The sequence below is a fragment of the Cobetia sp. 29-18-1 genome (genome assembly GCF_029846405.1).
Lineage (GTDB): Bacteria > Pseudomonadota > Gammaproteobacteria > Pseudomonadales > Halomonadaceae > Cobetia > Cobetia amphilecti.
The window spans coordinates 1-57162 of record NZ_JARWKS010000007.1 but is presented as its reverse complement, the minus strand read 5'-3'; the positions used below and the strand labels follow the sequence as shown (position 1 = coordinate 57162).

General features: G+C 65.2%; 49 protein-coding genes (1 of these 49 only partly in view). 41 read left to right on the top strand and 8 right to left on the bottom strand.

Annotated features, from left to right (window positions below):
- Nucleotides 1–674 carry the 3' portion of an ATP-binding cassette domain-containing protein gene (locus tag QD208_RS07290; RefSeq protein WP_279836375.1) on the top strand. The gene continues 49 nt to the left of window position 1, outside the view, so only the last 674 of its 723 coding nucleotides appear in the window; its start codon lies off the left edge, out of view; its stop codon occupies nucleotides 672–674.
- A gap of 95 nt (nucleotides 675–769) precedes the next feature.
- Here QD208_RS07290 and QD208_RS07285 read toward each other — a convergent pair whose 3' ends face one another.
- Nucleotides 770–1351: a DUF2062 domain-containing protein gene (locus QD208_RS07285; RefSeq protein WP_043331907.1), complete on the bottom strand. Its 582-nt coding sequence runs from the start codon at nucleotides 1349–1351 to the stop codon at nucleotides 770–772.
- A 201-nt stretch (nucleotides 1352–1552) separates the two neighbouring features.
- Here QD208_RS07285 and QD208_RS07280 point away from each other — a divergent pair, with 201 nt between their 5' ends.
- The 9 genes from QD208_RS07280 to murB all read left to right on the top strand — a co-directional run bounded on the left by QD208_RS07280 (nucleotide 1553) and on the right by murB (nucleotide 11243).
- Nucleotides 1553–4447 (top strand): ComEC/Rec2 family competence protein, encoded by a 2895-nt coding sequence (locus QD208_RS07280; protein WP_279836374.1) that lies wholly within the window; start codon nucleotides 1553–1555, stop codon nucleotides 4445–4447.
- Nucleotides 4448–4554: 107 nt separating this feature from the next.
- The gene (locus tag QD208_RS07275) at nucleotides 4555–5334 is read left to right on the top strand and encodes a MotA/TolQ/ExbB proton channel family protein (RefSeq protein ID WP_082388116.1); all 780 of its coding nucleotides are present in this window, start codon (nucleotides 4555–4557) and stop codon (nucleotides 5332–5334) included.
- A complete protein-coding gene (locus QD208_RS07270) occupies nucleotides 5331–5756 on the top strand; it encodes a biopolymer transporter ExbD (RefSeq protein ID WP_153635253.1) in 426 nt (141 codons plus the stop codon). Before QD208_RS07275 ends, QD208_RS07270 begins: the two co-directional genes overlap by 4 nt.
- Nucleotides 5757–5784: 28 nt before the next feature.
- Entirely contained in the window at nucleotides 5785–7533 is a 1749-nt protein-coding gene (msbA, locus tag QD208_RS07265; RefSeq protein WP_225347686.1) for a lipid A export permease/ATP-binding protein MsbA, read from the top strand.
- Nucleotides 7530–8519 carry a tetraacyldisaccharide 4'-kinase gene (gene lpxK, locus QD208_RS07260; RefSeq protein ID WP_054555010.1) on the top strand — a complete coding sequence of 330 codons (990 nt, stop codon included), beginning with the start codon at nucleotides 7530–7532 and terminating at the stop codon, nucleotides 8517–8519. Before msbA ends, lpxK begins: the two co-directional genes overlap by 4 nt.
- 54 nt (nucleotides 8520–8573) lie before the next feature.
- Nucleotides 8574–8768, top strand: a complete 195-nt coding sequence (locus QD208_RS07255) for a Trm112 family protein (RefSeq protein ID WP_043331901.1) — start codon at nucleotides 8574–8576, stop codon at nucleotides 8766–8768.
- Nucleotides 8768–9607, top strand: coding sequence for a 3-deoxy-manno-octulosonate cytidylyltransferase (gene kdsB, locus QD208_RS07250; protein ID WP_279836373.1), 840 nt, complete (start codon nucleotides 8768–8770; stop codon nucleotides 9605–9607). The genes QD208_RS07255 and kdsB overlap by 1 nt, the downstream gene beginning before the upstream one ends.
- Nucleotides 9607–10164: a low molecular weight phosphotyrosine protein phosphatase gene (locus QD208_RS07245; RefSeq protein ID WP_279836372.1), complete on the top strand. Its 558-nt coding sequence runs from the start codon at nucleotides 9607–9609 to the stop codon at nucleotides 10162–10164. The genes kdsB and QD208_RS07245 overlap by 1 nt, the downstream gene beginning before the upstream one ends.
- Nucleotides 10161–11243 carry a UDP-N-acetylmuramate dehydrogenase gene (gene murB, locus QD208_RS07240; protein ID WP_279836371.1) on the top strand — a complete coding sequence of 361 codons (1083 nt, stop codon included), beginning with the start codon at nucleotides 10161–10163 and terminating at the stop codon, nucleotides 11241–11243. Before QD208_RS07245 ends, murB begins: the two co-directional genes overlap by 4 nt.
- A gap of 287 nt (nucleotides 11244–11530) precedes the next feature.
- Here murB and rne read toward each other — a convergent pair whose 3' ends face one another.
- Nucleotides 11531–15718 carry a ribonuclease E gene (gene rne, locus QD208_RS07235; protein WP_279836370.1) on the bottom strand — a complete coding sequence of 1396 codons (4188 nt, stop codon included), beginning with the start codon at nucleotides 15716–15718 and terminating at the stop codon, nucleotides 11531–11533.
- Nucleotides 15719–16753: 1035 nt separating this feature from the next.
- Here rne and QD208_RS07230 point away from each other — a divergent pair.
- The 3 genes from QD208_RS07230 to QD208_RS07220 are packed head-to-tail and all read left to right on the top strand — an operon-like array spanning nucleotide 16754 to nucleotide 19530.
- Nucleotides 16754–17713 (top strand): RluA family pseudouridine synthase, encoded by a 960-nt coding sequence (locus QD208_RS07230; protein ID WP_054555007.1) that lies wholly within the window; start codon nucleotides 16754–16756, stop codon nucleotides 17711–17713.
- Nucleotides 17706–18392: an HAD-IA family hydrolase gene (locus QD208_RS07225; RefSeq protein WP_054555006.1), complete on the top strand. Its 687-nt coding sequence runs from the start codon at nucleotides 17706–17708 to the stop codon at nucleotides 18390–18392. The genes QD208_RS07230 and QD208_RS07225 overlap by 8 nt, the downstream gene beginning before the upstream one ends.
- A gap of 34 nt (nucleotides 18393–18426) precedes the next feature.
- Nucleotides 18427–19530, top strand: coding sequence for a S49 family peptidase (locus QD208_RS07220; RefSeq protein ID WP_279836369.1), 1104 nt, complete (start codon nucleotides 18427–18429; stop codon nucleotides 19528–19530).
- Nucleotides 19531–19617: 87 nt separating this feature from the next.
- Here QD208_RS07220 and QD208_RS07215 read toward each other — a convergent pair whose 3' ends face one another.
- Entirely contained in the window at nucleotides 19618–20208 is a 591-nt protein-coding gene (locus tag QD208_RS07215) for a nucleoside triphosphate pyrophosphatase (protein ID WP_153635258.1), read from the bottom strand.
- A gap of 258 nt (nucleotides 20209–20466) precedes the next feature.
- Here QD208_RS07215 and QD208_RS07210 point away from each other — a divergent pair, with 258 nt between their 5' ends.
- The 16 genes from QD208_RS07210 to QD208_RS07135 all read left to right on the top strand — a co-directional run bounded on the left by QD208_RS07210 (nucleotide 20467) and on the right by QD208_RS07135 (nucleotide 36183).
- The gene (locus tag QD208_RS07210; protein WP_107335333.1) at nucleotides 20467–20997 is read left to right on the top strand and encodes a YceD family protein; all 531 of its coding nucleotides are present in this window, start codon (nucleotides 20467–20469) and stop codon (nucleotides 20995–20997) included.
- A 33-nt stretch (nucleotides 20998–21030) separates the two neighbouring features.
- Nucleotides 21031–21201, top strand: coding sequence for a 50S ribosomal protein L32 (gene rpmF / locus QD208_RS07205; protein ID WP_065392644.1), 171 nt, complete (start codon nucleotides 21031–21033; stop codon nucleotides 21199–21201).
- Between the two features lie 29 nt (nucleotides 21202–21230).
- Nucleotides 21231–22253 carry a phosphate acyltransferase PlsX gene (gene plsX, locus QD208_RS07200; RefSeq protein ID WP_082388113.1) on the top strand — a complete coding sequence of 341 codons (1023 nt, stop codon included), beginning with the start codon at nucleotides 21231–21233 and terminating at the stop codon, nucleotides 22251–22253.
- 298 nt (nucleotides 22254–22551) lie between these two features.
- Nucleotides 22552–23514, top strand: a complete 963-nt coding sequence (fabD, locus tag QD208_RS07195; protein ID WP_279836368.1) for an ACP S-malonyltransferase — start codon at nucleotides 22552–22554, stop codon at nucleotides 23512–23514.
- A gap of 60 nt (nucleotides 23515–23574) precedes the next feature.
- A complete protein-coding gene (gene fabG, locus QD208_RS07190) occupies nucleotides 23575–24318 on the top strand; it encodes a 3-oxoacyl-ACP reductase FabG (protein WP_043331893.1) in 744 nt (247 codons plus the stop codon).
- A gap of 100 nt (nucleotides 24319–24418) precedes the next feature.
- Nucleotides 24419–24652, top strand: a complete 234-nt coding sequence (acpP, locus tag QD208_RS07185) for an acyl carrier protein (protein ID WP_024950601.1) — start codon at nucleotides 24419–24421, stop codon at nucleotides 24650–24652.
- A gap of 339 nt (nucleotides 24653–24991) precedes the next feature.
- A complete protein-coding gene (gene fabF / locus QD208_RS07180; RefSeq protein WP_043331892.1) occupies nucleotides 24992–26236 on the top strand; it encodes a beta-ketoacyl-ACP synthase II in 1245 nt (414 codons plus the stop codon).
- A gap of 118 nt (nucleotides 26237–26354) precedes the next feature.
- A complete protein-coding gene (pabC, locus tag QD208_RS07175) occupies nucleotides 26355–27263 on the top strand; it encodes an aminodeoxychorismate lyase (RefSeq protein ID WP_279836367.1) in 909 nt (302 codons plus the stop codon).
- Between the two features lie 72 nt (nucleotides 27264–27335).
- The gene (mltG, locus tag QD208_RS07170) at nucleotides 27336–28337 is read left to right on the top strand and encodes an endolytic transglycosylase MltG (RefSeq protein WP_199852376.1); all 1002 of its coding nucleotides are present in this window, start codon (nucleotides 27336–27338) and stop codon (nucleotides 28335–28337) included.
- 99 nt (nucleotides 28338–28436) lie between these two features.
- The gene (tmk, locus tag QD208_RS07165) at nucleotides 28437–29186 is read left to right on the top strand and encodes a dTMP kinase (protein WP_279836366.1); all 750 of its coding nucleotides are present in this window, start codon (nucleotides 28437–28439) and stop codon (nucleotides 29184–29186) included.
- Nucleotides 29183–30208, top strand: a complete 1026-nt coding sequence (locus QD208_RS07160; RefSeq protein ID WP_054555003.1) for a DNA polymerase III subunit delta' — start codon at nucleotides 29183–29185, stop codon at nucleotides 30206–30208. The genes tmk and QD208_RS07160 overlap by 4 nt, the downstream gene beginning before the upstream one ends.
- 278 nt (nucleotides 30209–30486) lie before the next feature.
- A complete protein-coding gene (locus QD208_RS07155) occupies nucleotides 30487–30837 on the top strand; it encodes a PilZ domain-containing protein (RefSeq protein WP_043331891.1) in 351 nt (116 codons plus the stop codon).
- Between the two features lie 110 nt (nucleotides 30838–30947).
- Nucleotides 30948–31781: a TatD family hydrolase gene (locus tag QD208_RS07150; protein ID WP_213113335.1), complete on the top strand. Its 834-nt coding sequence runs from the start codon at nucleotides 30948–30950 to the stop codon at nucleotides 31779–31781.
- A gap of 42 nt (nucleotides 31782–31823) precedes the next feature.
- A complete protein-coding gene (locus tag QD208_RS07145) occupies nucleotides 31824–32468 on the top strand; it encodes a DUF1285 domain-containing protein (RefSeq protein ID WP_279836362.1) in 645 nt (214 codons plus the stop codon).
- A 107-nt stretch (nucleotides 32469–32575) separates the two neighbouring features.
- On the top strand, nucleotides 32576–35110 hold the full coding sequence (locus tag QD208_RS07140; protein ID WP_279836360.1) for an ATP-dependent helicase: 2535 nt from the start codon (nucleotides 32576–32578) through the stop codon (nucleotides 35108–35110).
- A 131-nt stretch (nucleotides 35111–35241) separates the two neighbouring features.
- Nucleotides 35242–36183 carry a sulfurtransferase gene (locus QD208_RS07135; protein ID WP_279836358.1) on the top strand — a complete coding sequence of 314 codons (942 nt, stop codon included), beginning with the start codon at nucleotides 35242–35244 and terminating at the stop codon, nucleotides 36181–36183.
- Between the two features lie 130 nt (nucleotides 36184–36313).
- Here QD208_RS07135 and QD208_RS07130 read toward each other — a convergent pair whose 3' ends face one another.
- Entirely contained in the window at nucleotides 36314–37549 is a 1236-nt protein-coding gene (locus QD208_RS07130) for a dicarboxylate/amino acid:cation symporter (RefSeq protein ID WP_279836356.1), read from the bottom strand.
- A 227-nt stretch (nucleotides 37550–37776) separates the two neighbouring features.
- Nucleotides 37777–39420 carry an electron transfer flavoprotein-ubiquinone oxidoreductase gene (locus tag QD208_RS07125; protein WP_153635265.1) on the bottom strand — a complete coding sequence of 548 codons (1644 nt, stop codon included), beginning with the start codon at nucleotides 39418–39420 and terminating at the stop codon, nucleotides 37777–37779.
- 593 nt (nucleotides 39421–40013) lie between these two features.
- Between QD208_RS07125 and QD208_RS07120 the strand changes: the two genes are divergently transcribed.
- The 8 genes from QD208_RS07120 (at nucleotide 40014) to QD208_RS07085 (ending at nucleotide 47599) form a co-directional block, all read left to right on the top strand.
- Nucleotides 40014–40766 carry an electron transfer flavoprotein subunit beta/FixA family protein gene (locus QD208_RS07120; RefSeq protein ID WP_279836353.1) on the top strand — a complete coding sequence of 251 codons (753 nt, stop codon included), beginning with the start codon at nucleotides 40014–40016 and terminating at the stop codon, nucleotides 40764–40766.
- Complete coding sequence (locus tag QD208_RS07115; protein WP_043331885.1) at nucleotides 40763–41689, top strand: FAD-binding protein; 927 nt, start codon at nucleotides 40763–40765, stop codon at nucleotides 41687–41689. The genes QD208_RS07120 and QD208_RS07115 overlap by 4 nt, the downstream gene beginning before the upstream one ends.
- A 321-nt stretch (nucleotides 41690–42010) precedes the next feature.
- Complete coding sequence (locus tag QD208_RS07110; protein WP_235506905.1) at nucleotides 42011–42922, top strand: DUF3450 domain-containing protein; 912 nt, start codon at nucleotides 42011–42013, stop codon at nucleotides 42920–42922.
- Nucleotides 42922–44373, top strand: a complete 1452-nt coding sequence (locus tag QD208_RS07105) for a MotA/TolQ/ExbB proton channel family protein (protein ID WP_279836352.1) — start codon at nucleotides 42922–42924, stop codon at nucleotides 44371–44373. The genes QD208_RS07110 and QD208_RS07105 overlap by 1 nt, the downstream gene beginning before the upstream one ends.
- Nucleotides 44366–44989: a MotA/TolQ/ExbB proton channel family protein gene (locus tag QD208_RS07100; RefSeq protein WP_084589252.1), complete on the top strand. Its 624-nt coding sequence runs from the start codon at nucleotides 44366–44368 to the stop codon at nucleotides 44987–44989. The genes QD208_RS07105 and QD208_RS07100 overlap by 8 nt, the downstream gene beginning before the upstream one ends.
- Nucleotides 44982–45380, top strand: a complete 399-nt coding sequence (locus tag QD208_RS07095; protein WP_043331884.1) for a biopolymer transporter ExbD — start codon at nucleotides 44982–44984, stop codon at nucleotides 45378–45380. Before QD208_RS07100 ends, QD208_RS07095 begins: the two co-directional genes overlap by 8 nt.
- Nucleotide 45381: 1 nt before the next feature.
- Nucleotides 45382–46170, top strand: coding sequence for an energy transducer TonB (locus QD208_RS07090; RefSeq protein WP_279836350.1), 789 nt, complete (start codon nucleotides 45382–45384; stop codon nucleotides 46168–46170).
- 133 nt (nucleotides 46171–46303) lie between these two features.
- The gene (locus QD208_RS07085) at nucleotides 46304–47599 is read left to right on the top strand and encodes a hypothetical protein (RefSeq protein ID WP_279836349.1); all 1296 of its coding nucleotides are present in this window, start codon (nucleotides 46304–46306) and stop codon (nucleotides 47597–47599) included.
- Nucleotides 47600–47736: 137 nt separating this feature from the next.
- Here QD208_RS07085 and xthA read toward each other — a convergent pair whose 3' ends face one another.
- The gene (gene xthA, locus QD208_RS07080; RefSeq protein WP_279836348.1) at nucleotides 47737–48549 is read right to left on the bottom strand and encodes an exodeoxyribonuclease III; all 813 of its coding nucleotides are present in this window, start codon (nucleotides 48547–48549) and stop codon (nucleotides 47737–47739) included.
- A complete protein-coding gene (locus QD208_RS07075) occupies nucleotides 48549–48815 on the bottom strand; it encodes a hypothetical protein (RefSeq protein WP_279836347.1) in 267 nt (88 codons plus the stop codon). Before QD208_RS07075 ends, xthA begins: the two co-directional genes overlap by 1 nt.
- 1003 nt (nucleotides 48816–49818) lie before the next feature.
- Between QD208_RS07075 and QD208_RS07070 the strand changes: the two genes are divergently transcribed.
- Together QD208_RS07070 and dinG are read left to right on the top strand one after the other, a co-directional pair.
- Entirely contained in the window at nucleotides 49819–51123 is a 1305-nt protein-coding gene (locus QD208_RS07070; RefSeq protein WP_279836346.1) for a DEAD/DEAH box helicase, read from the top strand.
- Between the two features lie 217 nt (nucleotides 51124–51340).
- Entirely contained in the window at nucleotides 51341–53479 is a 2139-nt protein-coding gene (gene dinG, locus QD208_RS07065; protein ID WP_131431460.1) for an ATP-dependent DNA helicase DinG, read from the top strand.
- Nucleotides 53480–53669: 190 nt separating this feature from the next.
- Here dinG and QD208_RS07060 read toward each other — a convergent pair whose 3' ends face one another.
- Nucleotides 53670–54758: a 3-deoxy-7-phosphoheptulonate synthase gene (locus tag QD208_RS07060; protein ID WP_043331875.1), complete on the bottom strand. Its 1089-nt coding sequence runs from the start codon at nucleotides 54756–54758 to the stop codon at nucleotides 53670–53672.
- 533 nt (nucleotides 54759–55291) lie between these two features.
- On the opposite strand from QD208_RS07060, the gene rpoE reads away from it, so the two are divergent.
- Nucleotides 55292–55894 carry an RNA polymerase sigma factor RpoE gene (rpoE, locus tag QD208_RS07055; protein WP_279836345.1) on the top strand — a complete coding sequence of 201 codons (603 nt, stop codon included), beginning with the start codon at nucleotides 55292–55294 and terminating at the stop codon, nucleotides 55892–55894.
- A gap of 367 nt (nucleotides 55895–56261) precedes the next feature.
- Entirely contained in the window at nucleotides 56262–56999 is a 738-nt protein-coding gene (locus QD208_RS07050; RefSeq protein ID WP_279836343.1) for a sigma-E factor negative regulatory protein, read from the top strand.
- The last annotated feature ends 163 nt before the right edge of the window (nucleotides 57000–57162 follow it).

The window sequence follows — 57162 nt, the reverse complement described above, 5'->3', positions numbered from 1 at the left end:
AGCCGATGCTGATCTGTGAGCGCCTGAGTCGCAGTTACGATGAGGGCCCGCAAGAGGTACAGGTGCTCGACGAGCTGGAGCTGCGCGTGCATGCCGGTGAGCGAGTCGCCGTCGTCGGCAGCTCCGGCTCCGGCAAGACCACGCTGCTCAACCTGCTCGGCGGACTGGACCACCCCTCCCAAGGCATCGTGAAGGTGGCCGGCCAGCGCCTGTCCGAACTCAGCGAGTCGGCGCTGGGCAGCTTCCGCAATCAGCACATCGGCTTCGTGTATCAGTTCCACCACCTGCTGGCGGAATTCAGTGCCGAAGAGAACGTGGCGATGCCGTTGATCATCCGTGGCCACAAGCGCGCCGAGGCCGCCGTCAAGGCGCGCAAGCTGCTGGAGCGGGTCGGCATGGCACCGCGCGCCGATCACAAGCCGGGCGAGCTGTCCGGGGGTGAGCGCCAGCGCGTCGCCATCGCGCGTGCGCTGGTGACCGACCCGAGCCTGGTGCTGATGGACGAGCCGACCGGCAACCTGGACCAGACCACGGCGGCGCGCATTCTCGAGCTGATGGATGACATTGCGCGTGAAGCGCAGGCGGCCTTCATCATCGTGACCCACGACAACGGTCTGGCCGCTCACCAGCACCGTGTGCTGCGCCTGGACGGCGGCAAGCTGCACGAGGATTGAGTCGAGCCGCTGATTGATTCACGCTAGCCAGAAAGCCAAACGCCCCGCCATCGAGAGATGGCGGGGCGTTTGTCATGCGCGTCTGTCGGCAGCGTTCAGAGCTTGTCCGTGTCCTGCTCAGCGTTCTGGCGTGACGACTGCTCCTTGCTGCAACGTCTGGCGGCCAGGCGCGCCTTGCGGCGGCTGCGCCAGTTGCGCACCACCTGATAGCGCCACAAGAGGCGGACCAGCATGTTGGCCAGCAGCGCGAGGACGACGGCGCTGACCAGCGAGCCCAGCGCCAGGGCGGGCAGGATGTCTTCCAGCTGGTTGGCGAACCAGGCCGCGGAGACCTGGTCCGGCATCACGCGTGCGGGCGTGTCCAGCATCCAGGCACCCACGCGGTAGGTCGCGTAGTAGACCACCGGCATGGTCAGCGGGTTGGTCACCCACACCAGACCCACCGACAGCGCGAGGTTGCAGCGCAGTGCCCAGGCACCGAAGGCGGCCACCACCATCTGGAAGGGAATCGGCAGCAGCGCACAGAACAGCCCCACCATGCAGGCATTGGCCACAGTGCGTCGCGACAACGCCCACAGTGCGGGATCGGCGATCAGGTGATGCATGAAGCGCAGCGACTTCTTGCGCTTGAGGGCATCCGGTTCCGGCATGAGCCGCTTGAGTAGACGACGAGGCATGACTTGGCCATTTGGCATTCAACGCCGGCCATTATCCATACATGGCTACAGGACTGCCATGCTGACTGCGCAGTTATCCGGTTCGTGATCTGCAACCCGCGTGTCTCGATTCGGCACTGAGTACAGCAAAGCCCGCGCCATGCCTGACGGGCTGCGCCATGGGTGACCTTGCAAGAGGCCAGCAACATGTCAGGCGCCACCGTGAATAAATCGTCCCATCCCGCTCGATTCTGGCTGTCACCGGCCTCGCTGGCCCAGCTGCTGGCGGGACTGGTGGCGGGCATCTGGCTGTCACGCCAGGGCGAGTGGGGCGCGGATTGGCAGTCACGCTCATCGGCAGGGCTCGGTGCGCAAGAGGGTGGGGCGCATGGCTGGGCCGCCTTCATGACGCTGAGCGACAACCTGATGTTGGCCGCCTTGCTGCTCTGCTGGCTGATGGTGACAGGGGCCTTGGCCGCCATTCCCGCCCGTGCTTTCGCGCACTCTGCTCCCGACGTTGAGCCACGCCGCTCTCGGCTCGGGGCCTTGAGCCTGCGACTCTCTGCAGCGCTGGGGGGCGGGCTGGTGATCGGCCTTCTGCAGCAGCCGCTGGTGATGGCGGAGGCGTTGACGCGCCAGGAGCTGTGGCTGGAAGGCCGGGTCGAACAGGTCAACCGCGTACTGCCGACGCCTGATGACTCGGTGCGCCTGGTGCTGCGTGTCTCGCGCTGTGATCTCTTCCAGCCGACGGAGGTACCCAGTGCTGATGCCGGGCGTCAGGCCGCCTGTCAGCGGCTGCTGGATCAGCGGGTCCAGCTTCGGCGCTACTGGCCACGCAAGCAGCCCCGCGATGTTGCGACACGCGAGGCGCTGGCGACTCCCTGGCAGGCCGGTGAGCGCTGGCGCATGGTCGTGCGTCTGGTGCCGCCTCATGGCGCCAGCAACCCGGCCTTCGGGCGCTCAGCGAGCCCAGCGGAGTTTGACCGTGTCGCCTGGCTTTGGCGCGAAGGTATCGTCGCCACGGGTTACGTGCGCCAACTGTCCCTTGCGCAGCACTTGGCGCCGCCAGGCGGGCTGGCAGCACTGCGCCTGCATGCCGAGCAGGCTCTGTGGCAGCGCTGCGGCGAAGGCGAAGGCGAGGCGCTGGTCGACTGGCCGGGGTCGCCCTGTCGCTGGCTGGCAGCATTGACGCTGGGCAAGGTCTCGGCACTGACCCACGACGACTGGGACACGCTGAACGCCACGGGACTGACGCATCTGGCGGTGGTGTCGGGGCTGCATGTCGGATTGATGGCCAGCCTGGTGCTGGGGCTGAGTTTCGGCGTGCTGCGCCTCTGGCGGCCGGGCGGGTGGCGATTCAGCGTTGCACCCTGGTGGCTTGCCTGTCTGGCGGCCTGGAGTTTCGCCTTGCTGGCAGGTCTGGCGCCGCCGGCACTGCGCGCCGCCTTGATGGTGACGGTCGGGCTTTGGATGGCGAGTGGCCGCAGCGGCCTGGGTGTCTGGCAGGTCTGGATGCTGGCGCTGATTCTGGTGCTGGGGCTGGACCCGCTGGCGCTGTGGCGCCCGGGCACCTGGCTATCATTCATCGCCGTGGCGGTGTTGCTGCTGGCCTGGCAGGGCCGCTCGCGACCGCGAGGAATGCGCGGCTGGTGTCTGGCCACGTTGCGCAGCCAGTGGTTGCTGACGCTGGTCATGGGCGCGGCCCTGCTGCTTTCGCGCGGCCAGCTGTCCTGGCTGTCGCTGCCGATGAATCTGCTGATGGCGCCCTTGGTGACGTTATTGATCGTGCCGCTTGGCATGCTGGGCTGGGGGCTGGCGGGACTCGAGCAGCTGTTGCTTACCACGGGACTCGTCCCGTCACGGCCCGCGGCGATGCTCGCTGACGGTGTGTTCAGCGGCGGTCTATGGCAGCTGCTGGCACAGGGCATGGCGCAGACGATGGAGACCTTGTCTTCGCTTGCGTCGACGCAGGGGCGCTGGCCGCAGGCGCCAATGGCGGCGGGCCTGTCGGACGCCACTCCCTCGGCCCTGATCCTGACGCTCGCGCTGATGGCCCTGATGGGTGCCTGGCTGGCGGAGGGTGTGCCGGGCCTCGATGGCCGTCTGAAGCGCCTGTGTGGCAGCGTGGCTCTCTGCTGGGGGCTGTCACTGGCGGTGTTGGCCTTGCCGTGGTCACCGGCGGCGCTGGCCACCGTCGGGCGGGACGCCGGCACGCGCGCGACAGCCGCCGCCTCGTTCTCGCCCCGGGCGCCCGCGCTCAGTCTGACGGTGCACGATGTCGGACAGGGGCTGGCGCTGTCGCTGCACAGCCATCTTTCGCCGAGCGCGAGTGACTCGACTGACGCGTCACGGCAGGTGCCGAGGCACTGGCGTTACGACCTGGGGGCGGCGTCGCGCAATGCCAGCGCCCGCTTGCCGGGGGCGCCATCCGCGGTGGGAGAGCCTATCGGCGTGATCATGAGTCACGGGGATGGCGATCACGCCGGCGGCCTGCAGGCGCTGTCTGCCGAGGAGATCGCCGCCTTGTGGGTGCCGGCCGGGCAGCGGGCGCGACTGGAGCGTCAGGTAAGCTGGCTCGATGAGGTGGCAATGCGGGAGTGTGTCGCCGGGCGCAGCATCACCCTCGGTCAGCTGCAGGGCCAGCCCGTGCGCCTTGAGATGCTGTGGCCGCCAGCAGGGTTGAAGACCCGACGTGACAACGCGCACTCCTGTGTGGTCTTGATAGCACATGGCGCGCGCCCGCTGGCGTTGCTGACCGGCGATATCGGCCAGCAGCAGGAGCGCGAGTTGCAGGCGACGCTGCGCCAGCGCCTGGCCGGGCGCGGCTTGCCGTTGCTGGTGGTCGCACATCACGGCAGCCGCTCCAGCAGTGATGATGCCTGGCTTGAGAGCCTGGCGGCGCGTCACGCGATTGTCAGCGCCGGTCGCTACAATCCGCATGGTCATCCGCATCCGGACGTGGTGGAGCGTCTGGCGCGTCATGTCGAGTGTCTCTGGCATGTCGGGCTGGATGGTGCCTTGTACTGGGAGTGGTCGCCGCAGGGGGAGCGGCTGCAACCAGCGCGCAGGGCTGGCGGTATCGGAGTGAGGTGCCTTGGGGTAAAATCCGCTGAATGATCAGATGCATGGCGGATTCATACGGCCTGCGCGACAGGGATGGCGCGTGACATCTGACACGACAACAATGGTGCCCGCAGAGGCATCGAGACCAAGGGAGAGGTCACATGCTGGAAGCCTTGTACGCAGGGGGAGTCTTGATGCTCCCCATCCTCGGATGTTCCGTCGTGGCACTGGCCATCATCCTCGAGCGCCTGTGGACGCTGCGTCGTCGACGCATCGCGCCGAAGGGCCTGGGACAGCAGGTGTGTGAACTGATCAGCCAGGGACAGGTCAATGTCTACTGGCTGGAGAGTCATTCGCCGCTGGGCAACGTGCTGGCGGCGGGACTGCGCAATGCGCGCCTGGGCAATGAGCAGGTACGCGCGCGCATGCAGGAGTCGGCCGTGGCCGTCATCCATGACATGGAGCGCTTCCTGAGTCCGCTGGGCACCATCGCCGCCATCACGCCGCTTTTGGGGCTGCTGGGCACGGTGGTCGGCATGATCGACGTCTTCGCCGTGATCGTCGATGCGGGCAGCGCCGAGCGCGCCCAGGAGCTGGCCGGCGGGATTTCCCAGGCGCTGGTGACGACGGCGTCCGGCTTGACGGTGGCGATTCCGGCACTGATGTTCCACCGCTATTTCCAGCGCTGTGTCGAGGACATCACCGTCAACATGGAGGAGCAGGCAGGGCAGGTGGTGGAATATATCTCGCACCATCAGGGCGAGCTCGGGCTGGCCGAGAGCCATGACGGCATCGACCGTCGCCCGGGCCAGCGCCCCGGCCAGGTGCCGGAGCCCCATGAGCGCCTGCCGGAAGACCTGCCGGCCTACATGCGTCGTGACGCCGATGACCCCTATGGTGGCGATGATGGCAAGGGGGCAGGTGCCGGGAGGCCGTCATGAGGTTTCCGCGTCGCCAGCGTGAGTCGGTGGAGGTCAATCTCACCCCGCTGATCGACGTGGTGTTTCTGCTGCTGATCTTCTTCATGGTCTCGACGACCTTCGATAGCCGTCGAGCGCTGGACCTCATCCTGCCGCAGTCCAGTCAGGCCAGCGCGGTAGAGCAGGCGCCCTTGATCCTGAGCATCGGGGCGGCAGGTGATTTTACGCTCGGCGAGGCAAGCCTCGGCGAGGATGAACTGGGAGCGCAACTTGCGCAGTACAAGGACCAGGCAGATCGCTTCGGGTTGATCCTCGAAGCCGATGGCCGCACGCCCCACGCCAAGGTGGTCACGGCGCTGGACGCCGCCGCTGAAGTGGGTATCACCCGTGTGCGCATTAGTACGCGTATCGGGACGGAATCATCATCACCGGATGCCCCATGAGGGCGCCGCCCAAGTCTATGGAGACCCCGTGAGTCGCGACTCCACCTGGATTCATTACCGCCGCTTGCTCGGCTACGTTCGCCCGTACTGGAAGATGTTTCTGGCCGCCGTCGTCGGCTACATCATCTACGGTGCCTCGAGTACGGCGCTGGCCGAGATGATGAAGCGCCTGATCGACGGCATTCAGAATCCTGACGCCCAGTTCAGACTGTTCCTGCCGCTGTTCGTGATCGGCATGTTCGCCGTGCGCGGCGTCGGCACCTTCTTGGGCACCTACTGCATGAGTGATGTGGCGCGCAACGTGGTCCACACCCTGCGTACCACGGTGTTCAACCACATGCTGCACTTGCCGGGGCGCTATTTCGACGAGAACTCCACCGGCCATCTCATCACCCGCGTCACCTACCATGTCGAGCAGATCACCGGCGCAGCCACCAAGGCGCTGACCATCATCCTGCGCGAAGGCTTCTTCGTGCTCGGCCTGCTGGGCTATCTGTTCTGGACCAACTGGAAGCTGACGCTGGTGTTCATCGCGGTCACGCCGCTGATCGGTTGGGTGGTCAGCTATGCCAGCAAGCGCTTCCGCAAGCTCTCCAAGCGTATCCAGGGCTCGATGGGCGAGGTGACCCATGTCGCTTCCGAGGCGCTGTCCGGCCATCGGGTCGTGCGTACCCACGGTGCCGAGGATTACGAGAAGGCACGCTTCGCGGCGGTCAGTGAGTACAACCGCGAGCAGAAGATGAAGGAAGCGCTGACCAAGGCCACCGCCACGCCGGTCATCCAGCTGTTGATCGCCGTGGCACTGGCCACGCTGGTGTGGCTGGCGATGGCGCCGGAACTGATGGCCGGCATGAGCGCCGGTGAGTTCGTCGGCTTCATCACCGCCGCTTCGATGATGGCCAAGCCGGTACGTCAGTTGACCGAAGTCAACGGCGAGATCCAGAAGGGCATGGCGGCCTCGGAAGAACTGTTCGGTCTGCTGGATACGCCTGCAGAGCCGGACAACGGCACCCTGGTGCCCGAGGGTCGCCTCGAGGGGCGTGTGCGCTTCGACAATGTCCACTTCCGCTATGCAGACCATCAGCCGGAGGTGCTCAAGGGCATCGATCTGGAGGTGAAGCCGGGGCAGATGGTCGCCATCGTCGGGCGTTCGGGGTCGGGCAAGTCGACGTTGATGAGCCTGTTGCCGCGCTTCTACGCACCGACCACCGGCCGCATCCTGATCGATGATGTCGCCATCGAGGACTACAAGCTGCGCCCGATGCGTCAGCAGATCGCGCTGGTCTCGCAGAATGTCACCCTGTTCAATGCCGACCTGACCGCCAACATCGCCTATGGCACCGGTGAGGTCGACAAGGCGCGGGTGGAAGAGGCGGCGCGTGCGGCCTATGCCCACGAATTCATCGAGCGCATGAGCGAAGGCTACGACACCATCGTCGGCGACAATGGCGTGATGCTCTCCGGTGGTCAGCGCCAGCGTATCGCCATCGCGCGTGCCATCTACAAGGACTCGCCGATCCTGGTGCTGGACGAGGCCACCTCGGCGCTGGATACCGAATCCGAACGCTATATCCAGCGCGCGCTGGAAGAAGTGTGTCAGGGCCGGACGACCTTCGTGATCGCCCACCGTCTGTCCACCATCGAGAAGGCGGACCGCATCCTGGTGATGGATGATGGCGAGATCATCGAAGACGGCACCCACGAATCATTGATTGCTCAGGAAGGTGCTTATGCCGCGCTGCATCGCATCCAGTTCCGGGAGACGGCAGACGCATGAGTGAACGACTGGTAGACGCCTGGTATCGCGGCGCTGGCTGGCTTCATCTGCTGCGCCCGCTGGAACATGTCTACAAGAATGTGGTGGCGCGCAAGCGCAATGCCTATCTCACCGGCAAGCGTGAGGTCTGGAAGGCGCCGGTGCCGGTGATCGTGATCGGCAACATCACCGTCGGTGGTACCGGCAAGTCGCCGCTGGTCGCCTGGCTGGGGCGCTGGTTGAGCGAGCAGGGCTGGCGCCCGGGCATCATCTCGCGCGGCTACGGCGGGCATTCGCCGCGCTACCCCCTCTACGTGCAGGCCGATACCGATCCCCAGCATGCCGGCGATGAGCCGGTGATGCTGGCCCAGCAGACCGGCCTGCCGGTGGCGGTCGACCCGGATCGCCCGAGCGCGGCGCGGCGCCTGATTGCCGCCGGCTGCGACATTCTGCTCTCCGATGATGGTCTGCAGCATCATGCGCTGGGGCGCGATATCGAGCTGGTGGTCGTGGACGGTGAGCGTGCCTTCGGCAATCAGCGTTGCCTGCCCGCCGGGCCGCTGCGCGAGCCGTTGTCGCGCCTCGCCAGTGTCGATGCGGTGATCTCCAACGGTGTCATCGACTGCTCGCGCCTGCCGGTGGAATCGCATTGCATGAAGCTGACGCCGGTCCACTGGCGCCACCTGATCGACGACGTGCGCTATCCTGCCCACCAGCTGCCGTTCAGTGGTCAGGTGCATGCGTTGGCCGGTATCGGCAATCCGCAGCGCTTCTTCCGCACCCTGACCAACCTCGGGGTCGAGCATCTGCCGCGTCCGCTGGCGGACCACCATCGTTTCACGCCGACGGATCTGCGCTTTTCCGACAATCTGCCCGTGGTGATGACCGCCAAGGACGCCGTCAAGTGTCGCAGCTTCGCCAATGAGCGCTGCTGGGCGCTGGATGTCGAAGCGCGTCCGGATCAGGCGCTGGTGGACTGGCTCGCCAAACGCCTTGAAGCGCTCTGAGTGCTTGATCGCTGAATTTTCTTTCTTTTCTGCTGTTATTCCGGAGATGTCTCGATGGACAAGGAACTGCTCGCGCTACTGGTTTGCCCGCTGTGTCAGGCCAAGCTGACCTATGATGCGGCGAATGCCGAGCTCAAGTGCTTCTACGATGGCCTCGCCTATCCGGTACGCGACGGCATTCCCGTCATGCTGGAAGAAGAAGCGCGCCAGATGGATGCCGATGAGAAGCTCAAGGGGAGCCGCGGCTGATGAGTGACCTTCTGCAGCAGGGGCAGGCAGACGACAGCCGTTCAGAGGGCGAGTCCGGCTTCGTGGTCGTGATTCCGGCGCGCTTCAACTCCTCACGCCTGCCGGGCAAGCCCCTGGCGGACATTCATGGCCAGCCGATGATCGAGCATGTCTGGCGCAATGCCTGTGCCAGTCAGGCCAGTCGGGTCGTGATCGCCACCGATGACGAGCGCATCCGTGAGGCCTGTAAGGGCTTCGGGGCCGAGGTCGTGATGACGCGTGGCGATCATCCCAGCGGGACGGACCGCCTTGCCGAGGTGGTCACGCTGTTGGCGCTGGCCCCCGAGACCCTGGTGGTCAACGTCCAGGGCGATGAGCCATTGCTGCCGGCGGCGCTGATCGATCAGGTGGCGGTGCGTCTCGAGGAAGACGCGGGTGCCTCGATCGCCACGCTGGCGGAGTCGATCGCCAGCGTCGACAGCCTGTTCAACCCCAATGTGGTCAAGGTGGTGCGTGACCTGCGCGGGCGTGCCCTGTACTTCTCGCGTGCGCCTATCCCGTGGGACCGCGAGCACTTCACCACGCCGCCGGACATGCTGGCCACCGATTCCTGGCTGCGCCATATCGGCCTCTACGCCTATCGTGCCAGCTTCCTGACCGATTACGTCGACTGGCTGCCGGCCCCGCTGGAGCAGCTCGAACAGCTCGAACAGCTGCGCGCGCTGCATCATGGTCATGCCATCCAGGTGGCCATTGCCTGCACGGCGCATCCGGCCGGTGTCGATACGCCGGAGGATCTCGAGCGCGTGCGCGACTGGCTGGCGCAAGCAGCGGCAGGCAGCGAGAGCGGAGAGGCCTGATGAGCGAGCTTCTTGAGCAACTGGCCCAGCGTCAGGCGCCATTGGAGCGCATCCTGATGGTGTGCCTGGGCAATATCTGCCGCTCACCGAGTGCCGAAGGCGTGTTGCGTGCGGCGCTGACGCGCCATGGCCTGGATCAGGTCGTCACGGTGGACAGCTGCGGCACCAGTGACTGGCATGTCGGCGGTCAGCCTGATGCGCGGGCCATCGCCCATGCGGCCAAGCGCGGACACGACATCAGCACGCTGCGTGCCCGTCAGTTGTGCGAGCAGGACTTCCACGACTTCGATCTGATTCTGGTGATGGACGACGCCAATCTTGCCGATACCCGTGCCTTGGCTGCACGCAGCAACAGTGGTGATCAGGCGCTGATCGGTCGCCTGCTGGACCTGCTGCCGACCCCGCTGCCCGCGCTGGCAGCGGGCAGTCGTGAGGTGCCGGACCCCTACACCGGGGGGCCCGATGCCTTCGAGCGTGTGCTGGATCTGATCGATGTGGCCTGCGAGGCGCTCATTGCGGCACTGCCTGCGGCGACCACGGCGCGGGCGCGCTCATGACTCAGGTATCCAGTGATCAGAACGCTGGCGACACCTCGCAACGTGAGGGGGTGGCGCTGGATGGCTGCAATACGCTGGGCTTCTCGGCGCGCGCCCGCGCCCTGAGTGAGCCCCACACCGTCGAGGCGGCCAGGGCACAGGTGCTGGCCTCCCGGCAGGCTGGTGAGCGCCTGGTGGTGATCGGCGGCGGCAGCAATCTGGTATTGCTGCCGTGGCTGGATGCCCATGTCATGCGTCCGGCCTTTGACGAGGTCACCATCACGCCGGCAGAAGACGGCCTGACGGCCACGGTCTCCGTCGAAGCCGGCAAGCGCTGGCATGCCCTGGTGATGGAGCTGGCCGCCGCTGGCTGGTGGGGCTATGAAAATCTGGCGCTGATTCCCGGTTGCTGCGGTGCGGCGCCTATCCAGAATATCGGCGCCTATGGTGTCGAGCTGGCAGACCATCTGCTGCGCCTGGAGGTCATGTCGCTGGAAGATGGCAGCTGCCGCTGGATGAATCGCGAGGAATGCGGTTTCGGCTATCGCGACAGCATCTTCAAGGGCGCGCTTGAGCATCGCGTGCTGATCACGCGTCTGGAGTTGCAGGTGTCGCGCCAGGCGTCGCCCCGGCTCGGTTATGGTGATCTCGCCCAGCGCGTCAGTGCGGCGCTGCCGCAAGGGGAGGAAGTGACGCCGTTGCAGGTCGCCCTGGCGGTGATTGCCACGCGCAGTGAGAAGTTGCCCGACCCCGCGCAACTCGGCAATGCCGGCAGTTTCTTCAAGAATCCACAGCTTCCCCAGGCTGAGGCCCAGGCGCTGCTGACCCGCTTCCCGAGCTTGCCGCATTACCCGCAGGCCGATGGCAGCATCAAGCTGGCAGCAGGTTGGCTGATCGATCAATGTGGTCTCAAGGGCGTGCGCAGAGGCCATGTCGGCGTGCATGCTCAGCAGGCGCTGGTGCTGGTGCACTTCGGCGAGGGGGCCGTCACGGAGCTGCTGGCACTGGCGCAGGAAGTGCGTGAGGCAGTCCACACCCGCTTCGGGGTCTGGCTCGAGCAGGAGCCGCGGGAGCTTGGGATGATGCCGCCCGAGGGCTGAGGCCCAGAGTCGTGCACATGAGACCTGCGCTGAAGTGAAGGCACGCACACAAGGCGCTGAAAATAGCATGCACTGAAAACAAGAACGCCCCGCAGGCAAGCCTGCGGGGCGTTCTTGTTTTCAGTGCTTGGTTCTGACTTGCTGCTCAACGGGAGCGGCTGGCATAGACCTTCACATAGTCCCTGTCTTGCTGCCACTCTGGCGCCCCCTTCAGCGCTTGTGGCTGAAAGGGGCGCCAGAGTGGCGGCAGGGGCAGGGCGCCAGCCTCAGACCGCCAGCCTCAGGCCTCAGTGAGACGTGTTGCTGTCATCCTGAGCGGTCGTGTCCTGAGTCTCTGCGCTGGCCTGTTGTGCGGCAGCACGTTCGGCAGCTTCACGCTCACGACGACGCACTTCACGCGGATCGTTATAGGCGCGTTCGCCACGGCGACGGCGGGTCTCGGTGGCTGGCTGCGTGCTGTCCTGCTGCACGCCTTCTGCCGCTGTCGTCTCGCCTTGCTCGCTCGGTGCCTGCTTGTGCTCGCTGTCAGCGACTTCCCCTGTATGGGAGTCGTCGCTCACGGCTTGCGCCACGGCGACATTGTCGTGACGTTCGGCAGTCGCGAACGCTGCCTCGGCCGGCGCATTCTCGACGCTGGCGCTGACGGCGCTTTCGGCACCTTCAGCAGTAGCATCAGAGCCGTCAGCAGAATCAGAGCCTTCAGCTGATTGAGAGCCTTCCGCAGCTTCAGCGACAGTATCTGCGGTGCGCTCAGTGCTGACAGCAGGCTCAATCTCAGCGCTGGCCACGTCAGCGTTTTGCGTCACCTTCGCCTCGCTGGTCTCAGTCTGCTGGGGAGTCTCTTCGTGCGCGGTCTCCTGTACAGGCTGTTCAGCGGCAGCGTCTTCCACGGCAGCGTCTTCCACGGCAGGTTCTTCCACGGCAGGTTCTTCCGCCACAGTCTGCGCAGGCTGGCTGGCAGTGTCGGCTTCAGCGGCGACCGCTTCCTCTGCTTCAGCGACAGGTGCCTGAGCTTCGGTCTGCTCGGCAGCTTGCGCTTCAGGCGCAGCGGCTTCGCCGGTCACGCTTTCCTTCAGCGACTGCTCATCGGCCGCTGCTTCCGGCGCGACTTCTGCAGCGGTGACGGCCGGCGTGTCGACGGCGTCGTCAGCTGCGCTGGCCTGCGGCTGGTGCACGCTTGGCTGCTGGACGGCGTGCTGCTCAGTGCGCTGGTCGGCGTGCTGCTCAGTCTTCTGCGCCTGGTGAGCGCCAGTGACAGGCGCTTCGGACGCCTCTTCGGCGGGTGCTTCGACAGGTGCTTCGACGACCGGCTCGGGCACTTCCGCTGTCGCTGGCTCAGACTCAGACGCTTGCGCATCGGATGCCGCTGACTCAGGGGCTACCGTCTCTCTCAGCGTCTCGTTGCTCGGCTCGCTGACTTCCGGTGCAACGGCAGCCGTGAGGTCTGCGCTGGCAGACTGCTCGGCGCTGGCCGGTGCGTCCTGTGCAGCGGTGCTGTTTTCACCCTGCGAGGCGCTGTCGTTGCTTTGCGGGGCGCTTTCCTTGCCTTGCGGGGCATTGGCTTCGCCTTGCGGGGCAGCGGTAGTGGCGCTGACGGCTTCGGCACCTTCCTCGGCAATGGCCGGTACCGCAGTGGTTGCCGAAGTGGCGGCTGCCGAAGCAGCGGCTGCCTGCGGGCCTGCAAGCGTCATGGCCTTGAGCGACTTCTGCTCTTCGACCGCCTGCGGGTTCAGAGCATGCTGACGGCTGCGAACACGCGGGTTGTTGCGGGTCTGCTGGTCTTCGTTGCTGACCTGCTGTTCCACCTGCTCGGCCTGTTCGGCTGCCTTGATGGACTCGCGTGCCTGCTTGCTGTCGACCTGCTCGGCCTTGTCAGTCTTGGCCGGCTTTTCACCACGCGCCGGCTTGTCGCTGCGCTTGCCGGAATCGCGCTTGCTGGCGTTGTCGGCCTTGGCGTTCTGGCTGTCGCTGCTCCTGGCTTCGGCTTTCGGGCTGTTGTCAGCCTGCGGCGTCTGCTCCGGTTCGGCCTGCGGCTTGCTGTCGTTGGTGACGATTTCCTGCTGGCTGTCCTGACGCGACTCGTTGGACTTGCGACGGTTGCCACGGTCGTTGCGCTGACGGCGCTTGCTGTTGCTGCGGCCATCGTTCTGGCTGCTGCTGTCAGCGTCGTTGCCGCGGGAATCGTTGCCGCTGTTGCGTGACTCGCCGTCGTTGTTGCGTGACGCGTTGTCATTGCGACGACGGGAGTCCTTGCGATTGTCATCACGCTCGTTGTTGCCACGGCCGTCATTACTGCGGTCGTTGTTGCGGTCGTTGCTACGTTCAGCGTTGCGGCCATTGCGGGAGTCGTTGCGAGCCGCTGCCGGAGCGCTGGCTTCACTGACGGTCTCGCGACGCTCGCGGGCCTTTTCCAGTGCCTTGCGGGCTTCGCTGGACTTGGCCGGCACGGCGGTATCGCTGTCATTGCCCAGCAGACGGCTGAAGCCTCGGGCCAGGCGCGACAGCAGGCCGCCACCGGTGGCCGGAGCGGCAGTCCTGACGGGAGTCTGGGCTGAAGACTGCGCCACGACTTCCTGCTTGCTGGCCTGAGCGCGGGTGTCATTGCCCTGGCTCGAGCGATTGCCCTGACGGTTGTCATTGCGCGAGCTCTGACGGCTGTCGTTGCGGCCTTCGCTGCGAGTGTCATTACGAGACTCGTTGCGCGACTCCTGACGGTTGCGGCCGTTGCTGCTGCCGTTGCCGTTGCGACGACGATTGCCGTTGTTCTTGCCGTTGCCGTTGCGGCTATCGCTGTCATTGCTGCTGTCAGCGCTCTCGGCCACTGCGGCGGGCGCTGCGGCAGGCGCTTCCGGTGCGGCAACCGGGGCAGGCGTGGTGTGGGACACGCTCTTGACGGCTGCTTCAGTGCGCGCCGGCGGCTTGTCGAAGTTCGGATCCGGTTCCTTGCCGACTTCGGTCTCGACGGACAGCTCGAAGCTGGACTTGTCGGCACCGTCTTCATCGACGTGGTCGTCACGCAGACGCACGACTTCGTAGTGCGGCGTGTCGAGCTCCGGGTTCGGCAGCAGCACGACATTCACGCCCTGACGACGTTCGATGTCGAACAGCGTGGCGCGCTTCTCGTTGAGCAGGTAGGTCGCGACCGGCACCGGCAGGATGGCGCGGATCTGCGAGCTGCGCTCCTTCATGGCCTCTTCTTCGATCAGGCGCATGATGGAGAGCGCCATGGAGCGCACGTCACGGATGGTGCCCTGGCCGTCACAGCGCGGGCAGACCACGCCGCTGGTCTCGCCCAGTGACGGGCGCAGACGCTGACGCGACATTTCCATCAGGCCGAAGCGTGAGATGCGACCGATCTGGACACGAGCGCGGTCGATCTTGAGCGCGTCGCGCACACGGTTCTCGACTTCACGCTGGTTGCGTGCCGGCGTCATGTCGATGAAATCGATCACCACCAGGCCGCCAATGTCGCGCAGACGCAGCTGGCGGGCGATCTCGTCGGAGGCCTCCAGGTTGGTCTGCAGCGCGGTTTCCTCGATATCACTGCCGCGGGTGGCGCGAGCGGAGTTGATGTCGATGGAGACGAGGGCTTCGGTGTGGTCGATGACGATGGCGCCACCGGAGGGCAGCTTCACTTCACGCTGGTAGGCGGTCTCGATCTGGGATTCGATCTGGAAGCGCGAGAACAGCGGCACGTCGTCTTCGTAGAGCTTGATCTTCTGCTGGTAGCTCGGCATCACCTGACGCACGAAGGACAGCGCTTCTTCCTGGACTTCCGGAGAGTCGATCAGTACCTCACCGATGTCATTGCGCAGGTAATCGCGCATGGCACGGATGATGACGTTGGATTCACGGTAGATCAGGAAGGGGGCAGGGCGGCTGGAGGCGGCCTTGGTTACTGCGTCCCACACCTGGGCGAGATAGTCGAGGTCCCACTGCAGCTCTTCGGCGCTCTTGCCGATGCCGGCGGTGCGCACGATGACGCCCATCTTGTCCGGCAGGGTCAGGCTGTTCATCGCTTCCTTCAGCTGAGCGCGCTCTTCGCCCTCGATGCGGCGGGAGATACCACCGGCACGCGGGTTGTTGGGCATCAGCACGAGGAAACGGCCGGCCAGACTGATGAAGGTGGTCAGGGCGGCGCCCTTGTTGCCACGTTCTTCCTTGTCGACCTGGACGATGACTTCCTGGCCTTCCTTGAGCACTTCACGAATGTTGGGACGGCCCTGGCCGGGGTCCTTGGAGAAGTACTCGCGGGAGATTTCCTTGAGCGGCAGGAAGCCGTGGCGTTCGGCGCCGAAGTCGACGAAGCAGGCTTCGAGGCTGGGCTCGATGCGGGTGATCTTGCCGCGGTAGATATTGGCTTTCTTCTGTTCGCGGGCGCCGGACTCGATGTCGAGATCGTAAAGGCGTTGTCCGTCGACCAGTGCGACGCGCAGCTCTTCCGGCTGGGTCGCGTTGATGAGCATCCGTTTCATGTCGTCTCGCTAGACTGGGCGTGCCGAAGGGCAGCCGCATTGTGCGTCGGCGACGAGGAACCGTTTTCCGCTTCGTGTTGTGCTCAGCGCATGTCGTGGAATGCGTTTTTCGCATGCAGGCAAGTCCGTGGACGGGCCACATGCGGCATGATCATGTTGAGTACTTGGAAGAGGCAGGACGTGTTGCGGGGATTTGTACTCCTCCGGCCCTGCGGTCTCTTCCCTAACACCTGGCATTTGCCGATTCATCGACGCCGGCCTTCGGCACGGATATCGAATGATTACCCGGGCTTCATGCCCGAGCGGTCTTGTGTCGTTGGCCCATGAATGACTGGGCGTCTTGCTGTCTTGCCTGCGCAGGCGGCTTTCGGGCTCCCGCGACATCATCTCGTGGAGTCTGCAGCGAAGGCTCGAAGGGCGATTGCGCTGCGGCGCGCGGCGTCATGCGTTCCGCGCCCGCTGATATCGTCATCAGGTCCTGTGAGACCTGAGCGACATCGATGTTTTGCGTCAGCTGTTGGTCTGGCCACTGGCCGCGAATGACTGTCCTTGGGGCGGCCTTCGCTGCCTGTGATTGGCAGGTGCGATGCGCGGGACAGCACGCTACCGACAGGGTAGATGACAACAGGGTGCTTGCGTGACCTGCACGGTGCTGATGTCGGTGCGCGTTGCTTCATTGCGGCCATCTGACCCTCTCCGCCGGCGTGAAGCACCTTGTTGAAGTGCCGGGTGCGCCGTTTTTCCGGCCGCTGTGACAGGGCTGCGGAGACGATGATCGGGCATATAGAGAAGGCCCATCTCACTGCGCTCGAATATACCAGTAAAGGTATGTACCAGCAATTCAGCTGCCAGATCAAACGCTTCGCTACATCGTCCGAGATACGAGGCCCGGCGAGCCGCGAATGAGAGCGGCATATGGCACGATGATTCCCCATTGGTCGCATGACACCGTAGAATGACCGGTCTGAGTGCGCCCAGGCGCACGGCAACAAGATGAGCAGGCCGCGCGAAGGCGGGGCCGGAAAGGAGTGCGACATGGCCGAAGGCCAATCAGTCCAGTGGATCGAGGTTGCCCCGGAATTGGCCGGGCAGCGCATCGACAACTTTCTGCGTACCCGCCTCAAGGGCGCACCCAAGGCGTTGATCTATCGCATCGTGCGCAAGGGTGAAGTGCGCGTGAACAAGAAGCGTATCAAGGTCGATTACCGCCTGCAGGCGGGTGATCTGGTGCGGGTGCCGCCGCTGCGCCTCTCGCCGGAAGCCGCCGTGCAGGAAGTCAGTGACAACCTGCGCGAGGTACTGGCGGGCTGCATCGTGCGCGAGACGGATGACTTCATGGTCATCAACAAGCCCTCGGGGCTTGCCGTGCACGGCGGCAGCGGCGTCAAGATCGGCTTGATCGAGGCCATGCGCCAGATTCGCGCCGACCTGCCGTTCCTGGAGCTGGTGCATCGCCTGGACCGTGATACCTCCGGCTGCATTCTGCTGGCCAAGTCGCGGGCTGCGCTGTTGCAGCTCAATGCCGACCTCAAGGCCCACAAGATGACCAAGCTGTATCTGGCGCTGGTCGAGGGGCGCTGGGATTCACGTCGCGATTACGTCAATGCACCGCTGGAGCGCTATGACGGTGGCAATGGTGAGCGGCGGGTGCGCGTCGATGAGGCCGGCAAGACGGCCAGCACCCGCTACGCGGTGCGTGAGGCCTATCCGAGCATGACGCTGGTCGAGGCCGAGCCGATCACCGGGCGTACCCACCAGATCCGCGTGCACTCGGTGCATGCCGGGCACCCGCTGCTCGGCGATACCAAGTACGGTACCGAGCGCGGCAATGCCCTGGCGAAGAAGGTCGGGCTGGAACGCCTGTTCCTGCATGCCGCCCAGCTCAGCTTTCCTGATCCGATCGACGGGCGAACCGTCACCGTGCGCGCGCCGCTGGACAAGCGGATGAAGCGCGTTCTCGCCACTGCCAGAGAGCTGGGAGCTCGTCATGACTGATCTCACTGCAGGACTGCCACAACCGCGCTATCGCCTGGTCATCTTCGACTGGGATGGCACCCTGATGGATTCCGAGGCGCGTATCGTCGACTGCCTGCAGGCGGCCTCGTTGGCGACGGGCATGGGCGAGCTGCCTGCCCATGCGGCGCGCGACATCATCGGACTCGGGCTGCCCGAAGCCATGGAGCGCCTGTTCCCGGGGGCGACGGCCGAGCAGTGCGAGGCGCTGGTCGCGGCCTACAAGGCGCATTTCGTGGCGGTCGATACCACGCCGCTGGACTTCTTCCCCGGTGTCGAGGCCGGCATCCAGCGTCTGCGTCGCCATCCCGAGCAGCTGCTGGCCGTCGCGACGGGCAAGAGCCGCCGCGGGCTGGATCGCATGTTCACGGCCCATGATTGCGGTGACTGGTTCCATGCCTCGCGCACTGCGGACCTGACGCTGTCCAAGCCGCACCCTCGCATGCTCGAGGAGTTGCTGGCCGAGCTGAACGTTGAGGCGCATGAGGCGCTGATGGTCGGCGATACCGAATATGATCTGGAGATGGCGCGTGCCCTGGGCATGCACAGTGTCGGTGTCGACTACGGCGTACACAGTGTGCCGCGTCTTGAGGCCTGTGCGCCGCAGCGCATCGTCTCGCATTTCGATGAATTGATGGATTGGCTGTACGTGGCCAGGTAACGGCCGCGATCGCCCAGCACAGGAGCAGCAATCGATGAGTGACAGGCCGCAGGATCCCTGGCGTGAAGGCGCGGGTGGCAAGGACGAGAGCGAAGCGGGCTTGAGCGGGCCGGGCATGAGTGAGCAGGGCATGAGTGGACAGGGCGCGGCTGACGCCTCCGACCGTGAGGTGGACTGGCAGGCGCGCGAGCGTACCGCGCAGCTCGAGATGATGGACCGCTGGGTGCAGGGCGTGGTCACCGAGCAGCGTCGTTCGCGGCGCTGGAAGCTGTTCTTCCGCTTCCTGTTCGCGTTGCTGTTCATCGCCTCGATCGCGACCTCGGTGACTCTGTTCACGCTCGGCAGCCAGCCAGCGGCGCTGCCCGGCGAGCAGCATCTGGGCGTGGTGCGCGTGAAGGGCGTGATCGAAGCGGATGGCGAAGCCAATGCCGAGCGCATCATCAAGGGGCTGCGCGCGGCCTGGGAGTCACCGGCCTCCGTGGCGGTGGTGCTCGATATCAACTCGCCCGGTGGCAGCCCGGTGCAGTCCCAGCGCGTCTATGACGAGCTGATGCGGCTGCGCGAGCGGGGCGACAAGCCGGTGATCGCGGTGATTGAAGACCTGGGCGCCAGTGGTGCCTATTACATGGCGGCCGGCGCCGGCGAGATCATCGCGGCACCCTCGAGCCTGGTGGGCTCCATCGGCGTGATTTCCTCAAGCTTCGGGCTCAAGGGGCCGATGGAAAAGCTGGATATCGAGCGTCGCGTGTTCACGGCGGGAGACAACAAGGCGTTTCTTGATCCGTTCTCGGAAATCTCGCCGGACCAGCGTGCCTTCTGGCAGAGCGTGCTGGCCACGACGCACCAGCAGTTCATCGCGGCGGTCAAGGCTGGGCGCGGTGAGCGCCTCAAGGACGATCCCGAGCTGTTCTCGGGGCTGATCTGGACCGGCGAGCAGGCGCGGGGGCTGGGGCTGGTCGATCGTACCGGCACGCTGGAAGAGCTGGCGGCGGAGCTGACGCCAGAGGCGGAGCTGCACGATTACACGCCGCGTCAGGACCCCTTCGAGCGCTTCACGCGGCGCTTCGCCGGTGTGATGGTCAGTGCGATGGGGCTCGAGACGACGGTGTCGCCGGTCAGCTACCGCCTGCCCTGGTAGGCGAGCCAGGGCCGCAGCCCTCGTCGCTCAGGGCTGCGGTGTCTCTCGGGGGCGCGGTGCCTCTCAGGGTTAAGGTGTCTCTCAGAATCACGGCGCATCCAGCAGAGGGTCGACGCCTGCCTCGCGCAGCAGTTCGCACAGGCGAATCAGCGGCAGGCCGATCAGGCTGTTGGGATCACGCCCCTCGAGACGCTCGAAGAGCGTGATGCCCAGTCCTTCCATGCGGAAACTGCCGGCGCTGTCGAGGGGGCGTTCACGCTCGACGTAGCGTTCGATCTCGGCGCTGGTCAGGGAGCGGAAGACGACCTCGTAGTCTTCATGGCAGACCCAGTGACGCGCGGATTGGGTGTCGATCAGCGCCAGGCCGGTCACGAAGCGCACGCGACGCCCGGAGAAGCGCGCCAGCTGGGCGCGTGCGGCTGACAGATCCGCCGGCTTGCCCAGTATCTCGCCCTCGAAGACGGCGACCTGATCGCTGCCGATGATCAGGTGGTGGGAGTAGGCATCCGCCACGACGTTGGCCTTGCCGAGTGCCAGACGATGGACCAGTGTCTCGGCACTTTCTGCGCGCCGCGGCGTCTCATCGATACTGGGGGCTGTCCAGGTGAAGGGCAGCCCGAGGCGTTCAAGCAGTTCACGACGCCAGCGTGAGCTGGACGCCAGGACCAGTGGAGTCATCATGGCTCTCCCGTCGGGGCGCGTTGCGGGCATTGGCTGGGCGGCGCGCGGCAAGTATTTGAAAAACAAGGGCTGCAGGATGCCGTAAATCCTCTCGGCATTGAAGCGTCAGGCGCGTACAATCGCGCGCTGGACGTGTAGCCCAGTGTCAGTTGTCGCATATCGACGTGAAAGCGTGATGGTGAGGGGGCTGGCAAAAGCAACAAGTTGCTCATGCATTTTGACACCGGGAGGGGGAATCCCTATTATGGCGCGCCTATGTTGACCACAAGACTGCCGACCAAGGTCGAGCCCTACCGGCTGGCGTCAGCGGGTAAACGCCTTGAAGGCGTGATTCCACTGGCGAACATGCCCCGTGTTGTTGAGGCCATCGGTGCTCAGGAAGGGGACGTCAGCGTCTCCATGACCTTTGACATCGACACTCAACGTCGCAGCTTCATCGAAGGCTCCATCGCCTTCGAGGCAAGTCTGCTATGTCAGCGTTGTCTGGGACCCACCGAGCCGGAGCCGCTTTCCAGCGAGTTCCTGTTGGGTCTGGTGACCAGCGATGCGCTGGCGGCGCAGCTGCCCGGTGAGTACGAGCCGGTAGTGGTGGAAAACGAACAGCTGGATCTCCTGACAGTGATCGAGGATGAAGTGCTCCTGGTCCTGCCGCAGGTGGTCTACCACGAGGAGGCCGATTGTGCCGTCTCTCGCGACCAGCTGGCCAGCGGTGTGGAACCCGAGGCCTCGGACGCACCCGCTGTGAATCCATTCAGTGTGCTTCGCACCCTGAAGGACAAGCACTGAACTCAATTTGTCGACAAGATTGGAGTAATTCCCATGGCAGTTCAGCAGAACCGCAAAACTCGTTCCAAGCGTGGCATGCGTCGTAGCCACGATGCCCTGACTGCACCGACCCTGTCCCAGGACAAGGAAACCGGTACAGTTCACCTGCGTCACCACGTCTCTGCCGACGGTTTCTACCGTGGCCGCAAAGTCGTTGATGCATAAGGCATTGATGCAGCGCGCGGCGTAACGCCGTGCGTATCGCCATCGATACGATGGGCGGGGACTTCGGTCCCCGCGCTACGTTACGGGGCACGGCCAGTGCGCTGTTGCGAGACTCGCAACTCAGCGCCATCCTGGTCGGCCCGCAGCATCTACTGGATGCCGAGTTAGACTCCCTCCCTGCTTCACTCTCTCGTGTTCGTGATCGCCTTCAGACACTCGCTGTCGACGGCATTGTCGCGTCTGATGCTCGCCCGTCCCGCGTCCTGCGCAGCCGCGAGCCCAGCAGCATGTCTCAGGCCCTGGGCCTGGTGGCGAAGGGTCAGGCGGATGCCTGTGTCAGTGCCGGCAATACCGGCGCCTTGATGGCGCTGGGCATGCGCGAAGTGGGAAGAGTGAAAGGGGTGGAGCGACCTGCCATCTGTGCCGCGGTGCCCACGCGCGGCGCGCGCGCCTGCAGCCTGCTGGATCTCGGCGCCAACGTCGATGTCGCACCGCACCATCTGCTGGCGTTCGCCCGTATGGGCGCGATGCGCAGTCGCCTCATCGACGCGGTCGAGCGTCCACGAGTGGGGCTGCTCAACGTGGGGGTCGAGTCGGTCAAGGGGACTGCACAGGTGCAGGAAGCGCACGCCCTGTTGGCTGGCAGCGAGTCGGATTTCGACTACCTTGGCTTTGTCGAGGGCGGCGACCTCTTCTCCGGCAAGGTAGATGTGGTGGTCTGTGACGGCTTCGTCGGCAATGTCGTGCTCAAGAGCAGTGAAGGGCTTGCGCAGATGCTGTCGGCACAGCTGGGGGCGACCCTGGCGGCCAGCTGGCGCACGCGCCTGATGGCCTGGCTGGCGCGCCCGGCGCTGACGCGACTCTCGCGTGAACTGGACCCGGTGCGCTACAACGGCGCCAGCCTGCTGGGCCTGGCGAGCGTGGTGGTGAAGAGCCACGGCGGCGCGGCGGCGGAAGGCTTTGCCTTTGCCGTCACGCGCGCGGCCAGCGAGGCTCGCGAGCAGTTGCCCTCGCGCCTGGCGCAGGCCCTGGAAGGCACATACTCACGCTGAATGAGTAAATTGGTCTGATTTGTTCCTGTTGGGGTCGAGCTTCGGCGCACACGGTGCGACAATGCCAGCGCTTCGCGGCCGGGCGGTGAAGGCGGACGGGAATCAGGGGTAGGCAGCTCCCACAGGAAGCCCCACAGGAAGCCCCGCAGGACGGCAGCATGACGTAAATGACAGGAAGCAGGCTTTCCCCTGGCAGAAGCGTGAGACACGACAGTGGTCGTCTCGCTTGCGAGCCAGTGGAAATCGGGTTTCTTGACCCGTGTCAGTCCCACCTGAACAGATGGAAATGGTGACAGCAATGACAGATTCCCTGGCCCTCATCTTCCCGGGACAGGGCTCCCAGCAGGTCGGCATGCTGCGGGAGCTGGCGGAGCGCTATAGCGTGGTCCGCACTACCTTCGAGGAAGCCTCTGACGCGCTGGGGCGCGATCTCTGGCACCTGACACAGGAAGGCCCGGCGGAGGAGCTCAATCGTACCGAGCTGACCCAGCCGGCGCTTCTGACCGCCAGTGTCGCCATCTGGCGCGTCTGGCAGGAGCTGGAAGGCCCGCGCCCGGCGCGCATGGCCGGTCACTCCTTGGGTGAATACAGCGCCATGGTCTGCGCTGGCGTGATCGGTTTCGCCGAGGGCGTCAAGCTGGTCAATCTGCGCGGCGAAGCCATGCAGACTGCCGTGCCGCAGGGCCAGGGCGCGATGGCGGCCATTCTCGGTCTCGAGAATGCCCAGGTCGAAGCCGCCTGTGCCAGTGCGGCACAGGGTGAAGTGGTCGCGGCAGTCAACTACAATGCGCCGGGACAGGTCGTCATCGCCGGTGGCACCGCTGCCGTCGAGCGTGCCATCGCGGCATGTCAGGAGGCGGGTGCCAAGCGCGCCATGCCGCTGCCGGTGTCGGTACCGTCGCATTGTGATCTGATGCGTCCGGCGGCCGACAAGCTGGCCGAGGCGATGAATGCCATCGATTTCCGTGCGCCGCGCTACACCGTCATCCAGAATGTGGATGCCAAGGCCCATGACGATATCGAGACACTGCGTCAGCGTCTGATCGAGCAGCTCTATCAGCCGGTGCGCTGGACCGATTGCGTCAATGCCATGTTCGACAGTGGCGCACGCAGCTTCATCGAATGCGGCCCGGGCAAGGTGTTGACCGGCCTTGGCAAGCGCATTCAGCGTCAGGCACGTGGCCTGGCCGTGAATGATCCGGATAGCCTGGAAGCGGCGCTGGAACTTGCCCGCGAGACCGCTGCCGAACAGAATCAGTAAGCTCGTGGCTGGCCCATCTGGCCGGCCATGTGACTTGGATCAGCCAACTCAGGACTCAAGATGACGAGCGAACGCAGAATCGCACTGGTGACCGGTGCCAGTCGTGGCATCGGCCAAGCCATCTCCCGTGAACTCGGCCGTCAGGGCCGTATCGTGATCGGTACTGCCACCAGCGAGAAAGGGGCAGCGGCCATCGGCGCTGACCTCGAGGCGCACGGTATCGAAGGCGCGGGCATGCTGCTCAACGTCACCGATCAGGCCAGCGTCGACGCCGTGCTCAAGGAAATCGGCGAGCGTTTCGGCGCCCCGACCATCCTGGTCAACAATGCCGGCATCACGCGTGACAACCTGTTGATGCGCTTGAAGGAAGACGATTGGGACGCGGTGCTCGACACCAATCTCAAGTCGGTCTTCCGTGTCAGCAAGAGCTGTCTGCGCGGCATGACCAAGGCGCGCTTCGGCCGCATCGTCAACATCTCGTCCGTGGTCGCGACCATGGGCAACCTCGGTCAGGTCAACTATGCTGCCGCCAAGGCAGGCATGGAAGGCTTTGCCCGCTCGCTGGCGCGCGAAGTCGCGTCACGCAATATTACCGTCAACTCAGTGGCGCCGGGCTTCATTGCTACTGACATGACTGAAGCATTGCCGGAAGCGCAGCACGAAGCGTTGCTCGGCAACATCCCGCTGGCGCGCCTTGGCCAGCCGGAAGAGATTGCTGCGGCAGTCGGCTTCCTGACCAGTGATGCAGCAGGCTACATTACCGGTGAGACGTTGCAGGTGAACGGTGGCATGAACATGCGCTGAACCCCACGCAGGGACGTGGTTGCGTCCTTTTGGGGTGGCCTATAAACTACGCCCAGCTTTTTCGAGCTGCGGATTCCGTACCACTAGGAGTGATTGTTAAATGAGCACCATTGAAGAACGCGTCAAGAAGGTTGTGGCTGAGCGCCTGAACGCCAAAGAAGAAGAAATCCAGAACTCTTCCTCTTTCACTGAAGACCTGGGCGCCGATTCCCTGGACACCGTCGAGCTGGTGATGGCTCTTGAAGAGGAATTCGATACTGAAATTCCTGACGAAGAAGCAGAGAAGATCACCACCGTGCAGGAAGCTATCGATTACATCGTCAACCACCAGTAAGGTGTGTTGAAGCGATCACGGAGCAACCTGTTGCTCATGGTCGTGATGCAATTGTCTGTACGTTCAAGAGCCGCACTGTTCCTCAGTGCGGCTCTTGTCGTTCAGGGATGTGCTGCGCAATGCCGCGCCGACAGGGCGCGCATTGCCTGGTGGTAGGCGGCGGGCTTCGTGACAAATGTCCCCTTGTGGCAAGTGTCGGAATTCCTTCGTGAAAGTGGCCAGAAAAGCGCTTGAAAACCGACTGCCCACGCATGGCCAGGTTTCTGTATAATGCGCTCAATTACCGTCCGGGCGTCCATGGCCCTGGCGTGCCAATTCGATAGTTTTGGAGGAGACACGATGCCTCGCAGAAGGGTAGTGGTAACAGGTCTTGGCCTGGTAACCCCGGTCGGGAATACCGTCGAGGAAAGCTGGAGCAACATCAAGGCGGGCAAGAGTGGCATCGCGGCCATCGAGCATTTCGATGTCAGCGGTTTCAATACCCGTTTCGGTGGCTCCATCAAGGACTTCGATGTGGGTCAGTACCTGAACCCGAAAGAGGCCCGCAAGATGGACCTCTTCATCCAATACGGTATTGCGGCGGCCCACCAGGCCATCACCGACTCCGGCATTGAATGCACCGAAGACAACGCCGAGCGCATCGGTGTCGCCATCGGTTCCGGTATCGGCGGCCTGCCGATGATCGAGCACAACCACAAGGCGCTGGAGAAGGGCGGTGCACGTCGCATCTCGCCGTTCTTCGTGCCGGGCTCCATCATCAACATGATCTCCGGCAATCTGGCGATCCAGTTCGGTTATCGTGGTCCGAACATCGCGATCACCACCGCCTGTACCACCGGGACGCACAACATCGGTTACAGCGCACGTACCATCGCCTATGGCGATGCCGACGTGATGGTGGCCGGTGGTGCCGAGATGGCGACCACGCCGCTGGGCCTGGGTGGCTTCTCCGCAGCGCGTGCGCTGTCGACCCGCAACGATGATCCGCAGGCGGCCAGCCGTCCGTGGGACCGCGACCGCGATGGCTTCGTGCTGTCCGACGGCGCCGGTGTCGTCGTGCTGGAAGAGTACGAGCACGCCAAGGCGCGTGGCGCGACCATCTACGCCGAGGTGCTCGGGTTCGGCATGTCCGACGACGCTCACCACATGACGGCGCCGCCCGAAGACGGCCGTGGTGCGGCCGCCGCGATGCGCAACGCCATCCGTGACGCCAAGCTCGAGCCGAGCCAGATCGACTACATCAATGCCCACGGCACCTCCACCAATGCCGGCGACAAGGCCGAAAGCCTCGCCGTCGAGTCGGTGCTGGGTGACGCGGCACGTGATGTGGCGGTCAGCTCCACCAAATCGATGATCGGTCACCTGCTGGGCGCTGCCGGTGCGGTCGAGGCCGTGTTCTGCGTGCTGGCGATGCGTGACCAGATCGCGCCGCCGACCATCAACCTGGACAACCCGGCCGAGGGCTGCAATCTCGATTACGTGCCGAACGTCGCACGTGACATGAAGATCGAGTACACCCTGTCCAACTCGTTCGGCTTCGGTGGCACCAACGGCTCGCTGGTGTTCGGCAAGCTCAAGGACTGATCACACGCTTTCGTGTTCTCTCTCCTCAGACGCGCTCCCATCCGGGGGCGCGTTTGTCTGTGGGGCGTCACCTGCTTTGCGTGTCGTGTCCGCAACCGTTCTCTGGAGGGCTGTATCGATGACGACTGATGCCTCTGGCAGCAAGAGCTCAGATGGCCGGGCCTCTGATGAAAGGAGCGCTGACGACAAGCGTGCTCTTGCGGCGCTCGCCGCCGATCTGCCCAGTGATGACCGTGGCCTCGCCTATGGCGAGGGCGTGTTCGAGACGATTCTGGTGCGTGAGGGCCAGCCGCAGCTGTGGTCCTGGCACGAGGCGCGCCTGACGCGCGGTTGTCAGCGTCTGGGAATTGCGGCGCCTTCGTCAGCTGAGCTGGCGGGCTGTCTGGCGGTCTGCCAGGGCGAGGGGCTTGAAGTGCTCAAGCTGATCGTCACCGGCGGCTCCGGCGGGCGGGGCTACAGGGCACCTGAGTCACCGGAGACGCGCTTGCGGGCACGCGCGACGCCTTTTGCGGTCAATCAGCAGGCGCGGCGTGGCATCACGGCGCGGGTCTGTGAGTTACGTGTGGCCGAGCAACCGGCACTGGCGGGGCTCAAGCACCTCAATCGGCTCGAGAACGTGCTGGCGCGCCGCGAGTGGAGCGACACGGCCATCAGCGAGGGCCTGTTGCTCAATGCGCAGGGCGAGCTGATCGAGGCCACCAGCATGAATCTGGCCTGGTATCGTGACGGGCGCTGGTTCACGCCGTGTCTTGATCGTGCCGGGGTCGAGGGCACGCTGCTGGCGGCGCTTGAGGCCGAGATGGCGCTTGAGGCCGAGATGGCGTTCGAGCGAGTGCGTGAGGGGCTTGAGTCACTCGCGTGGGCCGAGCAGGTCGTCGTCATGAATTCCGTGCAGGGCGTCTGGCCGCTGCGCACCCTGCTCAAGCCCGATGGCGCGATTCTGGCTGAGTGGAAGGGTGAGGCGCATCCGGCGCTGGACGAGTTGAATCACACTGTCGCGCGCTTGCTGGGCGAGCCCGCGAACTGACGGAAGACGACGAGCGTCAGCAGGCATGCCTGTGCGGTCGTCGCCTTCGCCATGAAGACTGGAAACCTGATTATGCGAGTGTTCAAGATCCTCCTGATGCTGGTAGTGCTGGCCGTGGCTGCGGGTGTGGTGGGCTTTCGTTATTGGCAGGCGCAGTTGCTGTCACCGTTGGCGATCGAGAAGGAACAGCTGTTCGAGGTGCCCAAGGGCGCCAGTCTGACCAGGGTGGTGAGCGAGCTCGAGTCACAGGGCATCATCGAGGCGAGCTGGCCGTACAAGGTGTGGTCGCGCCTCGAGCCTGAGGCCGTCAATGGCCTGCGCGCCGGTGAATTCCGTCTCACGCCGGGCTTGAACGGTCGTGAACTGGTGGCGCTGCTGTCCAGTGACGATGTGGTCAGCTATACCTTGACCGTGCCGGAGGGCTGGACCTTCGCCCAGATGCGCACTGCCATGGATGCCTCGCCCAAGCTTGAGCACACGACTCGCGACATGAGCGATGAAGAGTTGATGGCGGCCGTCGGTGCCGAGGGCGAGAAGCCGGAAGGGCGCTTCTTCCCGGACACCTACCGCTATCACAAGGGCGTCAGCGACCTCTCGCTCTACAAGCAGGCCTATAGCCGCATGAGCAAGACGCTGGAGGAAGTCTGGGCCGGGCGTGACGACGACCTGCCGATCACCAGCGCCTACGAGGCGCTGATCATGGCGTCACTGATCGAGCGCGAGACCGGCGCGCCGGAAGAGCGCGACGAGATCGCCGGCGTCTTCAAGCGTCGCATGGAGCGTGGCATGCGCCTGCAGACCGACCCGACCGTCATCTATGGCCTGGGCAAGGACTATGATGGTTCGCTGTCGCGTGCCGATCTGCGCAAGCCGACGCCCTGGAATACCTACGTGATCACCGGCCTGCCGCCGACGCCGATCGCGATGCCCGGGCGCGCCGCGCTGGAAGCGGCGGTGCACCCCAAGGAAGGCGATACCTACTACTTCGTCGCCAAGGGTGAGGGCAAGCATCACTTCTCGCGCACGCTGCGCGAGCACAACAATGCCGTGCGCCGTTATATTCTCAATCGGTAATGCGTGGCGAATGAGCTGAAACCCGTGTGGCGAACAGGGTCTGCCATGCTGCACGGGGCTTTCGTCGCGAGTCATCTGCTGTCTGAATCAGGAAACATCATGTCTTCACGTCCGAGCGCATCAAGCACGACGTCTTCTCGCCACGCCGCCAGCGCGGCGGCCACCCAGGCTTCGCGCGGTGGTCGCTTCATCACGCTGGAAGGCGGTGAAGGCGTCGGCAAGAGCACCAATGTCGCCTTCGTGGTCGCCGAGCTCGAGGCGCATGGCCTCGAGGTCGTGCGCACGCGTGAGCCGGGTGGCAGCGAGCGAGCGGAAGCCATTCGCCAGTTGCTGCTGGACCCGGCGCCGGCCGAGTCGCTGAGTGATGATGCCGAACTGCTGTTGATGTTCGCCTCGCGTGCCCAGCATCTGGCCGCGACCATTCGTCCGGCGCTGGCGCGCGGTGCCTGGGTGGTGTGCGATCGTTTCACCGACGCGACCTTTGCCTACCAGGGCGGTGGCCGCAACCTGCCGCTGGCCGATATCTCGGCGCTGGAATCCCTGGTGCAGAAAGGCTTGCAGCCGGACCTGACCCTGCTGCTGGACATGCCGGTCGAGGCGGCACGTGGCCGTCTGGCCGCTCGCCGCGCCGAGACCGGTGAAGGCGCCGACCGCATCGAGCAGGAAGCCGAGCAGTTCTTCGAGGCGGTGCGTGTCGGCTATCACATGCGTCGTGATGCCGACCCCGAGCGCTTTGCCACCATCGACGCCGGTCAGTCGCTCGAGGCCGTGCAGGCCGATATCGCGGCGGTACTGGCGGCTCGCGTGGCGGCCTGGCAGGCGAACACTGCCACGGATGAGCAGCCATGAGTGCTTCAGACGTCAGCAGTGGTGTCACGCTTTCGAGCTTCTCACCGCTGCCGTGGCAGCATTCGCTGTGGCAACACTTCACCGCGGTACACGACAACGGTCGCCTGCCGCATGCGGTGATGCTCAGCGGGCCATCGGGGCTTGGCAAGCATGAGCTGGCCGATGCGATGATCGCCCGCGTGCTGTGTCGCACCGCCCAGGGCAAGCCCGGCGCGGCGGCCTGTGGTGAATGTCATGGCTGTCATATGCTGGCGGCCGGGCATCACCCTGATCTGATGGCGGTCGCGCCGCAGGATGTCGGCAAGATGATCCGCATCGACCCGATCCGTGAGGTCAATCGCTTCGTCTCCCAGACGGCCCAGCAGGGCGGCTACCGCGTCATCCGGCTGCAACCGGCGGAGTCGATGAACATCGCCTCGGCCAACGCCTTGCTCAAGAGCCTCGAGGAACCCGGCGCCAATACGCTGTTCATTCTGCTCAGCGACATGCCGTCACGGGTGCTGCCGACCATCCGCTCGCGCTGTCAGCAATGGCCGCTGGTGATTCCGCCGGCCGAAGAGAGCCTGCCGTGGCTCACGCAGCAGCTGGGCGAGGATGCTCAGGCCCTGCTGCGCATGGCGGGCGGACTGCCGCAGCTGGCGGTGCGTCTTGGCGAGGCGGAGCAGCGCCAGCTGCGTCAGGCCTTGCGCGAGCTGTTCGATGCGCTGGTGCGCGGTGGTGAGCCGGTGGCCGAGGCGTGGCGACTGGAGCGCCAACCGCTTGCGCAGGTGCTGTGGTACGGTATTGCCTGGCTGGAAGACCTGATTCGCATGGGCCTGTCCGGCAACGCCAGCGACCTGCGTGACCCCAGTCTCGAGCCGCTGCTGAGACAGGCGGTCAAGAACGGGCGCACCCAGGACTGGTTCAAGCTGCTGGATTTCGCCCGCGAGCAGCGCCGTCTGCTGGCCGCGGGCGGCAATCCCAACCCTCAGCTGGTGCTGGAAGCCTGGCTGGTGCGTTGGGCCGCCTTGCTGCGCTCCTGAATGCGCAGCTGGCTTTTTCTGGCGTGATGGCCCGAGTGAAGGTCTGAGCGAAGAGCTGAGGAAGGGTCTGAGCAAAGGTCCGCGTGGAAAGCCACGAGGCTGCGCGAGGCAAGGCGGGCAGGCTAGACTGAAGCCAGCCAGGCCGCTTGCTCGTCTTGCGTCAGATGACAGCAGGCAATGGCCGAAGAATACGCATTGATACGCAGCGTGAGCCCTCATGTGAGCGCTGACGCTCGTCACGGGACTGCATGTGCCGGGAGACCGGCCGGAGGTGAAGGATGGATACCGCTCCACAGCAAGGCCAGAAGGCGCTCTCGCTGACCATTCGTGATCAGAAGACCCTGTTGGCCGCCTACATGTCGACCCTCGTGCGCGGTGGCATCTTCGTGCCGACCACCGAGCGCTACACCATGGGCCAGGAGGTCTATCTGCTGCTGACCCTGCCTGAGGAATCCGAGCGCATTCCGGTCACCGGGCGCGTGGTATGGATTTCCCCGCAGGGCGTCAGTGGCCGGCGCACTGCCGGGATCGGCATCCACTTCAGTGAAGAGGACCGCCAGGTGCGTGATCATATCGAGAACCACCTGGCCGGCATGCTCGGCAAGGGTCACGCGACCTATACGCTGTAGCGCGAGCGCAGCGTCGCTTCATCATCTCGACCGGCAGTGCCATGGGCGCCCGCCGGTCGAGCACGTTTTTCGCCGCGCAGCGCGTGGCCATCAGTAGTGAGAGTTTCCGGATGTTTGTCGATTCGCATTGCCACCTTGATCGTCTGAAACTGGAAGAGCACGGCGGCAGCCTCGAGGCCGTGCTGGACGCCGCGCGCGCCCGTCACGTGCACCAGTTCCTCGCCATTGCCGTCACGCTCGACGATGTGCCCGAGATCTCGGCCATCGCCCAGCAGCATGAGGATGTGGTGATTTCCGCCGGTGTGCATCCGCTGCACCAGGTCGACCCGGAACCCACGGTCGAGGACATCAAGAAGTGCGCCGAGCGCTTCGGCGCGGTGGCCATCGGCGAGACCGGCCTCGACTATCACTACGAGAGCGTCAGCCGCGAGCTGCAGTACGAGCGCTTCACGCGTCATCTGATCGCCGCGCGTGAGCTCGAGCTGCCGGTGATCATCCATACCCGTGAGGCGCGCGAAGACACCCTGGCGTTGATCAAGCAGCACACGGACCCCGCTGTCGGTGGCGTGCTGCACTGCTTCACCGAAGATCTCGACATGGCGCGCGTCGCGGTGGGCCACGGCTTCATGGTCTCCATCTCCGGTATCGTCACCTTCCGTAACGCCGAACACGTCCGCGAGCTGGCGCGCGCCATCCCGCTGGACCGCCTGCTGATCGAGACCGACAGCCCCTATCTGGCGCCGGTGCCGTACCGTGGCACCTCCAATGTGCCGGGCAATGTGGTCGAGGTCGCCGAATGCATCGCCGCCGAGCGCGGCATCACCGTCGATGAACTGGCGATGCAGACCACTGCCAACTTCTATCGCCTGTTCCGCGCTGCCGCGCCGGAAGCGCCGGACAACGTTCGCGAAGCGCTGGCCAGCAGCGGTATGCTCATCGATTGAGCGTGGTACCCCGCATGATCTGACCACCAGGGAGGGAACGTCATGAATCCAGCCGCCATCCTCACCCAGCTGGGCGACAAGGCCACCAGCGGCAAGGCATTGCCGCCGGTGGATCAATGGCACCCGGCGCATTGTGGCGAGATGGACCTCGTCATCTGTGCTGATGGGCGCTGGATGCACGAGGGCACGCCCATCGGCCGTGCGCGGCTGGTGCACATGCTGTCGCGTGTCCTGCGCTGCGAGCCCGATGGCAGCTACTGCCTGGTCACGCCAGCGGAGAAGGTCACCATCCAGGTCGAGGATCGCCCCTTCCTGGCGGTGGACTGCTCCCGCGTCGAGAGCGATTCTGCGCCGGCTGAGCTTGGAGAGGCAGAGCCCGGGCAGACAGAGTCCGGGCAATCCGAGCCCCAGCCGGACGTCTGGCAGCTGGTCACCGATCAGGGCGATGTCGTGCGACTGGAAGGGGAGACCTGCCTGATGCTGAGCGAGACGCCGGACGGCCTGTGGCTACCGGAAGTGCCGGTGCGCTTCGGGCTTGCCGCGCGGCTGCACCGCAATCTCTACTATCGGCTGCTCGAGAGCGCCGAGACGCATGAGCAGGACGACGGCAGCCTGACACTTGGCTTCATGAGCGGCGGGCGCTTCCAGATTCTGGGACAGCTGGCGGCCGATGAGGTCGAGGTCTGAACCTGTCTGAGCCTTTTTTGAGCCTGCCGCCTTCTGCTCTCTCTTCCGTATGCCCCTCGCGTTCTGCTTCGCCCCTTTTCTCTCGCCGTCAGCCATTGCAGGTCTTCATGTCGTCACCACTTCCTCCCATCGAGCCCGACAGCACCGCAACCTCCGGGCCAGATGTTGCAGCATCGCCACTGGCGCTGGCCGTCGATCAGCTGACGCAACGGCTGACGGATCAGCAGCGCGCCGTGGTGGCGCATCGTGGGAGGCATGCGCGGGTAGCGGCGGTGGCGGGCTCCGGCAAGACCACCACGCTGGTGGCGCGGGTGCTGAGCCTGCTGGCGGAAGGCATTCCGGCGCAGCGGATTCTGGTGCTGATGTTCAACCGCTCGGCGCGTGAGGACTTCGTCGCCAAGCTGGCGCAGTCGGCCCCGCCGGGCACACGGCTGCCCGACATCCGCACCTTCCACTCCATCGGCCATCGCCTGACCACCACTCTGGTGCGCTGGGGCAGCCTCGAGCCGCGCGAACTCATCCAGCAGGACTGGGCGCTGGAGCGTCTGCTCAAGCAGGCCGCCCAGCGTGCGCTGGGCGATGCCGATCGCGCCGATCGTGAGGCAGCGCTCGAGGGCGAGCGCCTCGAAGCGCTCGCCCAGTTCTGTGATCTGGTCAAGGCCGAGATGTGCGAGCCGACGCTGCTGTATGAGCGCATGAACCTCGGCGAGCACACCGGCCACTTCGTCGAGTCCTTCGCCCAGCTTGAGCAGCTGCTCGAGCAGTACGGCCAGATGACCTATGCCGATCTGCTCTACCGGCCGCTGCGCCAGCTGGAGAAGGAGCCCGAGACCCGCGCGCGCATCCAGGGGCATCTCCAGCACGTCATCATCGATGAATATCAGGACATCAATGAGGCGCAGCAGCGTATGCTGGCGCTGCTGGCGGGCGCACCGTCCGGCGGCGAGTCGTCGCCCGGCGAAGCGTCGCCCGCAGCCTCCGGCGCCTTGGCAGAAGTCATGGCCGTGGGGGATGCCAACCAGTGCATCTACGAGTGGCGTGGCGCTCGGCCTGACTACATGCTGACGCGCTTTGCCGAGAGCTTTGCCGCGCCACTGGATTTCCCGCTCAGCTACACCTTCCGCCACGGCCATCGTCTGGCGCTGGCGGCCAATCACGCCATCGCTGCCAATGCGCGCCGTCCGGACCAGCTGTGTCTGGCCGCGCCCGGCACGCCGGCGACGCGCTTGTTCGAAGGCCAGGGCGCCGCCAGTCTGGTCGCGGCGCTCACGGCCTGGCGAGAGTCGGGTCGCAGTGGCGCCGAGGCCGCCGTGCTGGTGCGCAGCTGGGCGCTGTCGGTACCGGTGCAGTTGCAGCTGCTCAAGGCCGGCATTCCCTTCCGGCTGGGGCAGGGGGATCGCTTCGTGTTCCGCCTGCCGCTGGTGCAGGCGCTGGCCGGCTATCTGGAGCTGGCGCGTGATGCCACGCGTCTGCGCGACCCAGCGCACCTGCTGCTGCTATTCACCCAGCCCACCGCCTTCGTCGCGCGCGAGCGCCTCGAACGCCTGTGTCAGCAGCTGGCCGACAGCCAGCGCTGGCCACGCAAGGAAGACCCTATTCTCGAGGGGCTCAAGCCGCTGCAACGCCGCAACCTGCACAAGCGCTGGAAGCTGTTGTGCGATCTGCCCTCGCTGGGCGATTGGGCGCCCGCGCGGCTGCTGCGCCATGTGGTCGATGAGCTGGAGGCCGACAAGGTGCTGCGCCGCGCCGCGGCCCGGCGTGACAAGGGCGAGGAGGACGTGCGCCTGCTGGATGTGCTGATCGAGCAGGCAGGGGAGCTGGCCAATGACCCCGACGCCTTCATCAACCTGCTGCGCAATCCGGTCGAGGACGCCGCCGACGGCGTGCTGATCACCACGGTGCACGGGGCCAAGGGGCTGGAGTGGCCGCTGGTGGGGCTGTGGGGCATGAACGAGGAAGACTTCCCGGCCTACTCGCGTGACAATCCGCTGTCGCCGGAGCGTCTCGAGGAGGAGCGTCGTCTGTGCTACGTCGGCGTGACGCGTGCCCGCGAGCAGCTGCACCTGTGGCGTGACGGCGGCACACATACGCCAAGCCGCTTCCTCGCGGAGCTGTGCGTGGAGGACTGCACCCGCCTCGGTGACTGGATTCACGGTGCCGGCAAGCGCGCCAAGCTCGCCCGTCTGCAGGCCGACGACGGCGATGAGGCCGCCCGCGAGTCAACGGATGGAAGCGACGAGCGCCTGCGTGTGGCGGCGCCGGCACTTGGCGAGGCCTATCTGGCGCGGCTGCCACTGGCGCGTCACGGCATCACGCCGCCGACGCTGGAAGCGCTGCCGAAGAAGGCCGCCAAGTCCCCGGGCAAGCCGGCCAGCAAGTCGGCTGCGCAAGGCCAGTCCAGCTCGGGCGGCACCTATGCTCGCGGCGCTCGACAGGGCAATCGCACTCCACGCGGCGAGCCGGCGGTGCTGCGACGCGTCGGTGATTGGGAAGTCGGTCAGCGCTTGCGTCACGAGAGCTTCGGGGAGGGGGTGATCGAAGAGGTCTCCGGCAATGAGGCCAATCCGCTGATCGAGGTGCGCTTCGCCGATGGCAACAAGCGCCGCCTGATCGCCACGCGTGCCCCGCTGACAGCCTTGTGACCCTTGTGTCCCTTGTGCCCCTTGTAACAATGGACTTGAGACTCGGGCGACAAGGCCGCGCGATTGCCAAGCCTTGCGCCGAGCACCATCATGCCTCCAGTGCATCTTCGTCTGCCCGAAAAGGAGTTCCCATGGCTCAGTATCCTGATCCTGCCGCATTGGCGGCAGCCTCCGTCTCCGCCTCATCGCTGTTGGTGCCGGACCAGCGCCAGGCGCCCCTGATCGATGCCAGTCAGCTGGTGACCCAGCTGGCGATGGCGGGTCTCAAGTCGCCCGTGGTGCTGGATTGCCGTGCACGTCTCGACGATGGGGAAGCCGGCGAGCGCCTGTGGCGTGAAGGCCATCTGCCGGGGGCCATCCATGTCGATATGGACCGCGATCTGTCGGCCGCCGTGCGCGAGGACGGCGTGGGCGGGCGGCATCCACTGCCGTCACATCAGGCGACGGCCGAGCTGTTCCGCCGCCTCGGCATCACGCCCGAGCAGCAGGTGGTGGTCTATGACGACATGGGCGGACAGATGGCGGCGGCGCGGCTGTGGTGGATGCTGACCTGGGCCGGGCACCCGGATGTGCGCTTACTGGATGGCGGCATCCAGGCCTGGAATCAGGCCATGGGCGAGCTCAAGCGTGCGCCTGCCCAACCGGTGAGTCCTACACCCAGCGACTGGCAGCCGAGCTTTGATGACAGCCTGCTGGTCAGCGCCCAGGAGGTGGCCGCCACGGATGACAGCTTGCTGGATGCCCGCGGCGAGGCGCGTTTTCGCGGTGAGCAGGAGCCGGTCGATCCGGTGGCAGGCCATATCCCCGGCGCATTCTGCCGGCCGACCCCCAGCAATCTGGAAGCCAATGGCCGCTTCAAGGACCGCATGAGCCTGATGCGTGAGCTGCGCAGCCTGTTGCCGGCGCAGGGTGAGGTGATCGCCTATTGCGGTTCCGGTATCAGTGCCTGCCAGAACATCCTGGCCTTCGCGATCGCGGGGCTGCCGCTGCCGCGCCTGTATGCCGGCTCCTGGAGCGACTGGATCAGTGATCCCGAGCGCCCGGTCGCCACCGGAGAGGCCAGCGAGAAGTAGCCGCACGCGCCAGTGCGATGACGGCTCCACAAATGACAACGCCCGCCAGAGAAACCTCTGGCGGGCGTTGTCGTCTGTGGGGCGCTTTGCCTGACTCTTTGCGTGCGTGCGTGCGTGCGTGCGTGCGTACTTACGCTTGTGTCTTGGGCTCCACGGCGGGCTTGCGCGAATCGAAGCGTTCCAGCAGGGCGGCGTTGGCGCAGTTGCCCATCACGTTGAGGGCGGTGCGCAGGCCATCGGTGAAGCGGTCCACCCCGGCGACCACGGCCACACCTTCCAGCGGCAGACCTGCCGCGCCCAGCACGGTGGTCATCGCGACCAGCCCCGCTCCCGGCACGCCAGCCGTCGAGAAGCTGACCAGCAGGCCGGTGGTGAACACGGTGATCACCAGCGAGGTGGTGACATCGATGCCGAACAGCTGCGCCACGAACAGCGCATTGAAGCCCTGCAGCACGGCGGCGCCGTCACGCTTGAGGGCCGTGCCGAAGGGCAGCGCGAAGCTGGCCAGGGATTCATTCATGCCGTAGTCGCGGGCATTGCCCAGCGCCAGCGGCAGGGTCGCGCCGGAACTTGCGGTACCGAAGGCGAAGCCCAGGCTCTGGCCGAAGTGGCGCACGAAGGCCAGCGGGCGGGCGCCGGTGACGGCCAGCAACACCAGATAAAGCAGTGCCATCAGCGCCAGCGCGATGATCAGGCCGATCACGTACATGCCCAGGCGCATCAGCAGGTCCAGCCCCTGGGTGGCGATCACCGAGGTGATCAGCGCGAAGACCCCCACCGGCGCCAGCTTGAGCACGAAGGACAGCACCTTGAGGCTGACGGTGTAACCGCTCTCGATCACCCGATGCAGCGGCGCGCTTTCTTCCGGCAGAGCGCGCATCGCCAGCCCGATCAGGGCGGCCGCGAAGATGACCTGCAGCAGGCCGCCGCCACCCAGCGCGGTGAAGGGGTTGTTGGGCACCAGACCCACCAGCCACTGGGCAATGCTGTCGGCGTTGCGACCTTCAGGTGCTGAATCCACCAGGCTCTCGGCGCCGCTGCCCGGCGTCAGCCAATGCGCGACCAGCATGCCCAGCGTCAGTGCCACGGCGCTGGTGACCACGTAACTGCCCAGCAGGCGCCCGGCATGGCGACCGACGTCGGCGCCGCCTTCGCGGTTGGTCAGGCTCATGATCAGGGCGCCGAACACCATCGGCACCACCACGAATTGCAGCAGGCGCAGGAAGATCTGGCCCACCGGCGTCAGCAGGTGGCTGTCGAGCCAGGCGACGCTGCCCTCGGGCAGAGCGCCTGCCCCGGCGTTCAGGGCAAGGCCGCTGAGAATGCCCAGCCCCAGGGCGAGCAGTATCTGGCGTGTGACGGACATGGTGGCTCCGAAGCGATGGCGTGAGTCTGAATTCGAGGGAGGCTAATGTGCTACCGAGAAGCTGTTATATCAACAATCGCTTTGAGATTGTTTTGGAATAACACAAGAAGCACTTACGGGGCGCAAGGCTTCCGCGCCTGCGGCGCTGAGGAATGAGGAGGGGCAGACACGACAACGCCGCCACGGCAGAGCCGCGGCGGCGTTGTCAGCTGGCGGGCAGCAGGGGCTTACATGTTGGGGTAGTTGGGGCCACCGCCGCCTTCCGGCGCGACCCAGGTGATGTTCTGTGCCGGGTCCTTGATGTCACAGGTCTTGCAGTGCACGCAGTTCTGGAAGTTGATCTGGAACTGCGGCTCACCGGCCTCCTCGACGATCTCGTAGACACCGGCCGGGCAGTAGCGCTGGGCGGGCTCGGCGTAGCGCGGCAGGTTGTCACGCACCGGCAGCTCCGGGTCGGACAGGCGCAGGTGACACGGCTGGTCTTCCTCGTGATTGGTGTTGGAGAGGAACACCGAGGACAGCTTGTCGAAGGACAGCTTGCCGTCCGGCTTGGGGTACTCGATCTTGGTGCACTCAGCCGCCGGGCGCATGCGCGCGTAATCCGGCGTGGTGTCATGCAGGGTCGGCAGGCGGCCGCCCGTCAGCTGGTCGAGGAAGTTGTAGGCGCCACCCAGGAAGGTGCCGTACTTGTGCATGGCCGGGCCGAAGCTGCGCGAGGCGTCCAGCTCCTCATAGGCCCAGCTGTCCTTGAAGCGCTTGCCGAAGTCGACCAGGTCTTCACCGCCTTCGTCGCCGCCCTTGATGGCGTCGAACACGCTTTCCGCCGCCAGCATGCCGGACTTCATCGCGGTGTGCAGACCCTTGATCTTGGCGAAGTTGAGGGTGCCGGCATCACAGCCGATCAGCAGACCGCCCGGGAAGCTCATCTTGGGCAGGCAGTTGAGGCCGCCCTTGGCGATGGCGCGCGCACCGTAGGAGACCCGCTTGCCGCCCTCGAGATGGCGGGCCAGGGTCGGGTGCTGCTTCATGCGCTGGAATTCATCGAAGGGCGACAGGTACGGATTGTCGTAAGCGAGATCGACGATCAGGCCCACCACCACCTGCTGGTCATCGGTGTGATAGAGGAAGAAGCCGCCTTCGGCGTTGCCCTTGAGCGGCCAGCCGCTGCCATGCACCACCAGTCCCGGCTGGTGCTGTTCGGCGGGCACATCCCACAGCTCCTTCAAGCCGATGCCGTAGTGCTGGGCATCCGCTTCGCTGTCGAGGGAGAAACGCGAGATCAACTGCTTGCCCAGGTGGCCACGGCAGCCCTCGGCGAACAGGGTGTACTTGCCGCGCAGCTCCATGCCCGGCATGTGGCCGTCCTTTTCGCTGCCATCGGCGGCCACGCCCATGTCACCGACCACGATGCCGCGCACCGTGCCATCTTCACCATGCAGCACTTCCTGGGCGGCGAACCCCGGGAAGATCTCGACGCCCAGCTCCTCGGCCTGCTCGCCTAGCCAGCGCGTCAGGTTGCCGGCGCTGATGATGTAATTGCCGTCGTTGTGCATGGTCCTGGGGACCAGAGCATTGGGGATGACCTGCGCTTTCTGGTCATCCTTGAGCAGCACGACCTCGTCACGGGTGACGGCCGTCTTGAGCGGTGCGCCGCGTTCGGCCCAGTCGGGGAACAGCTCGGTCAGTGCACGCGGTTCGAGCACGGCGCCGGACAGGATGTGCGCGCCGACTTCAGAACCTTTCTCGACCACGCAGACCGTCAGCTCCTTCTCGGCCGCATTGGCCTGCTGCATCAGTCGGCAGGCCGCCGCCAGGCCGGAAGGGCCGGCACCGACGATGACCACGTCGAAATCCATGAATTCGCGTTCCATGACCCGTCTCCTCAATCTTTGCGCCGTCAGGGCCCCGCGGATCCGGCGGGGCGGGCGTGTCACGAACGACCATGGCCGTTCGCTGGGCAGTGGACCTCCGACGTGGCGTGCGTCAGGGCACGACTCGTCGGAGTGAAAATAGGGGTGCGACTCACGCTGGTACGCCATGTTCTGCACGGACGATCGGCCGCTCGACACAAGGCGCTGGCGCGAAGCAGCCGCATAGCATGCCGCAACAGTAGCATTTAAAACGACCGTTTGTTTATTATGCTTGGGTCTGACGTAATAGCCACCGGGGGCGTTGCAGGAAATCGCCCGATGGGTTTCACGCTCGGGCGTGTTGAGAGTGATTGTCAGGTTTGACCCCGGCAACCAATTCTGCGCAAGATGCCCGCATGAGAATGGCGGCGCCCGGACAGTGAAAACCACGCCGGTCTGGCTGACTTCATCCGTCGGGTGCCAGCGGATATCGTGGCGAGACACTTGTCATCACGGTCATCTGTGGAAGATATTCACCTATCAAACGCTTGCATGAATCGAGCGCTGGCGGCCTCACGGTCACTGGTACTCCATGAGAAATCAGCGAGGACACCATGAAAGTACTCGTCGCGGTGAAACGCGTCATCGATTACAACGTCAAGATTCGCGTCAAGGCTGACCAGTCTGACGTCGATCTGACCAACGTCAAGATGGCCATGAACCCCTTCTGCGAGATCGCCGTGGAAGAAGCGGTGCGCCTGAAGGAAAAGGGCGTGGCGACCGAAGTCGTGGCCGTCACCATCGGCCCGAAGGCCGCCCAGGAACAGCTGCGTACCGCGCTGGCGCTGGGTGCCGATCGCGCCGTGCAGGTGATGACCGATGACGCCGTCGACTCGCTGGCCGTGGCCAAGCTGCTGGCCAAGGTGGTCGAGGAAGAGCAGCCCGGTTTGGTGATTCTCGGCAAGCAGTCCATCGATGCCGACAACAACCAGACTGGCCAGATGCTGGCGGCACTCACCGGCATGGGGCAGGGTACCTTCGCCTCCGAGGTGGTGGTCGATGGCGAGAGCGTCAACGTCACCCGCGAGATCGATGGCGGCCTGCAGACCGTCAAGCTGGACCTGCCGGCGGTGGTCACTACTGACCTGCGCCTCAACGAGCCGCGCTACGCCAAGCTGCCGGACATCATGAAGGCCAAGAAGAAGCCGCTGGACGTCAAGACGCCGGAAGAGCTGGGTGTCTCCACGGCCTCCAAGGTGTCGCTGGTCAAGGTCACGCCGCCGGCCGAGCGTCAGGGCGGCATCAAGGTCGGCTCCGTCGATGAGCTGGTGGACAAACTCAAGAACGAAGCAAAGGTGATCTCATGAGCATTCTCGTCATTGCCGATCATCATGATGGCCAGCTGACCAGCAGCACCGCGAGTGTCGTGGCAGCCGCAACCGCCATCGGTGGCGATATCGACGTGCTGGTCGCCGGTGAGGGCGTAGGCGCCGTCGCCGAGCAGGCCGCCAGGCTTGCCGGTATCGCGCGTGTGCGTGTCGCCGACAATGCCGTCTACGCCCATCAGCTGGCCGAGAACCTGTCGGCACTGGTCGTGGCGTTGGCCGATGACTACAGCCACGTGCTGTCCAGCGCCTCGACCACCGCCAAGAACTTCATGCCGCGTGTCGCGGCACTGAAGGACGTGGCGCAGATCTCCGAGATCATCGCCGTCGAGAGCGCCGATACCTTCCAGCGCCCGATCTACGCCGGCAACGCCATCGCCACCGTCAAGAGCGACGATGTGCTCAAGGTCATCACCGTGCGTGCCACCGGCTTCGATCCGGTCGCGCTCGACGGACAGGCGGCCATCGAGGCCGTGGATGTGGTCGAGGATGCCGGTGTCTCGAGCTTCGTCGAGGAAACCCTGGCCGAAAGCGAGCGCCCTGAGCTTGGCTCCGCCAAGGTGGTGATCTCCGGTGGCCGCGGCATGGGCAACGGTGAGAACTTCGCGCTGCTCAACGGTATCGCCGACAAGCTGGGCGCCGCCATCGGTGCCTCACGCGCTGCCGTCGACGCCGGCTTCGTGCCCAACGACATGCAGGTCGGCCAGACCGGCAAGATCGTCGCGCCGGATCTCTACATCGCCGTCGGCATCTCCGGGGCGATCCAGCACCTGGCGGGCATGAAGGACTCCAAGGTCATCGTCGCGATCAACAAGGACGACGAAGCGCCGATCTTCCAGGTCGCGGATTACGGCCTGGTCGGGGATCTGTTCGAGGTGCTGCCGGAGCTGGAAGGCAAGCTCTGAGCAGCGCCCCGCAAGGCTGAGGCCGAGACACCGCAAGGTGCCCTGGCCAATCAACGCGACCCGCTTTGGCGGGTCGCGTTTTTTTGTGTCTGCGCGCAAGGGTTGGGGCGAGGGCAGGGGAGAGAGCGTCAGGAGAAAAGTGCAACGCTGCATTGCAGGTTTCAGGGCCTGCTGATGGGGCAGAGCGAGGCAAGATCAATTGATAATTGTTCTTGTTTGTAATACCGTCCATGCCAGTGATTTGCATTTCCACTCGGAAGCCACTAGCGGCCTGGCAGGCGACCGAGGATGCAACCAAGCCTAGTTCTTCAGGAGATGTCCGTGCGGCGTTCGACTTCTTTCCCCTTCCCGTGCGTGCGAGCCCTTGGCGGCCTGCTCCCGGCGCTGGTGCTGCTTGCACCGCTGACAGCCACCGCATTGCCGGCGCACGCCGAGACACTGCGTGACAGTGCCGCCACTCATCAGGAAACCCAGCGTGAGCTGCAGGCGCGCATCGACGCCGCCGATGACGAGACGCGTGCGTTGTTGGTGCGCCTGCGTGAAGCGCGTCAGGAAGCCGCGCGTCTGGAAAGCTATACCGCGGAACTGACGCCGCTGAATGCTGACCGAGCGGCGCGTATCGAGCGCCAGCGCACGGCGCTGGAGAATCTCGAGGCCACGCGCGAGTCGCTGCCGGGCCTGCTGCGTCAGCAGGTCGAGGAGCTGGCGGACTTCATCGAGCAGGATCTGCCGTTTCTCAAGGACGAGCGCCTCGCGCGCGTCCAGCGTCTGCGTGACAACCTCTCCAATGCCAGCCTGAGCAATGACGAGCGCCTCGATCAGCTGCTCAACGCCTGGCAGCAGGAGCTGAGCTACGGTCAGGGCTTCGATACCTGGCGTGCTGGGCTGGTCGGTGGGGAAGACACCGAGGTGCAGTATCTGCGAGTCGGCCGCGTCGGCCTCTATTACCTGACGCTGGATGGTCAGCATGGTGGCGCCTGGCAGGCCAGAAATGGCAGCTGGCAGGTACTGGATGACAGCGGCCTGGAAGCGCTGCGCAAGGGCATCAGCATGGCGCGAGATCAGCAGGCACCGTCACTGGTGACCCTGCCGCTGTCGGTGCCGGTCGAGGACGTCGAGCTGGCTCCGAAGGGGCGCTTGTCGCAGTCCGCGCTCGAGAGCGCCGATCAGGCTGCCGCGGCAGTCACCAGCACACGTACCACCACTACCCGTACCGCGCAGGAGTCCAGCTGATGGCGACGAATTCACAAGCGCCATGCGCGTCTCTGTCACGCCTGTTGCTGACGGCCGGCACCCTGGGGCTGCTGACGTTGTCATCTCCCGCCGTGCTGGCGGCGACCGGCAGTGCCGAGCAGTCATTGAGCGTCGAGCAGTTCGAACAGGCCGCCAGTCAGGCCGAAGGCCGCGACCAGGCGCGTCTCGACACCCTCTTGTCGGATCGCGAGGCACTGCAAGCGGCGGTCAGCGAGGCCGAGGCGCGGCGTGACAGCCTGCGCGAGACGCGCGCGACCCTCGAGGCCGAGGCGAAGGAACAACAGGCGACCCTCAGCGGTCTGGACGAAGAGCGTCAGGCCCAGCAGGGCGATCTCGGTCAGGTGTTCGAGGTGGCGCGCAAGCATGCCCGCGAGACGCGTGAAGCCCTGGCGGGCAACTGGCTGCTGGTTGGCGGCCAGGCGCGTCTGCCGGACCTGGGGCCGCGTGATGAGGTGCCGGGCCGCGAGCGTCTCGCCGCCCTGACCGCGGACATCCGCAGCATCGCCACCGAAAGTGGTCGCGCACTGCGCTTCCAGGCACCGCTGGCCGGGCCGGATGGCAGCATCAAGCCGCGTGAGATCGTGCGTGTCGGCGAGCAGATGGCCTTCAGTGGTCGCCACCTGCTGGCGCCGCTGTCGGAAGACAAGGCCGTGGATGGCCCCTCGGCGCTGGACACCCTCGGCCTTGCGGGTACCACGCCGCTGCGCATTCGCAAGCAGCTGGCGGCCTTCGATGCCGGCGACAGTGATCGTCTGAGCTTCGATCCCACCGGTGGCGATGTCACCCAGGCGCTGGCGCGGGCGCCGCGTCTCGGTGAGCGTCTCAAGCAGGGCGGTGCCGTCGGTTATGTCATCGTCGGCCTGGGCGTGCTGGGACTGATCATCGCGCTGATCCAGCTGGTGCGCCTGTCGCTGACCCGCCGGGCGGTCAAGCGTCAGGAAGCCGACCTGAGCCAGCTCAGTGACGACAACCCGCTGGGTCGTGTGCTGCATCGCTTTGAAGGCATGCGCCACGATCACGAGCCGGAAGCGCTTGAAGCCCGTCTCGACGAGGCGTTGCTGGCCGAGCAGCCCAGACTCGAGCGTGGCCAGGCGTTGGTCAAGCTGCTGGCTGCCATCGCGCCGCTGCTGGGTCTGCTGGGTACCGTGACCGGCATGATCGGCACCTTCCAGTCGATCACCGTCTTCGGTACCGGCGACCCCAAATTGATGGCCGGCGGTATCTCCCAGGCGCTGGTGACCACCGTGCTGGGTCTGGTGACCGCCGTGCCGCTGCTGTTCGCCCAGACCGGGCTTTCCAGCCTGTCCAAGGGCCTGATGGGCCGCCTCGAGGGCCGCGCCAGTGCACGTCTGGCCGACCACCTCGAGAAGCGCGCCCCGAGCAAGGCTGCCAGCGCGGCAGCGCGTCAGCGGGATACCGAGCATGCCTGATTCGTTGGCCGCCTCTTCCTTGCTGAGCGGTGGCTTCGCGCCAGTGATGCGGCTGGTGGAAAGCGGTGGCCCGCTGATCGTGGTGATCTGCCTGATCGCCATGGTGCTGTTCGGGCTGGCGCTGGAACGCGGCCTCTACTGGCGGCTCGTGCATCGTCCGGCGCGTCAACAGTTGATTCGCGACTGGGTAGCGCGCAGCGAGCACCACAGCTGGTCGGCGCTCACCCATCGCGAAGTGCTGACCCGTGAGCTGCTGTCACGTCTGCGCGCGCCGCTGCCGTGGCTCAAGCTGCTGGTGCTGATCTGTCCACTGGCAGGCCTGTTGGGCACCGTGACCGGCATGATCCATGTCTTCGATTCGCTGGCGATCGCCGGCACCGGCCAGGCGCGTGCCATGGCCGATGGTGTGGCACGCGCCACGCTGCCGACGCTGGCCGGCATGGCGGTCGCGGTGGTGGGCCTGATGTTCGTCACGCGCTTCGAGCGTGTGGTGCGTCGTGAAGACCAGCGCCTGCACGACCGTCTGGCGCGCGCCGTCGACGATGCACGTTCCGGCATGTCCGCTGCGAACGGCTTTGATTCCTCCTCTGATACAAGCGAGACACCACATGCGTAGACGTCGCATGGAGGCCGCGGAAGACAGCGGCGAGATCAATCTGACGCCGATGCTGGATGTCGTCTTCATCATGCTGATCTTCTTCATCGTCACCACCAGCTTCGTCAAGGAGTCCGGGGTCGAGATCCAGCGTCCGGAAGCCTCCAACGCCACGGCGCGCCCTGACGCGGCGGTCATGGTCGCCATCACCGCCGAGGGCGCGGTGTGGGTCGACGGCAAGCCGGTGGATGCCCATCGCGTCGGCGACGCCGTGGCCGATCTTGCCGATGGTCAGCCGGTGGTGATCCAGGCCGACAGCCGCTCACAGACCGGTCTGCTGGTCGAGACGATGGATGCGCTGCGCAACGCGGGTGTGCAGGACATCGCGGTCGCCGCCTCGAAGGGCGAATGACATGACGCGACGCCTGTATGCCAATCGACTCGTCGGGCTTGTCGGTGGTGCCTTGCTGGCGCTGGTGCTGTTCTATGCGCTGGCCTTGCTGGTCGCGCCGCCGGTGAACGACACGCCGCCACCGGAGCCGCTGTCGGTCTCCACCGTTCAGGCGCCTGAAGAGGCACCGGCGCCCGCGCCGGCGGCGAGTGAAAGTCTGCCCACGCCGCCGGCCGAGCCACCGCCGCCACCCAAGGCAGCGCCGATGCCGGCACCCAAGGCGACAAGCCCGGTGGCGATTCCCGAGGTCAAGACACCATTGCCGCCGACGCCAGAGCTGACCATGGATGACAGCCTGCCGCCGCTGGAAGTCGAGCGTCCGCCCAAACCGACCCCGAAGCCGACGCCGAAACCGGCACCCAAGGCCAAGCCGGAGCCCAAGGCGGTCGCCAGGCAGGCCGAGGCCGCTTCATCGGCGCAGTCGGCGTCTGATGCGTCGTCACAGGCCGCGGCGAAGCCGTCAAAGCCCAAGGCGGCCCCGGCGGCGCAGGGTGGTTCACCGCGGCCCACCGTGCGCACCGCTCCCGAATATCCGAGTCGCGCGCGTCGCCGCGGCATCGAGGGCTTCGTCGAGGTGGCCTTCGTGATTCGTCCGGACGGCAATGTCGATGGCGGCTCGCTGCGGGTGGTGCGTGCCGAGCCGTCGGGCGTATTTGACCGGGCGGCGATGAAGGCGATCGCGCGCTGGGAATTCCCGGCCGCGGGCAATGCGCGCCAGGCGCGCCAGCGGCTCGAGTTCCAGTTGCGTTGAGGCAACCCGTGACTCCATGGCGCGGGCTTTCATCGGCTGTCTGATGTGTGTCATATGTCGTCATCTCTGATGCCGTGGACTTGTCGGCAATGCGCCGGGTCATGGCAGCGGATGAACGCAAGAGGAAAGACTCATGGTAGCGAAATCCACACCGCCGCAGGACGCCGACAGCACTGAGCGATCGCGAGGCCTGATGGCGCGGGCGCGCCAGCTGCTGACACGCGGCGGGCGCCGACTCACCCGCGTGACGCTGGTCTCGACCTGCCTGATGCTGATGATGGAAGTCGGTGGCATCAGCGCGGCCCATGCGGCGACGCGCGTCTCCGCCGAAGTGGCGGGGCAGTTGCGCACGCTGCAGTCACGGCTGGATGAAGGCGATTATGACGCGGTCGGGGAGCGCGCCGAGCGTGAGGCCAAGCGCCAGCGCGGCGAGGTGCGTGCGCTGTATCTGTCATTGGCGGCCAGTGCGCGTGCGCGCCAGGGCGATCAGGCCCAGGCGGCACGTCTGTATGCCGAGGCGCGTCGCCTGCCGGGCGTCAATGCCTCCCAGGCTCGCGAGTGGCTGCGTCGTGAAGCGATGCTGCGCCTGCGCGCTGGGGAGCGCGACAGTGGTATCGCCCGTCTGGCGGAATATCTGCACGGCGGCTCGGCGAGTGCCGATGACCTGTGGCTGGCGGTCAGTCTGGAAGCCAATCGAGGTGACTGGGCGCGCGCCGAGGACTGGTTGGAGCGTGCCAGCAAGGCGAGTGCGCCGAGCGGCGATCGCCTGAAGCTGGCCGTCAGCGTCTATCAGCAGACCGGCCGCCATGGCGCGGCGGTGGCGCTGGTCGAGCAGGGGCTGGGCGAGTCACGCGACCCGCAGGACTGGCAGCGTGCCGTGGCGCTCTATCAGCGCCTCAACCAGAACACCCGCGCCGCCAGTACCTGGGAAGCGGCGTGGGCGGCGGGGATCGTCAGCGGCAGTGATGCCTACCAGCAGCGAGTCGACCTGCAGCTGGCGGCCGGTGCGCCGGCGCGGGCGGCGGAGCTGATCGAGGCGGGGCTTTCGAAATCCGCGACACCCGAGGGGCAGCCGCTGCTTGAAGACACCCCGGCGCTGCGTCGCCAGCTGGCGCAGGCCTGGACGGCGGCGCGCGATGTCGAGCGTGCGCTCAAGGCGTGGGCAGTCGTCTCGCAGCAGAGCCAGTCACTCGAGGATGCCCGGCAGTATGCCGAGCTTGCCTATGACTGGGGGCGCTGGGAAACGGCGCAGCAGGCGCTGGCCGCGGCCGGTGAGCGTGGCGACGACTCGGCGCGTCATTGGCTGCTCTCCGGCGTGGTCGCCAGTCAGCTGGAGCAGTTCGACCCTGCGCGTGAAGCTTTCAAGAAGGCTCAGGCGCGTGGCGCCGAAGGGGCCGATGCCTGGTTGAAATCCGTCGCGCAGCGCTGATGACGTAAGAATCTGACGATCCAGCGCTGTCTGAGCATTACTGCAACGAAAACGCCGCCTTTCCTGATCGTCCTGAGACGGGAAAGGCGGCGTTTGCGTGTCTGGCGATCGTGTTCGCGCTGGCGCTGCTCAGCGTATCAGCCGATATCGGTCCACACCGGGGCGTGATCCGACGGCTTTTCCATGCCGCGCAGTGCGAAGTCGACACCGGAATCCTTGATCAGCGGAGTCAGGCCGGGGCTGGTCATGATCAGGTCGATGCGCAGGCCGCGCCTGGGCTCACGTTCGAAGCCGCGTGAGCGGTAGTCGAACCAGCTGAACGTGTCATCGACTTCCGGGTGCACGTGGCGGAAGCTGTCGGTCAGGCCCCAGGCGTAGAGGCGTTCCATCCACTCGCGCTCGATGGGCTGGAAGCTGGTCTTGCCTTCGCGCAGCCAGCGCTTGCGGTTGGGCTCGCCGATGCCGATGTCGCGATCGGTGGCCGAGATGTTGTAGTCGCCCATCACCACCACATGCTGCTCGGGCTGGTGGTCTTCTTCCAGCAGGCGGAACAGCTGCTGATAGAAGCGCGTCTTGTAGGGGAACTTCACCGGGTGCTCGATATTCTCGCCCTGGGGGAAGTAGCCGTTGTAGACGATCAGCGGCTCGCCGTTCGGGCCGTCGATCTCGACGCCGATCATGCGCTTCTGGGCATCCTCGTCGTCATCCGGCATGCCGTAGTGCACCTTCTTCGGCACCTGACGGGTCAGCATCGCGACGCCGTAGTGGCCCTTCTGGCCGTGCCACACCACGTGATAGCCCAGCGCCTCGATATGCGCGTGGGGGAATTCACTGTCCTGCACCTTGGTTTCCTGCAGGCCAATGACTTCCGGCTGATGCGTCTCGATCAGCGCTTCCAGCTGATGCGGACGCGCACGGATGCCGTTGATGTTGAAGGAAATCAGGCGCATCACGCTTCGCCTCCACCATCATCCTTGGAGGAGCTGTCTTCCTTTGCCGGCGCTTCAGGGTGCAGCGGCAACAGCGGCGCGGCGTTCATGCGCTCCAGCTTGGCGGCAGCCTGGGACTTGCGCTGGTCCTTCTTCTTGGCCACGTAACGCGGGCCGGAATGCACCTGGTCCGGGTTCTCGGCGCGCCACTTCTTGAAGTCCTTGCGGCGGCCGGTACGAATCTGCACCTTGTCGGCGATGGAGCGGCTCTTCTTTCTACGTGTCATCTTCGGGCTTTCCTGTTCGGTGTCGGCAGTCGCCAGCCTTGAGTCGCACGGCAAGGCCGCGGCACGCGGGCAACCGCATCAGTTGTCGGGCATTCTACCAGCCTGCATGGGGCGGGTGCCATGAGGGGCGTCGTGGTGAGAAGCATCGCGTGTCGTGTACGCGAGAATGTCTCGCGCCGAGTGCGTCATGATGCAGGGGCGCGAAGACGCCGGCGGGCTGGTACAATATGTCGGCGTTATCGTCGCTGCCCGCAGGTGAGGTGCGTGACTGGCCGCTTGAATCGGCGCCTTGTGTCTCATGCACGATGGCGGGTCGCCTGCCCCTCGGGGCGCGCTTCCCCTCACGCATGTCAGAGACAACGGCTTGCCGGACGCGCCAGTCTTGCTGCCATTGCCCGTGCCAGCGACATGCAATATGCAATGTATGAGTGTTACCTGAATGACCCTGGCAGGTACGCCGCCCCGGCCCAGACAGATAGACAGACGGGCGGCGGCGAACTGTCCCGTGGCGTGGCCAAGGTTGCCCGGCAGCCTGATGCCCGCTCGATGAAGAAGCCCTTTCGACCGACACGCAGTATCGGCCGTCCTTGTGGCGACCCATGAGCCTGTCCGTTGCGTGAGCCCGGCGATGACATGACCGGTGCCACGTGAGCAGACCCTCATGGCAGACGTCCGCTCCAGTCCCTTGCCGAACATTCGGGCAGGGGAGCGCTGGATGCGTGAATCCGTCAAGAACAGGTGAGAGCATTCGTGCCCTTCTGCACCCGAGGCCTGCGTGGCCCCGGAGACGCACACCCAGGGGGTGTTGCCGCAGAAGGGCAGGGAATGGCTCCCAATCCGGTAAAGGCGCATGCAGCCCGAGACTACCGCGCATCAGGCGCGAGTCAGGCGAACCAGGTGAGACGACTGGGCATGACGAACCAACCGGGTGTGGCCTGTCACGGCGAGATTCCGAGAACGACCCGCGCCTGTCGCATATGAACCCTTGAAAAGAACGGATTACATGAGCGAGACGGATCAGACCCAGCCAGCCGCTGAGCAGACTCAGCAAGAGCCGCAGGACCCGAACCAGAAGCCGAGAAAGCCCAAGCGTCGTCGTCGCAAGCCGCGTCGCTCCCAGTCCAAGTGGAACCTCGATCAGTTCCCGGTCGCGCCGGTCGCCGGTCAGTGGCGCTTCCATGATTTCGATCTGCCGCTGCCGCTGATGCGTGCCATCCAGAAGGCCGGCTTCGAATACTGCACCCCGATCCAGGCCCAGGCCTTCGAGAAGGCGCTGCTGGGTGGTGACGTGGTCGGTCGTGCCCAGACCGGCAGCGGCAAGACCGCCGCCTTCCTGATCGCCACCCTGGCCTACTTCCTGGAAGAGAAGGCGCCGGAAGGCCAGAAGCCGGGCGCGCCGCGTGCCGTCATCATCGCGCCGACCCGTGAGCTTGCGCTGCAGATCGAGAAGGACGCCAAGGCGTTCTCCGAATTCGCGCGCATCTCGGTGGCCTGCGTGGTGGGTGGCATGGACTACCAGAAGCAGCGTGAACGCCTCGAGCGCAAGGTCGATCTGCTGGTCGCCACGCCAGGCCGTCTGCTTGATTTCCACACCAAGCGCGATGTCGATCTCTCCGAGACCGAGGTGCTGGTGGTCGACGAAGCGGACCGCATGCTGTCGATGGGCTTCATCCCCGACGTCAAGCGCATCATCCGCGCCACGCCGCGTCCCGAAGAGCGCCAGACGCTGCTGTTCTCCGCCGAGCTGTCTTCCGACGTGCTGGGGCTGGCCGAGCAGTGGACGCATGAGGCGACTCAGGTCGCGGTCGAGCACGAAGCGACGGCTGCCATCGCGGCGGACAACGACGCCGTGCAGACCTACACCGTGAGCGATGATGACAAGCTGCGTCTGTTGATCAATCTGGTGAAGCAGGGCGAGATGGAGCGCTCCGTGGTCTTCGGCAACAGCCGTGGGCTGGTGCGCAAGATCAACGCCGCGCTCAAGGAAGCCGGTATCGAGTCGGCGGTGATGTCCGGCGCCGAGACCCAGACCGAGCGCCTGGAAGCCCATGAGGCCTTCCGCAACGGCAAGCTCAAGGTGCTGGTGGTCAGCGATGTCGCCGGGCGTGGCTTCGCACTCGAAGACGCGACCCATGCGATCAACTTCACGCTGCCGGAAGTGCCGGAAGACTACGTCCACCGTGCAAGCTTCAGCGATGTGACCTTGATCAGCTTCGTCGGTGAGGAAGATGTCTTCTCACTGCCGGAAATCGAAGACTACCTGCAGGAAACGCTGCCGCGTCAGCAGCCGCCCCAGGGCCTGCTGTAACGTCTGCTTGCCTCCGACCGGCCACAAAAAGGTGGCCGGCCGCGCAGGGCAGTCGAGGTAGATGGCAGTAGCACGCAAAGACGGCGGACAGCTCAGGCTGTTCGCCGTCTTGCGCTCCATGACTCGCAGGTTTGACGACAAGCAGCCAGTCGCCAGTTGTTGTCGACCGGATGTCGTGGGTCAGGGGTGGATGGCCAGTTGAGGAGAGAGACACGCAATGCTGGAAGATAGCCTCAAGGGCGAGATTCAGGGCGCCTATCGCAAGTTGCTCGAGGGTCTTGAGCTGACGCCGCGCTACGGGCAGCGGCTGATGATCGCCGAGATCGCGCGCACCCTGGGCAACATCGAGCAGAATCCGGAAGGCTATCGCCTCGGCAACGAGCATGTCTGCGTGCTGGAGGCCGGTACCGGTACCGGCAAGACGCTGGCCTATCTGCTCTCCGCACTGCCGGTGGCCAAGGCGCGCGGCAAGCGGCTGGTGGTCTCGACCGCGACCATCGCGCTGCAGGAGCAGGTCATGCATCAGGACCTGCCGGCGCTCAAGAAGCATTCGGGGCTGACCTTCGACTACGCCCTGGCCAAGGGCCGTCGCCGTTACCTGTGCGTGCAGAAGCTGGATCAGGCGCTGGAAGGTGTCGAGGACAATCCGACCATGGCGCTGTTCGAGCGCGACATGATCGCCAGCGACGGCGGCAGCTTCGTGGAACTGGCCGGCAAGATGGCCGAGGACTATGCCAGCGGCGAGTGGGCAGGGGACCGCGACAGCTGGCCGCTGCAGGTCGAGGACCGCGACTGGGCGCGTCTGACCACGGATCACCGTCAGTGCACCAATCGCCGCTGCAGCCACTTCTCGGCGTGTGCCTTCTTCCGTGCCCGTCGTCAGCTGGAGCAGGCCGATATCATCGTCGCCAACCATGACCTGGTGCTGGCAGACCTCTCGCTGGGCGGCGGACTGGTGCTGCCATCGCCCAGTGACTGCATCTACGTCTTCGACGAGGCGCACCATCTGCCCGACAAGGCGCTGGATCACTTCCACCACCGCACGCCGATCAATCAGACGCTGCGCTGGCTGGGCAATCTCAAGAAGTCGCTCACCGAGCTGAATGCGGCGCTGGGCAGTCAGCCGACCATCGGGCGTCTGCTGGCGCGCATGCCCGAGTTGCTGGCGGATATCGAGCCGCGTCTGGGCGAGGTGTTCGGGCTGGGGCATCAGCTGGCGGATCTGCCCAATGGGGCCGGCGAGGACGTCACCAATCATCGCTTCGAGCGCGGTCAGGCACCGGAGGCGCTCAAGGAGCTGGGCCACAACCTGCTCAAGGGCTTCGCGGAGCTGTCGCGGGCGCTGGAGCAGATCGCCGACATCCTGCGTGAGAGCCTGGACCCGGAGAAGGCCACCGGCCTGCCCAAGGAGAATGCCGAGGACTGGCTGCCGCTGGTGGCCCTGCTGCACGGGCGTGCGCTGGAAGCCCATGCGTTGTGGGAGGCCATCGGCCTGAGCGACCCTGCCGATGGGCCGCCGCATGCACGCTGGCTGACCTTCGAGCGCTTCAATGGCGAGCCGGAGATGACCGTTTCGGCAAGCCCGGTGTCCGCTGCAGAAACGCTGGCACGCCATCTGTGGGGCGCCTGTTTCGGTGCGGTGCTGACGTCGGCGACCCTGACCGCGCTCAATCGCTTCGAGCGCCTGCAGGAGCGCGCAGGCCTGGCCAATCGCTATCGCTATCAGCGTCTGCCCAGCCCGTTCGATTATGGCAAGGCGGTGCTGGCCATCCCGCGCGAGGCGGTGGAGCCGTCGCCGCCCGGCCCGCATGAGCAGGCGATCGTCGACTTCGTCAATGCGCTGGATGTGCGCGAGGCGGTGCTGGTGCTGTTCAGCTCGCGTAAGCAGCTGGCGGCGGTCAACAAGGCGCTGGACAGCGAGACCCGCAAGCGGGTGCTGGCGCAGAGTCGTCTGCCCAAGCATGAGCTGCTCAGTCAGCATCGCAAGGCGGTGGATGGCGGGCGCGGCAGCATCATCTTCGGGCTGGCGAGCTTCGCCGAGGGCATCGATTTGCCCGGCAAGTATCTGACCCACGTGGTGATCACGCGGCTGCCGTTCGCGGTGCCGGATGATCCGGTCGGTGCGACGCTGGCGGAGTGGATCGAGTCGCGGGGCGGCAACCCGTTCATGCGCATCGCGGTGCCGGATGTCTCGATCAAGCTGGTGCAGGCCTGTGGGCGCCTGATTCGCAAGGAAGCCGATGAAGGGCGTATCACGATTCTGGATCGACGCATCCTGACCAAGCGTTACGGTCAGCAGTTGATCGAGGCCTTGCCGCCCTTCGTGCGCGAGATCGATGGCGTGCGCCAGAACTGATGGGTCAGACGTGATGGGTCAGAACTGATGGTCCAGGGCTGATCGGTCAGGGCTGATCGGTCAAAGCTGGCCCGTCAGCTGTCGACCCAGCGGCCACAAAAAAGCCCCGCCAATCGGCGGGGCTTTTTCATTCATCCAATGCTGTCGGTCTGAAATCAGTGGCCTAAGGCTTCTGGCTCAGGCTTCTGGCTCAGGCTTCGGCAGGCTGCTCGAGGCGGGCGCGCAGCGCGTCCTTGAGCTTGGCGTCCATGGTCTTGAAGGTGTCTTCGGTGGTGGCCCAGTCGATGCAGGCATCGGTGATGGAGACGCCGTATTCCATCTTGCTGCGGTCGGCATTGATCTTCTGCGCGCCCCAGTTGATGTGCGACTCGACCATCAGACCCATGATGGAGCGATTGCCCTCGAGAATCTGCTGGGTGACGTTCTCCAGCACCAGCGGCTGCAGGCCCGGGTCCTTGTTGGAGTTGGCGTGGGAGCAGTCGACCATCAGGTTGGCGGTGACGCCGGCCTTGGCCAGCTCCTGCTCGGCCAGCGCGACGCTGACGCTGTCATAGTTCGGCTTGCCGTTGCCGCCGCGCAGCACGACATGGCCGTAGGCGTTGCCACGCGTGCGGATGATCGCGACCTGACCGGCCTGGTTGATGCCCAGGAAGTTGTGGCCGTGGGACACGGATTGCAGGGCGTTGACGGCGACATCCAGCGAGCCGTCGGTGCCGTTCTTGAAGCCGACCGGGCACGACAGGCCGGAGGCCATCTCGCGGTGGGTCTGGGATTCGGTGGTACGGGCGCCGATGGCGGACCAGCTGATGCAGTCCTGCAGGTACTGCGGGGAGATCGGGTCGAGGGCTTCGGTGGCCAGCGGCAGGCCCATCTCGGCCAGTTCGACCAGCAGGCCGCGCGCGATGTGCAGGCCTTCCTCGATCTCGAAGGTGTCATTGAGGTGCGGGTCGTTGATCAGGCCTTTCCAGCCGACGGTGGTACGCGGCTTCTCGAAGTAGACGCGCATCACGATGTAGAGGCTGTCCTTCACTTCCTCGGCCAGCACCTTCAGGCGGCGCGCGTAGTCGCGGGCGGCGTCCAGGTCATGGATGGAGCAGGGGCCGACCACGACCAGCAGGCGCGGGTCTTCACCGTCCAGAATGCGCTGGATGGTGCGACGGCCTTCGATGACGGTCTCTTCGGCCTTGGCGGTCAGCGGGATGTCCTGCTTGAGCGCTTCGGGGGTGATCAGCACGTCCTGTGACAGGACGTTGAGGTTGTTGACGTGTTGTTCTGACATGACAGTGTCCTGAGCGGTGTGCGGTCTGCATGGCTGCTAGCAGAGTCAGACGGGCGTCTTCGCGCCCGCCATCCGTGTTGTGCGTACTGAATGATGTCCATGGTATCTGCTGCATGCCGGCTTGTCAGCGCCCTTGGGTCAAATTTAATCAACTGTCAAGCTGGCTGGCGCTGACTTGAGGCTCGTGTGACTCAAGATAAGCGTAAATCGTAAAGAAATCGTTACGCTTTGACGTGTCAGCGTCGCCAAACGCTGTCATGGCGGGAGTGAACACGCAAAACCTGAGGCTTTGACGGCATGGCGTCTTGCCGTACAAATGATAAACAGGAACACTGTGCGTTGATTTTGGTCGCGTCAGCGGGCCGTCGGGCGCTTTTTCGCCCCGCGCCAGGCATCGCATCCATCACAACGAATATCAAAGGGGCCGGATAACGCATGCGCGAGTCGCAATTCCTGTCAGGTGCTGATGCCCCGGGGATTCCTGATGTGGAGTCCGCAAGCGGTGCCTCCACTCCCGCGGAGGGAGCGAGTGAATGAGTGTCAATGAAACGGACCAGCAGTTGGTCGAGCGCGCCCAGAAAGGGGATAACCGCGCCTTCGATCTGCTGGTCAGGAAATATCAGCACAAGATTCTCGGCCTGATCAGCCGTTACGTACACGATCATTCAGAAGTGCAGGATGTCGCCCAGGAAGCCTTCATCAAGGCCTATCGTGCGTTGCCCAACTTCCGGGCCGAGAGCGCCTTCTATACCTGGATGTACCGGATCGCCATCAATACGGCCAAGAATCATCTGGTCTCGCGGGGCCGTCGTCCGCCGGGCACCGACATGGATATCGGCGATGCCGAGGTGGTCGATCAATCCGGTCGCCTGTCGGACATCGAGACGCCGGAAGCCGCCATGGCGCGCGATGAGCTGGAGAAGGTCGTCTTCGAGGCCATCGAGAAGCTACCTGAAGATCTGCGCACCGCCATCACGCTGCGCGAGTTCGATGGCCTGTCCTATGAGGATATCGCCGAGGTGATGCAGTGCCCGGTGGGCACGGTGCGTTCGCGTATCTTCCGCGCACGTGAAGCGGTCGACAAGGCGATCCAGGGACTGATCAGTCCCGCCGCGGCGGTGTCTGCCGTCGAGTGACGTCGCTGTTCTGCGTCGCCCCTGTGAGAGAAGAGCCACAAAAATTTTGTTGGTTAAATTCAATCAACTCAGTGGCTTGGCGAAATCTTGCAGCTAAAGTGAATGTTTTCTGAACGAATGGCGGAACAATCCGTGCGGCGCGTGTTCTTACTGTTCAGTAGTCATGTAGCTCAGCGACTGCGTGCATGAGCGCTGGAAAGTTGAGTGGTGAGGGGCAGGGCACGAAAGCCCCTCTTCCACGGCGCAGTAACGCTGTTTGCCGTTGGCCCGCTCGGGCCATCAGCCGCCATGGTGAATGACGCCATTTGTTGCCAGGAGTGCAGATTGAAGTCGTCGTTCAATCTGACGAGTGTGAGGGTATTTACGCATGAATCTGAAGACCACCGAATCCGTGAAGGAGTCGCTGTCCGCGCTGATGGATGCGGAGGGTGACGAGCTGGATCTGCGTCGTGTCCTCAAGGGGCTCGATGAGTCTCCTGAGGCTGCAGACACCTGGCGCCGCTATCACCTGGCGCGCAGTGCCATGCATCGTGAGCGTGAAAGCACCTTCACTCTGGATATCGCGTCGGCGGTCAGCGCCGAGGTCGAGCTGATCTCCCGCGAGGCTCCCGCGAGTGCACCGCCCGTGGCCGAGCGTCGCAGCCTGTTCTCCTTTGCCGGTTCCGCGGCCATCGCAGCCGGCGTCGCGGTGATGGTGATCACCGGTGTGCAGGTCTTCAATGGCGGTGACAATGCGGTGCCCGGCGGCGTGAACAGCGGTGCAGAGCTTGCCAGCGGTTCTTCCGTCAACCAGGGCGGTTCAGCCCTCCAGGGCGGCACAGTGCGTCAGGTCAGCCAGCCGTCGGTGAACGCCGAGGCGTCTCAGTGGGTACAGCCCGGCGCCAACAGCGGCTTGATGCAGGTCGGCGTGACGCCCTCAAGCTCACGCCCGATGTTCATGGCGCCGCAGAGTGGCAGCTATGATTCCGGCATGTCGTCCAGCAATGTCGCCGCGGCGGATCTCGCCCAGCGGCGTCTGCTCGAGGCCTACCTGAGCCAGCATTCCTCGCGTGGCCCGGTGCCGGAGCGCAGCGAGTGGATCAGCCTGCAGGATGTTGCCCAGTAACATTCGCTGGATGACTGGCTTGCGCTGGTGTCATTGCCAAGGCAGATGAAAGCAGCATGGACAGACAAGAAAAAGGGGCAGCCATTGGCTGCCCCTTTTTCTTGTCTGTGTCCCGTCCTGAATATAGTTGACACGTTCTGACCTATCTTTAGGGAGAGCGTGA

Excerpts from the sequence above, each read along its gene's own strand:
- QD208_RS07215 (WP_153635258.1), bottom strand. The coding sequence starts at position 20,208 with ATGACTCCACTGGTCCTGGCGTCCAGCTCACGCTGGCGTCGTGAACTG.
- dinG (WP_131431460.1), top strand. The coding sequence starts at position 51,341 with ATGCTGGAAGATAGCCTCAAGGGCGAGATTCAGGGCGCCTATCGCAAG.
- QD208_RS07160 (WP_054555003.1), top strand. The coding sequence starts at position 29,183 with ATGAGTGCTTCAGACGTCAGCAGTGGTGTCACGCTTTCGAGCTTCTCA.
- QD208_RS07070 (WP_279836346.1), top strand. The coding sequence starts at position 49,819 with ATGAGCGAGACGGATCAGACCCAGCCAGCCGCTGAGCAGACTCAGCAA.
- QD208_RS07090 (WP_279836350.1), top strand. The coding sequence starts at position 45,382 with ATGACGCGACGCCTGTATGCCAATCGACTCGTCGGGCTTGTCGGTGGT.
- QD208_RS07095 (WP_043331884.1), top strand. The coding sequence starts at position 44,982 with ATGCGTAGACGTCGCATGGAGGCCGCGGAAGACAGCGGCGAGATCAAT.
- rpmF (WP_065392644.1), top strand. The coding sequence starts at position 21,031 with ATGGCAGTTCAGCAGAACCGCAAAACTCGTTCCAAGCGTGGCATGCGT.
- QD208_RS07105 (WP_279836352.1), top strand. The coding sequence starts at position 42,922 with ATGGCGACGAATTCACAAGCGCCATGCGCGTCTCTGTCACGCCTGTTG.
- QD208_RS07275 (WP_082388116.1), top strand. The coding sequence starts at position 4,555 with ATGCTGGAAGCCTTGTACGCAGGGGGAGTCTTGATGCTCCCCATCCTC.
- QD208_RS07050 (WP_279836343.1), top strand. The coding sequence starts at position 56,262 with ATGAATCTGAAGACCACCGAATCCGTGAAGGAGTCGCTGTCCGCGCTG.
- pabC (WP_279836367.1), top strand. The coding sequence starts at position 26,355 with ATGACGACTGATGCCTCTGGCAGCAAGAGCTCAGATGGCCGGGCCTCT.
- QD208_RS07135 (WP_279836358.1), top strand. The coding sequence starts at position 35,242 with ATGGCTCAGTATCCTGATCCTGCCGCATTGGCGGCAGCCTCCGTCTCC.
- murB (WP_279836371.1), top strand. The coding sequence starts at position 10,161 with ATGACTCAGGTATCCAGTGATCAGAACGCTGGCGACACCTCGCAACGT.
- QD208_RS07155 (WP_043331891.1), top strand. The coding sequence starts at position 30,487 with ATGGATACCGCTCCACAGCAAGGCCAGAAGGCGCTCTCGCTGACCATT.
- QD208_RS07075 (WP_279836347.1), bottom strand. The coding sequence starts at position 48,815 with ATGACACGTAGAAAGAAGAGCCGCTCCATCGCCGACAAGGTGCAGATT.
- QD208_RS07130 (WP_279836356.1), bottom strand. The coding sequence starts at position 37,549 with ATGTCCGTCACACGCCAGATACTGCTCGCCCTGGGGCTGGGCATTCTC.
- QD208_RS07225 (WP_054555006.1), top strand. The coding sequence starts at position 17,706 with ATGACTGATCTCACTGCAGGACTGCCACAACCGCGCTATCGCCTGGTC.
- QD208_RS07120 (WP_279836353.1), top strand. The coding sequence starts at position 40,014 with ATGAAAGTACTCGTCGCGGTGAAACGCGTCATCGATTACAACGTCAAG.
- mltG (WP_199852376.1), top strand. The coding sequence starts at position 27,336 with ATGCGAGTGTTCAAGATCCTCCTGATGCTGGTAGTGCTGGCCGTGGCT.
- xthA (WP_279836348.1), bottom strand. The coding sequence starts at position 48,549 with ATGCGCCTGATTTCCTTCAACATCAACGGCATCCGTGCGCGTCCGCAT.
- QD208_RS07150 (WP_213113335.1), top strand. The coding sequence starts at position 30,948 with ATGTTTGTCGATTCGCATTGCCACCTTGATCGTCTGAAACTGGAAGAG.
- rpoE (WP_279836345.1), top strand. The coding sequence starts at position 55,292 with ATGAGTGTCAATGAAACGGACCAGCAGTTGGTCGAGCGCGCCCAGAAA.
- QD208_RS07270 (WP_153635253.1), top strand. The coding sequence starts at position 5,331 with ATGAGGTTTCCGCGTCGCCAGCGTGAGTCGGTGGAGGTCAATCTCACC.
- rne (WP_279836370.1), bottom strand. The coding sequence starts at position 15,718 with ATGAAACGGATGCTCATCAACGCGACCCAGCCGGAAGAGCTGCGCGTC.
- QD208_RS07210 (WP_107335333.1), top strand. The coding sequence starts at position 20,467 with ATGTTGACCACAAGACTGCCGACCAAGGTCGAGCCCTACCGGCTGGCG.
- QD208_RS07220 (WP_279836369.1), top strand. The coding sequence starts at position 18,427 with ATGAGTGACAGGCCGCAGGATCCCTGGCGTGAAGGCGCGGGTGGCAAG.
- QD208_RS07100 (WP_084589252.1), top strand. The coding sequence starts at position 44,366 with ATGCCTGATTCGTTGGCCGCCTCTTCCTTGCTGAGCGGTGGCTTCGCG.
- QD208_RS07255 (WP_043331901.1), top strand. The coding sequence starts at position 8,574 with ATGGACAAGGAACTGCTCGCGCTACTGGTTTGCCCGCTGTGTCAGGCC.
- QD208_RS07115 (WP_043331885.1), top strand. The coding sequence starts at position 40,763 with ATGAGCATTCTCGTCATTGCCGATCATCATGATGGCCAGCTGACCAGC.
- QD208_RS07060 (WP_043331875.1), bottom strand. The coding sequence starts at position 54,758 with ATGTCAGAACAACACGTCAACAACCTCAACGTCCTGTCACAGGACGTG.
- lpxK (WP_054555010.1), top strand. The coding sequence starts at position 7,530 with ATGAGTGAACGACTGGTAGACGCCTGGTATCGCGGCGCTGGCTGGCTT.
- fabF (WP_043331892.1), top strand. The coding sequence starts at position 24,992 with ATGCCTCGCAGAAGGGTAGTGGTAACAGGTCTTGGCCTGGTAACCCCG.
- QD208_RS07085 (WP_279836349.1), top strand. The coding sequence starts at position 46,304 with ATGGTAGCGAAATCCACACCGCCGCAGGACGCCGACAGCACTGAGCGA.
- kdsB (WP_279836373.1), top strand. The coding sequence starts at position 8,768 with ATGAGTGACCTTCTGCAGCAGGGGCAGGCAGACGACAGCCGTTCAGAG.
- QD208_RS07125 (WP_153635265.1), bottom strand. The coding sequence starts at position 39,420 with ATGGAACGCGAATTCATGGATTTCGACGTGGTCATCGTCGGTGCCGGC.
- fabG (WP_043331893.1), top strand. The coding sequence starts at position 23,575 with ATGACGAGCGAACGCAGAATCGCACTGGTGACCGGTGCCAGTCGTGGC.
- acpP (WP_024950601.1), top strand. The coding sequence starts at position 24,419 with ATGAGCACCATTGAAGAACGCGTCAAGAAGGTTGTGGCTGAGCGCCTG.
- QD208_RS07230 (WP_054555007.1), top strand. The coding sequence starts at position 16,754 with ATGGCCGAAGGCCAATCAGTCCAGTGGATCGAGGTTGCCCCGGAATTG.
- QD208_RS07140 (WP_279836360.1), top strand. The coding sequence starts at position 32,576 with ATGTCGTCACCACTTCCTCCCATCGAGCCCGACAGCACCGCAACCTCC.
- QD208_RS07285 (WP_043331907.1), bottom strand. The coding sequence starts at position 1,351 with ATGCCTCGTCGTCTACTCAAGCGGCTCATGCCGGAACCGGATGCCCTC.
- QD208_RS07245 (WP_279836372.1), top strand. The coding sequence starts at position 9,607 with ATGAGCGAGCTTCTTGAGCAACTGGCCCAGCGTCAGGCGCCATTGGAG.
- fabD (WP_279836368.1), top strand. The coding sequence starts at position 22,552 with ATGACAGATTCCCTGGCCCTCATCTTCCCGGGACAGGGCTCCCAGCAG.
- QD208_RS07145 (WP_279836362.1), top strand. The coding sequence starts at position 31,824 with ATGAATCCAGCCGCCATCCTCACCCAGCTGGGCGACAAGGCCACCAGC.
- tmk (WP_279836366.1), top strand. The coding sequence starts at position 28,437 with ATGTCTTCACGTCCGAGCGCATCAAGCACGACGTCTTCTCGCCACGCC.